Here is a 57,671-nt window from a genome sequence, read left to right on the forward strand (position 1 = left end):
GCAGCCTGGCGACAAAGCCCTGTTGGCGCATTGTGTGAAATCATTGTGTTAGACCAGTTCTCTAGAAATATGTTTCGTGATACGCAGCGTGCTTTCGCGAGTGATACTCTGGCGTTGTGTTTAGCGCAACACGCCATTGAAAAAGGCTATGATAAAGCACTGAATGACACTGAAGTTGGTTTTTTGTATATGCCGTTTATGCACAGTGAAAGCCAATATATTCATCAACAAGCTGAGAAGCTGTTTCGCGATCTGCCGAATTATGAATTTGAAATGGCTCATAAAAAAATTATCGATCGCTTTGGTCGCTATCCTCATCGAAATGAGATACTTAGCCGGGTTTCAACTGATGAAGAGATTGAGTTTTTGCAGCAACCTGGTTCAAGTTTTTAATTGTTGCAAAATATGAAATTGCAAAGACTGAAAGGTGCTTATATCGGTACCTAATCACTCGCAATTTTCATTAAACAGGGTATAATCGCGGACCTAAAACAATAATTATATTAGCGTTAAATTATGGCTCAGGTACGTGATGGTTTTCAAAGTCGACTTGGCTTTGTTCTTGCTGCAGCGGGCGCCGCTGTTGGATTAGGAAATATTTGGGGCTTTCCCACACAGGCCGCCAATCATGGTGGTGGAGCATTTTTGCTTGCATATTTTATCGTCATCTTTTTACTCGCCTTACCAGCTTTGTATACTGAACTGTATCTCGGTCATCAAGCACAGGCCAACCCAGTTAAAGCACTAAGAATGGCATGGCAAGAGAAAAGCCCTAAAGTAGGTGCTGGTGCAGGGTATTTAGGTCTTGCTGGTGCAATCGTCATGCTCAGCTTTTATTCTATTGTCGCGGGTTGGATGCTTGCCCATTCTTTAGAGCCGGTGACTACTTTTCTCGGTCTGGAGTCAGCCAGTCAGTTTCTCACTGGCGATTCAATGACACGCAACTTCGTATTCACGCCATTGATGCTGCTCCTGACTGCCGCAATTATTTTGAAAGGCGTTAAGTCAGGCATCGAAATTTGGTCTCGTCGTCTAATGCCTGTCTTGCTTCTATTGTTGGTGTGTTTGATTGCCTATATGGCAACCTTAGATGGTGCAAGTGAAGGATTTCGCGCTTATTTAGTACCAGATTTTAGCAAAATTACCGATCCAGACTTAATCATTGCAGCAATGGGCCAAGCGTTCTTTTCACTTTCATTGGGGGTGGGTTGTATGATGATCTACGGCTCGTACCTTAAGCCAAACGAAAACCTGCCTAAACTAACATTCAGTGTTGCAATGCTAGACACCGGCGTGGCATTTTTAGCTGGCTTATTGATCATTCCTGCAATTTTTGTTGCTCAGCAAAATGGTGTTGAAGTATTCCAAGATGGTAAATTAGTGGGTGAAGGGCGACTTATTTTTGCGATTTTACCAGAGTTGTTTGCGAGTATGGGACAAATTGGTATTTGGGTTGGTCTTACGTTCTTTGTATTGATGTCGATTGCATCGTTAACCTCAACCATTTCATCTACTGAAATACCGGTCTCATTCTTAGTCGAAAACCATGGCATGGCGCGTAAAGCGGCGACTTGGGTGGTTACACTTGTTATTCTGATATGCTCAAGTCTGATAATCTTGAACTTTGAATGGTTGTTTGGCTTGGTGATTAATGTATTTACACGCTACCAACTGCCGTTGATGGGGTTGTTTTACTTTATCACTGTTGGTTGGATGTGGCGACGTGGTAACCAATTGCTTTTAGCTACGGACGGGAAGCAATATTGGTTTGCCCAATACTTGAAGTTTGTTTGTCCGATATTGATGACAGCCGTGTTTGTGAATGTGGTTTTTAACAAGTAATAATGGACATTGATGATACAAATTAGCGCGACTTTTAGGTCGCGCTTTTTTTTTACTAATCCTGATGCGTTTAAATGCTATTTGGCGAGATTCTACCACTGTCGAGCGTATTCAAGTTATCAACGGTTGTCGAGGCGATTTCTGTCAGCGCTTCTTTGGTGAAGAAGCCTTGATGTCCAGTGATCAACACATTTGGAAAACCGCTCAGTCGGATAAAGTCATCATCTTGTATGATATCTTCACTTCTATCTTTAAAGAACAGCTCCGATTCTTGCTCGTATACGTCTAGTCCAAGGTACCCCACCTTTTTAGTCTTTAATGCCTTAATACAGGCTTGCGTATCGATTAATGCGCCTCTACTGGTGTTGATCACCATGACGCCTTGCTTCATTTGTTCAAAAGCATCACTATTTAATAAATGGTGTGTAGCATCAGTCAGGGGGCAGTGCAGGGTAATGATGTCGCTTTGCTCAAACAGCATTTGTAACGATACCTGAGTATACGAGCCTTCCCCGATATTAGGGTCAAATACGAGGGTGTGTGCGCCAAAGCCATTCAAGATAGAAACCAAAGATTGGCCTATTTTTCCACAGCCAATTACACCAACAGTTTTGTTATGGATATTGAAGCCAAGCAGCCCATTTAAATCAAAGTTTTCTTCTCTGACTCTGTTATAAGCCTTATGGGTCTTACGCGCTAATGTCAGCATCAGCGCGATGCAATGCTCCGCTACAGCTTCAGGGCTGTAGGCTGGTACACGAACAACTTGGATTCCCAGTGCATGCGCCGCTTCTATATCTACGTTGTTATAGCCAGCGCAGCGCAGGGCAATATACCTAACATTCAACTCAGCCAATTCAGCTAAAACACAAGCATTGACCTCATCATTAACGAAGACACATATTGCATCAAAGCCCGATGCCAGAAAAACGGTGTCTATACTCAACGCATGTTCGAAGTGCGAAATTTCTATATTTGGATAAGCGTTTATGGCATTACTAAAAAAAGGTTTCTCATACTTTTGCGAACTGAATAGTGCTACTTTCATGATGTAACTGGCCCTCAATAATCTGCTTTAATGATTCAGGCTTGGTACGCGGCGCATAACGTGACAAAAGTTCTCCATTGCGGCCGATCAAGAATTTTGTGTAATTCCATTTCACGGCGCGATTTTGGGCAATGCCGCGCGTGTGTGATTTCAAATAATTGAATAAAGGGTGAGCATCAGGCCCATTAACGAGCACTTTCTCAGAGACCTTAAAACTTAAATTGAAATGAGACTGGTAAAACTCTCGGAGCATTTCATTCTCTAATGGCTCATTTTTACCAAATTGATTGCACGGAAAAGCGACAATTTCCAAGCCGTTGTGCTTATATTTGCGATACATTTTTTCTAGTGCGGCCAACTGTGGGGTAAAGCTACACTTGCTAGCAATATTGACGATCAGTACAGGTCTGTCTTGTAGTGACTTAAGAGAGAGTGTTTCTCCTGTAAGTAACTTAACGCTGTATCTGTATATATTATCCATATTGAAAGGCTCCGTGCATAAAACGAATTTTATTAATATTATTTAGTTGGGAGCAACTTAAGGTTTCTCCTCATCAACAGTGAGGTAAAAACCCCTCCATTGTTCAAGCATAGCAGCCATTTAGGACAATTTTATGTCAGAGTAGATTTAAATTTAATCAAAGTTAAATATTGTTGTAGAATTGAAAAAATAGTGGGAATATTGAGTACCAGTTGTGGGTACTCAATGTATCAATGATAGAATCAAACGAGTCGTTTTAGCAGGCTAGAGGTATCCCAGCGGTTGCCCCCCATTTTTTGTACATCTGCGTAAAACTGGTCTACGAGCGCGGTAAGTGGTAGAGTTGAGCCATTTTTCTTTGCTTCATCAAGTGCAATTGCCAAATCTTTACGCATCCAATCGACTGCAAACCCATGTTCATAATGATCTTGAAGCATGGTTTTATGTCTATTTTCCATTTGCCAGCTTCCCGCGGCGCCTTTTGAGATGACCTCGATAACTGACTCGCAGTCGATCCCCGCATTTTGACCAAATTGAAGTGCCTCAGCTAAACCTTGAACGACTCCAGCAATACAGATTTGGTTCATCATTTTAGCGATTTGCCCAGATCCTACTTCGCCCAAAAGCTTTGAAAACCTGGCGAAAGATGCCATTACAGGCTCAACATTTTCATATACATCAGATGGTCCGCCACACATAATGGTAAGTTGACCATTTACTGCGCCTGCCTCTCCGCCGGAAACGGGAGCGTCTATAAACCCAATCTGTTTTGATTCACACAATGCAGATAATTCACGTGCGACGTCTGCTGAAGCGGTGGTATGGTCGACCAGTATGGTGTTGGGTTTCATCGTTTGTAAAACACCATGCTCTCCAGATGTTACTTGGCGAAGGTCGTCATCATTTCCAACGCAAATGAAGACAATATCTGCATTTTGTGCTGCAAGCGCGGGCGTTTTTGCGGATTTCCCTGCATAAGATTCTAACCATAATACTGATTTGCTAGAGGTACGATTATAAACTGTGACCGTGTAACCTGCATTTGCGAGGTGGCCAGCCATAGGGAAGCCCATTACACCCAAACCGATAAATGCTACATTTTTTGTGCTCGATGTCATGCTCAACAATCCAATTGCTATTAGTGCATATGATTGTATCTTAAGATAAATATTTGTGTAGCGAAAAATTAAAAGGTAGCGGTAAAGAAGGGCAGTAACGGTTGTCGTTACTGCCTTTTAGTGAAGAGTTAAGATGACTTTGAAGTCGACAAGTTTTCTTCAAGGTCCTTTGCCGCATTAGGATCATTGAACACGTCGAGATTCAATTCTTTCTCCGATTTTGCGACAACACACGTCACCATACAATCACCCGTAACATTAACGGCTGTACGTGTCATATCTAGTAGCCTATCCACACCCATAATAATCGCGATGCCTTCAACAGGCAGACCAACTTGGTTCAATACCATCGCCAACATAATCAAACCAACACCAGGGACGCCTGCTGTACCTACAGATGCTAATGTCGCTGTTAAAATGACCATTAGGTAATCGCTCAACGTAAGGTCAACAGCAAACACTTGTGCAATGAATACGGTCGCAACACCTTGCATGATAGCTGTACCATCCATATTAATAGTCGCACCAAGAGGAACTGTGAAAGATGCTACGGTATTATTAGCGCCCAACTTTTTGGTGGCTGTCTCAAGTGTAACTGGCATCGTAGCACTTGAACTAGACGTACTAAATGCAAACATACAAGCGTCTTTCATCTTCGCTAGGAAAGTGATAGGACTCAAACCTGTTAGGACTTTCAATAGCACCGAGTAATTAACCAATGCATGGAAGAATAGAGCGGCAACAACGACTAAGAAGTATTTACCTAGTTCTTGTATAAGGCCCATTTCAATGTCAGTGAACAACTTCGCCATTAAACAGAATACACCATAAGGTGCTAAGTTCATTAACAACGTGACGAGCTTTAATACCACCGTATTTAAGTCATCAAATATGACTGCAACACGTTTACCTGCTTCCCCACTGAGTGCCATTGCAATACCAAAAAGCAATGCAAACACAATAACTTGCAACATATTGCCACTCGCCATCGCATCGATTGGATTGGTAGGGAACATACCAATGATGACTTGTGCCAACGTGGGGGCTTCTTTTGCATCAAAGCTGGCAGTTGTCGTCATTTCAACGCCTGCACCCGGGCTCACGAGCAGTGCTAAAGAAATAGCAACGGTAATCGCAATGGCTGTGGTCGTTAAGTAAAGAAGAATAGACTTACCACCTAATCGTCCCAACTTTTTGGGGTCGCTCAGGCTACATGTACCACAGACAAGTGAAATAAAGACTAATGGCACAACCAGCATTTTTAAACTCGCGATGAAAATCTGTCCACCTACATGGAAGAAGCCATCAACAAAAAAGCTTCTAAGTGGCAAATCAAATAAGCCTAAAGGAATTAAAAACTCGGGTTCGCCTCCGAGTATAGCTTGGAACACGCGGCCCACAAAAATACCCAAAAACATGGCAATCATGATGCGCGTTGTTAGGCTAAGTTTATTATTATCAGTCATAGTTTTCGAGACGCTCTAAAACTTCTTGTTGTCAAAATGGTTATAGACTAACAGGATGGTTCGAAATGAACAAAAAAAATTGCCCAACACTACGAAAAAATTGTGATTTTTTGCCAAGGTTTGGGTTAACATTATGCAAATAACTCTAATTTTAAATTGTGCGAGGGAGAACTGCGGATGCTTTCAATGCGTTGGTTTAGCACCATATTTATGATATGCCTTCTAACTGCCTGTGGCGGCGGAGGTTCAATCGAACGAGACTCCTCAGGGGACGGTGATACTGATACAGCAGAATATTCACTGGTACTCAGTCTTAATTCTCAAAGTGGTTCGTCAGAACTCAGTGTCGCGAACCCTATTCAGGTTCAGGCCACAGTAACCAAAGACGGTCAGCCGTTATCAGATCGGCTGGTTAGATTTATTGGGGATGAGTTTTCCGATTTTAATGGTGCAGAATCCGCTTTGACCAATAGTCAAGGTGTTGCGGTTGTTGGCATTGTTGCTAACGAAAATGAGGGCGCAGGCACAATACAGGCCTCTTTTGAGGCAAATAATGAAACAATCACAAAAGGCATTGAATATGCTGCTGCCGGCGATGGTGGCATTCAAATTGCGCTCTCAATGAAAGATGCGGAAGGTAAAGACATCAATGCGCAAAATCCATTACAAGGCCAATTTCCAGCCACTGTCATGGCAACGCTCACAGACAATGCTCAACCTATTACAGACAAAATAATCACGTTTACGTTTGATGAGCTACTCAGTACTACGAGTAACGGTAAAATTGTCACAAACGCCAGCGGTCAAGCGAGCTTTAAAGTGAATGCAACCCAGCTAACTGGGGCGGGCACTATTGTTGCGCAGTACGAAGAAACCTCAAACTCCATCGCATATGTGTCAGATGGCTATGAGTTTTTTGGCATCGAGAAATATGAGCTCGAGCTCAGAGGGATAGACCAACAGTCAGCCATCGCTGATGAACTTTCTTTTGCCTCTCCTTTGACCATTCAAGCAATCGCAACACTTAACGGAAATCCCATTTCAGACCAGTCAATCGCATTTACCGTCAACGACAGAGCTTTGATCAGTTCAAATTTGGCGCAAACAAACGCGAATGGTATTGCGACCGTTGTATTGACAGAAAACAACATTGCGAGTCAAGGCGATAACAAAGATGGTTTGGTCACAGCGTCGTTCACACCTGATGAGTCTGATATTGTGCAACGTAGTTTTGCTTTCTCCAGTAAAGGAGATGGTGGTCTACAAATGACAGTGACGATTACGGATGCTGATGGCAATGCGATTAACCTTGAGAACCCATTGGGTAAAACCACCTCTGGGCGTATCTCGGTCTCTTTAAGTGATAATGGTGTGCCAGTAACAGGTGCGATTGTGTCGGCACAATTGGATGATCGATACAGCAATGCGGTGACAATCCCCGCCAACGGTTTGGCGGAGACACAAGCAAATGGTGTGGCGACGGTACAGCTTATTGCGAATACTGAAAATGGCGTCGGTGAAATTGTTGCGTCGTATACCAGAGCTGAGACGAATGAAACGGTAAGTGAAAGAAAAACTTTCCACAGTGCGGGTAATGAAGATTTTGGTAATTCGAGTTATCAGTTCAATGTCGTCGGAAAGAAAAACGACGGCTCTGGTGACGAGAGTATGGAGCTCTCTGCTTCAACGCCATTGATTCTTGAAGCCCAACTAGCACTTAATAATATTCCATTGTCAGGTGAGAGAGTCACCTTTGAAGTAGATGACTTTGGGGTACTGTCACCAAGCTCAGGTTCTGTTTTAACTAATGCAAACGGTGTCGCATCTATCATACTTAGAGATAACTCTAAAGATGGTGCTGGTCAGGTCAAAGCAACGTATGTTCTGGGTGATGGCACTCCGTTGGAACGGGATTTTAACTTTAATAGTGCAGGGGACGGCGGTATTCAGCTTGCTATCCAACATATTCGCGATGGCAGTGGTGCGGATATAGGGCCGAAAAATAAGATTGGTGAAGATAATAATGGTACGGTAACCATAAAACTGACCGAAGATGGTGAAAATATCGTAGGCGGTTTGGTGACATTCCAAACAGATTCTCAGAACGTTGCTACGCTCCTACCGACAAATGGTCGAGCCGAAACGGATGAAAACGGTATAGCGACCATTGAATTGGTTGCAACCAGTGAATCTTCAGGCGTTGGGTTTGTCACGGCAAATTATCAAAATGAATCAGTAACTAAAAACTTTCACTCTGCTGGTGTTGCTGAGGCCGCGACCGGTATCTACAGTATCGACATCCGTGTACTAACTAATTGTGCAACAAACTTTGATGAAGACAGAAATTCTGTTGAATTAGATCCAGGCGCTAATGGCTGTCAAAGTGTTAATAGTATCTCTTCACTAGATAACAATATTTTTGTTTATGTCAGGGTCTCCACAGCTGCCAATACAGATATTGAAGTACCTAACCAGATCATCACAGTTAGTACGGATAAAGGCGCAATCTTACCTTCTTCGGGTAAAGTCTTAACCGATTCTTTCGGTGTTGCATTGTTGCAGCTACAGCCGGGTGATGGCGGCGGTGCAGGTACTATTACGGCACTATATAAGGGCGAAGATGGCACACAAAACTTCGAAGTCAATACGGGAGAACTTTATTTAGGTTTGACTTCACCATTGGAGGTCCCTACAACACCCGATGTAGGCAACGTAAACAGTCTACCCGAGCTTGACTCAGGGGACAGCTTTATTTTAACAGCGACGCTGTATACTGATGAAGAAAGAACGAATGTTTATGACGACCAACAGGTTGATCTTGAATTTACCTCTACATGTGTTGCAGAAGGTGGCACACCACCTCTAGCAACAATAGATGCTTCAGTGAGTACTAAGCAAGGCGTTGCGAATTCAACATATCGAACGAGTGGCTGTGCGGGTGTCGAGTCTATCACTGCGAGTATTGGTTCAGGCGCGATTGTAACTTATGATTTTTATATTAAAGAAGCACCTGTCCAAGCGATTCAATTTAATTTAAATAGCGATGGCTTCAATGGGTTCATTGGTTTGCCTCCAGGCATTGGTGGGGTGAATACAACATCATCGGTACAGTTTACTTTATTTGATACCGATAACCGTCCAATGCAACAAAAGTACATTGAGTTTAGGTTGGCGGATCTGACCGGTAAAGCTTCTTTGACTAATTATCGGGGTAATACTGACAACGATGGTATCGCAAAGACGACGGTGACCGCAGGCGTCGTGCCAGGTGATATCGTTGTTGAAGCTTGTTACATTCCTGATGAAGAGCTCAGTGCTTTAGCAGATGGCCAAGTTGCGACTTGTTGGCAATCTAAAATAGATCAATGTGTAGCGGATAGAACCTTAGATTTTTGTCCAAGTGACCCAAATAACTTTGTGTTGATTGATGCAGATAAAGTAGTTAATGCGGTGTCTTCGGGTATTGTATTATCGTCCGGTGTGCCAGATCAAGACAGCTTTGATGCAGCGCCAGATGTTGCAGTATTAAACGCACTGAATTATGTCGATGTAACGACCAATATCACGGTTTTCTTCGGTGATCAGTTCAACCAGTTGACGGCAGACAGTTTAGTTGCAAATATCCAAGCGGAAGCCGGTGTAATTGGGAGTATCGATGGAACGGGCGGCAATAGTACTTATACATGTACCGCGGTTGATGGGAAGTGTACAGTTCAATGGCGTAAACAAGGCGATTTCCCGCTAAATGATGAAAAGTGGCAAAATAACTTAGAGACTGTATGCGGTACTTACCTCGGAAGGGCTGGACCTTGTGTCGATACTTTCCCTGCAAATGTTGTGAGAGGCGGTCGAGTAACGATACTGGCTACAGCAAAAGGGCAAGAGAATTTTCATGATAAGCCTGGTGTCGGCAACAGAAACGGTGTGTTTGACAGTGGCGAGTTTTATGCACTAAACGATGATTTAGCTGAAGCCTTTATTGATTTTAATGAAAACAACCAATATGACGGTGTTAACTGTAATATCAATAATAATTGTGAGCCAGGAACCAGTACCGGTGGCCACAATGAAGTATTCCTAGACGCCAACAACAATGGCTTGTTAGATAATGGTAATGGTATCTACAACGGTTTATTGTGTATTGAAGACGAAGATCCGAATAATCCGGGGGTCAAAATCTGTAGCCGTGACTTAGTAGACATTAGAAAGCAATTTGAGATTGTGATGTCTAGTGACGAAGTCATGTACCGTTATGTGATTAACCGCTCTCAGCTTGATAATGCAGCCTGTACCTTAGGTACTTATGAAGGGGTAGGGGGCTTGGCAACGAATGACAGTAGTGACTATTGTGATATATCTTCAATAGATCAAACTGATGCCAATGTGAATGATTCACACACCATTAGGCTTTATTACTCAGATATTTTTGGTAACACGCTACCCGTTGGTACACGTATTACCGTTGGAACTGAAAATGGCACTGCGACAGTCATTAGCGGCGATGGTGAGATTGTCGCAAGGACTAACACGGGTATACAGTTTGTGGAAATTAGAATTGGGCAGGAAATCACCGCAAACAGTGCCGAACAAGGCAACTTGGTCGTGACCTTTACAATTCCGGGACCGAATCAAGGGGCGGACGATAAAGTCGTCCAAGCTAAGCTCCCAATCTTTGATGCGGGTTAAGTTAAAAAAGGGCCTTTTTTAGGGCCCTTTTTTATTAACGCTTGAATTTCCTCACATATCCGCTATATTCGCCTTTTTAGCAAGTCCAGATAAGCAGTTGAGTAAATTTAGAGCAAAAATTGCTTAATTAATCACTGTTCAGATAAAAGTTGGAATGAAAAGCTTGTAACAATAGGTGTTTGTGGATATACCTATAAATAATAACGCCCAATAGGGCACAACAGACAGAATTAGTCAAAATAGGCAAATATGGGCAAATCGCTAGTAATCGTAGAGTCTCCCGCAAAGGCCAAAACTATTAATAAGTATTTGGGAAAAGACTACATTGTTAAATCCAGTGTAGGTCATGTTCGTGATCTACCGACGTCAGGGGCAGGTAAAACCAAAGGCGTTGCAACCAAATCTCCGGCTGAAGTACGCAAGATGTCGCCAGAAGCAAAAGCGGCATATCGTAAGCAAAAAGACTACGCCAATTTAGTTGCAAGAATGGGTATCGACCCAGAAAAGGGGTGGGAACCACATTATGAGGTGCTACCGGGTAAAGAGAAGGTTGTACAAGAGTTAACCAAGCTAGCGAAAGATGCTGACCATATCTATCTCGCAACCGATTTGGATAGAGAGGGAGAGGCGATTGCGTGGCACCTTGAAGAAATCATTGGTGGCGATGCATCCAAATATAAACGTGTAGTCTTCAACGAGATAACTAAAAATGCGATCACTCAAGCGTTTGAAGCACCAGGCCAGTTAAACACTGATATGGTATATGCTCAACAAGCGAGACGATTCTTAGATCGCGTGGTTGGCTTCATGGTATCACCGCTGTTGTGGCAAAAAGTCGCAAGAGGGTTATCGGCAGGTCGAGTTCAGTCAGTAGCGGTAAGGCTGTTAGTTGAGCGTGAAAGAGAAATCAAAGCGTTTATTCCAGAAGAGTTTTGGGATATCCACGCAGATACAAAGCTAGCTACAACAGACGTCCGTTTTGCTGTTACTAAGTTCCAAGGCCAAGCTTTTAAACCGGTTAATGAGCAACAAGCATTTCAAGCGGTTTCTGACATTGAAAAGGCGAGTCTCTCCGTTGTTAAAGTGGAAGAAAAGCCGAGTAAAAGTAAGCCGAGCGCGCCTTTTATTACTTCAACCATGCAGCAGGCAGCAAGCACGCGCTTGGGCTATGGCGTCAAGAAAACAATGATGCTAGCTCAGCGCCTGTATGAAGCGGGTTATATTACTTATATGCGTACCGATTCAACTAATCTATCAAATGATGCGGTTGAAATGTGTAGAGAGTACATTCAAGGTAACTTTGGTGATAAATACTTGCCTAGCGCACCGATTAAGTACAGTGCGAAAGGCAACGCGCAGGAAGCGCACGAAGCAATTCGTCCATCTGATGTGAATGTACTGTCAGGTCACGTTGAAGGTGTAGACGCAGACGCAAAGAAACTATATGAGCTAATTTGGCGTCAGTTTGTTGCGTGTCAAATGACACCAGCAGAGTATGACTTAACAAATATCACGGTCGGCGCAAATGATTACACCTTAAAAGCGCGCGGACGTGTGTTACGCTTTGACGGTTGGACCAAAGTGCAACCTGCGGTTCGTAAGAAGAGTGAAGAAGAGCAGGCACTGCCAGCCGTTACTGTGGGCGACAACGTTGACCTAATCACGTTAGATCCTAAACAGCACTTTACGAAACCGCCAGCGAGATTCAGTGAAGCGAGTTTAGTTAAAGAATTAGAGAAGCGTGGTATTGGACGTCCGTCAACGTATGCTGCCATCATTTCTACTATTCAAGAGCGCGGCTATGTTAGAGTTGAAAATAGGCGCTTCTTCGCTGAAAAAATGGGCGAAATAGTCACAGATCGACTCGTTGAAAACTTCAATGATCTAATGAACTTTGATTTCACTGCTAAAATGGAAGGCCGTCTTGATGACATCGCTGAAGGTGAGCGTGAGTGGACTCAAGTATTAGATAAGTTTTACGCAGACTTTTCACAGCAATTGGAGTTAGCAGGGAAAGAAGAAGCCGAAGGCGGTATGCGTCAAAATGTCATGGTTGAAACCGATATTGACTGTACAACGTGTGGCAGAAAAATGGGTATTCGCACTGCGTCTACGGGGGTATTCTTAGGGTGTACTGGATATAGCCTGCCACCAAAAGAACGCTGCACAACCACCATGAATCTGATCTCCGGTGATGAAGCCATTGATACGGATGCAGAAGATGCCGAGACAGAAAGCTTAAGACAGAAAAAGCGTTGTCCAAAATGTGAGACAGCGATGGATTCATACTTAATTGATGAAACACGCAAAATACATGTTTGTGGTAACAACCCAGCTTGTGATGGATACATTGTTGAACAAGGCACCTTTAAAATAAAAGGTTACGATGGTCCAGTTATCGAATGTGACAAGTGTAGCTCAGATATGCAGCTTAAATCAGGTCGCTTTGGTAAGTACTTTGGCTGTACCAACGAAGCGTGTAAGAATACGCGTAAGCTCCTGAAAAGTGGTGAACCAGCGCCACCAAAAGAAGATCCAGTTCCATTACCGGAATTAGAGTGCGAAAAATCGGATGCACACTTTGTTTTGAGAGATGGCGCATCGGGTATCTTTTTAGCAGCGCACACGTTCCCTAAATCAAGAGAGACTCGAGCGCCTAAAGTCGCTGAGCTTAAGCGATTTAGAGACCGTATTTCTCCTAAGTTTTATTATCTGGCTGATGCTCCTGAAAAAGACAGCGATGGTAATTTAGCGGTAGTAAGATACTCCCGTAAAACGAAGTCTCAGTATGTCATGACGGAAGTTGAAGGTAAGGCCACTGGCTGGAAGGCAACGTTTGTTGAAGGCAAGTGGGTCGAAGAAGAGAAAAAACGCAAAAAATAATATTTAGGGCCAGCAATCGCTGGCCCTTTTTTTATCCAGCCAGCTCTTGCTTGTGGTATACAAATTTCAAACACGCTCTCTTAGTACCTAACGCTCCGTAAGGCAATGTCATTTTTTGGTGTTTTGAGCACTGAATAATCGAGGTAGTGTATACAGGTACGCTTATTGTTGACACACAAATACGCGACCACTATTCTAACGGCCACTGTATTACCTGACTAATACACCCAACGTCTGCAGTTTTAAGTTTAAAATAGCTGTTGATTTTAATAAGGAAACTTTAAATGAATAAGTACGGCAATCAGCTTATTAAGCTAATGCAGATTGGCTTAATTCCGCTTGCCATGACCTGTTCCGGTCTCTCGTACGCACAACCAAGCAATCAATTACTGACCCCTTGTTATGTAGATGGCCTCGAAGATAGGTTAATGTGCGGCTCTATAAGCCAACCGCTGTCGAAACACGCTGACAGCGAATCAATCGATATCCACTTTGCTGTTATACCTGCAATTAAAGAAACAAAACCAAATGAAGCCGTGCTTGCCTTTGCTGGTGGCCCGGGTCAATCTGCGATAGAAGTTGCTGCAATTTTTGCCCGCAATTTACGCTATGCTCGAGAAAATCGAGATATTATTTTAGTGGACCAAAGAGGGACTGGTAAATCGCGACTACTGCAATGTGATACTGAAAGCTTAAAGGAACAATTTGCGTTTAATGATTCCGCAGTCCCGTTATTTAAATTAGCCAAAGAAGAAACAGAAGTGTGTCAGCGCAAGCTTAAAACGGATCTATCTCACTTTACCACCTCTGCCGCAGCAAGCGATTTTGAAGCAGTTAGAGTCGCACTCGGTTATCAAACAGTTCATTTGTATGGCGCATCTTATGGTACGCGTATCGCGCAAGAATATATGCGCCAGTACCCTAACTCTGTTTCAACGGCGGTATTAGATGGCGTTGTACCTATGCAACAAAGTTTGGTTGCCATAGGTAAAGCGATAGATGAGTCACTTAACGCGCTATTTCAACGTTGTGCTGAAGATGCAACTTGCCATACGCAGTATCCAAACCTTGTTGCTGATTTCCAAGCATTGTTAGATAAGCTGCAAGCTTCACCTATCCGAGTATCGGTCAGGCATCCGCGTACGTTTGAAAACATAGAGCTGGTGCTTACGGAAAGCAAATTACGTGGTGCAATTCGCATGGCGTTGTATAGTCATACAACCAGAGCACTCGTTCCTTTAGTGATAGATTCAGCAAATCAAGGTAATTTTAACCCTTTGGTCGGATTACTTGGAAATGAAAATACATTTGGCGCCATTGCAATGGGGATGCACAGTGCCATTACCTGTGGTGAAGACTGGCCAAATATGAGCCTTGAAGATAAGAATAAATATGCGGAATCGTACTTCGGTCGATTGATGATCGAATCACTTGATGCGAGCTGTCCAGTATGGCAAGTAGAACCAGTTGATAAATCTTTTTATCAACCACTCAAGACAGATACCCCTGTTTTACTCTTGTCTGGAGGGCTGGATCCGGCGACCCCACCAAGTTGGGCCGAGCTCGCGATGACAAACATGAGCAATGCACTGCATCTAATTGCGCAAACAGCAACTCATGGCGTCGCGTCGCAAACTTGTGCGAATAAGTTGATTGGTCAATTTATCGATACGGGCAGTAGTGACGGCTTGGATGCAAAGTGTTTGGATAAAGACAATACAAAACAGTATTTCATGAACATTAATGGACCAGTTGCAAGCCAAAGTAGTAAGGAGCTGTGATGATAGAAGTTACTGACTTAAGAAAAACTATCGGTAACGTTCAAGCCTTAAATGGCCTGAGTTTTAGGGCAGAAAACGGTAAAATAACGGGTTTACTTGGACCAAATGGCGCAGGTAAAACTACGTGTTTACGTACCGTATTTGGTTTGCTGCAAGCGGACAGTGGAGAAGCCAAAATAGATGACGTAGACGTTGCCTTAGATCCCATGTCAGCAAAACAGCAATTAGGTCTTTTCCCAGATCCCTGTGGGCTTTATGAACGTCTAACGCCAAGAGAATATATTCAGTTCTTTGCTGAGCTTAGCGGTATGAGTACAAAAGAAGCAAAATCCGCAACGCAAAGCGTGCTGGATAAATTAAAAATGAATGATATTGCCGACAGGAAATGCCAAGGCTTTTCTCAAGGGCAAAGAATGAAAACCGCACTTGCTCAAGCGATTGTGCATGAACCAACAAACATTATTTTGGATGAACCTACACGTGGTCTTGATGTGATGAGTACACGGATTTTAAGAGAGTTGCTGTTGATGTTAAAAGCACAAGGCCACTGTGTTTTGTTCTCTAGCCACGTAATGCAAGAAGTTGCCGCGTTATGTGATCATGTTGTTGTAATGGTCAAAGGGAAGGTTGTCGCACAAGGCTCCCCGCAAGCGCTGTGTGATAAAACTCAAAAAGACTCCTTAGAAGAAGCATTTATCACATTAATCGGGTCTGATGAGGGCTTGGCTGCATGATGAAATTAACTCAAGTCCTTTATAAAAAAGAAATGTTAGACGCAAGCCGCGATAAGCGCTCTGTTATGGCAGGTTTATACTACGCCATTGGTGCTCCCATTGTTATGTGTTTGTTGTTTACTGTGCTTCTCAAGCAATTAAGCTCTCCAGACGCTTTGGAAATCACCATTAAAAATGCCAACGCAGCTCCTAGCCTTGTCAGTTACCTAGAGGGACAAGATATTAGCCATGGAGAATCGGCCAGTGTGAAGGCGATAACACTTGTCATTAGTCAAAATTATGCACTTAACATGTCTCAAGGCAAAAGTGCTGACGTAACGATTATTGCTGATAAGTCCGACAATAAACTGATTAAGTCTGTCCGCCGCCTTGAAGCTGCACTGGCTCGTTATAACGCCGAAGTTACTGGCCTACGTTTGATTTCCCGAGGCATAGATCCAAGCATTATGCGCGCTGTGAATGTGCAAACACAAGATCAGGCGACGCCGGATTCAAAAGGTGGTATGTTTCTTGGCATCGCGACCTTATCCATTATCATTGCACTTTTTTATTCGGCAATGAATCTTGCGATTGATACTAGTGCAGGCGAGCGTGAGCGTAACTCGCTGGCTTTATTGCTGAGTCATCCATTAAGTAGTACCCAAATCGTGTTAGCAAAAGTTGCGGCAATCGCGAGCTACTCTATGATTGGATTAGTTCTTGTGTTAGTTGTCTCTAAGTTTGCATATGGCATGGTTCCGTGGGAACAGTTAGGGTTCAGCATCAATATAGATGCCACGTTTATCTTATTTTGTACATTCATCGGCATACCAATCGCATTGATGTCAGCCAGTTTGCTAGTATGTGTGTCATTTATGGCGAAGTCATTTAAAGAAGCCCAATCATACGTCGCGTTTGTACTATTTGTACCGATAGGTTTGAGTATGATGACGACCTATGACATTGCTACCGATTACGTACAGTGGATACCCATTGCAGCTCAACAGTATGCGATGATAGAGGTGATCAAAGGCAATGAATTACCATTAATGCAGGTCTTATTGTCTTCTTTTAGTACGTTAGGCTTATTCGTGATTTTCACTATGTTAAGCAGTAGAATGCTAAAAAGTGAAAAGGTCGTGTTTGGCCTGTAAGGCGGGTAAAGCACAGTCAGTCAAGTTAACCTTGGCTGACTAAGCCATTATAATGCAATTTCTTCCGCTGCTTTTTGCTTGATATAGTCCAACATCTAGTTTGCTATAGATTTTATCGAGATTACTGACGTTGTTTTGATAGGTTAACAAAGAAAAGCTCGCCGTAACTGTAAATGTTTTACCAGCTTCGCTTGTCATTGTCATCATGCTCAGTTTTTGACGAAACTCATCTACTAAATCGAATAACACTTTATCACTTAAGCTTGGCACAAAAAGCATAAACTCTTCACCTCCAAATCGAGCAAATAAAGTAGATTTTGGAAAAAACTGGTTCACTAATTCAGCGGTTTTTTCCAAAACTAAATCCCCAGTCGGGTGACCATATAGGTCGTTAACCTGTTTAAAGTGGTCCAAATCAAACAATACTAAGCCATGCTTTTTGCCAATAGCAGGTGCGCCTACTCGAGTAATGCGATTGACAAAGGCGCCTCGATTCAACGCGTCCGTTAAGTTATCATGTTGTGCTCGGTATTTGTGTTTGTTGTAACCTCGTAAGCTCAAAAATAGCAGTACTAGAGAAAAGAAAATAATGATTGCGTGGTATTGCTGTCTTTCTTCTAAGCGTGAGATATGCTGCTGTTGTAAATTATTGTTTTTCTCTAACCTAACGTTTTTTAATTGCTGAGCTGTAACCTCAAGTTCCGACTCCAAAGCAATCATCGCTTGCATGCTTTTTTGAGCGTTTAATTGCTCCTTTTCAAAAAGTAGTTGGTTACTGTATTGATAAGCTTGTTCAAAATCACTTTGTTTAGCAGCAAGCTCAGCCAGTAATTCTAAACTACGAATGAGATGCGCTTTATCATTTACGCTCATTGCTAAATCGTGTGCTATTTGAGCCTGTATAATGGCTTTATTCGTTTCCCCAAGCGTTTGCATGTTTTCAGCTGCGTGAATACGGATATCTGTAATCAAGTTGATATTATCTGTTACGCTAATGAGAGAAAGGGCGGTATTAATTGCATCGCTTGCTTTCGTTGTTTGTTTTAAATTTGTGAATACCTTAGCTTTTTGCACCAATGCATAAGCTTTTCGATACGCGTTGTCGAACTTTACATATAATTGGTAAGCTTTATCCAGCCACATAAGTGCTTCTTGGTATTGGTTCGCACGATTTGCAACGATTCCTAAATTGAGCATTGTTAGGGCGACTTTATACTCATTATTTTGTAGCTTTCTGAGTTCCAGTGACTTTGTTAAATACTTGGTTGCATCGTCAAATTTCCCTAGATCTAAGTAAGTTAGCGCTAAATTATTGTAATATGGGGCTTTATTGGCTTCATATTGGGTATTGGCGATTGCTTGCTGGTACATTTCAATCGCTAAGACGTGATCACCGTTGAAATTGGCATTGAGAGCTTTGACGTTGTGTAAAGAGTTGACGCCCCAAAACTGGTCATTCATTTTTTGTACGTTTCGTTCAACTTCTTTGATGTGGTGAGTGAGTTGCACATAGTTTGCGAGGGAAATCTTTACGTTGATGTAAAATAGCTCTACGGTCGCTATCACTGCCGGTTCTTCGAGTTCATATGCTTTGGCAATTGCTTGCTTAAATTCATGCATTGTCTGTGAATACAGGTTCTCGTGAGCAACAACCAGTCCAGATACAATGTGTTGCAAAACGTCGTCGTACAAGTTGTCTGAGTAGATAATGACTTCGTTTAGTGACACACTCTTTTTCAATGCGATGGCGGTTCTTGCCAATGTCGCGCCTACGTAGATACGCTCAGAGCCCGGAGGGAGTGTATTTACTTGTTGTTGCAAAAACTGAAAAGCTAACTGTGTATCTTCAGCACGCAACTTATTATAAACCTGTTGCCAGTTACTTTCTGAGGGAACTGAAGCAGAGAGAAAAAAAGATGTGCTGAGAAATAGCAATAGGACAACTAAAATGCGCAAAAACTCGAACCTAAAGAGTAAATAATTGCACATAGTAACATAATCGATAGCTGATTTTACAGTCAATAAGTTGTTATGATTTGTAATCGAGTCGGAGTAAAAACGCCAGCAAAGCTGGCGTTTTTATATCTCAGTTCTATGCGAGATCTTCCTGAGTATCGGTGTGATCCTTTTTATGATGATCGGCGATTTCTTTCGCGAGGGCTTGTTTCGAACGCTTTTCGGTAAACTTTCGCGTCGTTAACCAGTAAAAAAACAAAGGCACGAAAAACACGGCGAGGAAGGTCGCGGCCATCATACCACCCATCACCCCGGTACCAACGCTATGTCTTGCGCCTGCACCAGCGCCAGAGCTGAGCACCAGTGGTACTACACCAAGAATAAATGCAAGCGATGTCATGATGATTGGGCGAAACCTCAATCTTGCTGCTTCGAGTGCAGCGGCGCTTGCACTCCAACCTTGTTGGTACTTCATCAGGGCGTACTCGACGATTAAAATTGCGTTCTTACTTGCTAAGCCAAGCAAGGTAACAAGTCCAATTTGGAAGTACACGTCGTTAGTCAGTCCTGCTACCCAGATAGAAACTAACGCGCCAAAAGTGCCAAAAGGTAGCGCGAGTAATACTGAAATAGGCAATGACCAGCGTTCATAGAGTGCCGCAAGGATTAAAAATACCATCACAACAGCCAGTCCAAGCGCCAAGCCGGTCGTACCAGAGCTGCGTTTTTCTTGGAATGCAGAAGCTGTCCACTCGAATGTCATATCCGGCGGGAGAACCTCCGCTGCAATACGTTCGATTTCAGCAATTGCTTGACCAGAGCTATAACCGGGTGCTGCATTCCCCATCAGTTTCACAGCTGATAAGTTGTTGTAGCGATGTAAGCTTTCGGGGCCCCTAGCAAACTCAATATCGGTAAAAGCAGAAATAGGCACCATGTCACCTTGATTATTCTTAACGTAAATTCGGCCAACGTCTTGCGGTGTCATTCTAAACTGTGCTTCAGCAGATAAAATCACCTGCCATGAGCGACCAAATTTGTTGAAGTCGTTGACATAGTAGTTGCCTAAGTTTGCTGCTAATGCGTTAAATGCTGAGTTGATATTAACACCCATTGCTCTTGCTTGTTCTCTGTCCATATGAACTTCAAGTTGTGGCGCATCGGGACGCCAAAGGGTTTGCAGCCCACCTAAAATAGGACTTTGCTGGGCGGCATTCATCATCAGCTGCATGCCTTGTTTGAGTTTTTCTGGATCTGCGCCGGTTTTATTTTGCAAATAAAACTCAAAACCACCTGTGGTACCCAAGCCAAAAATTGCCGGAGGGTTGAATGCCAATACTAAGGCTTCATTAATATGAGCGGTTTTCATAAACAGTTCACCGACCAAAGACTTAGAATCCACTTCACGTTCATCCCAATGCGTTTGAGTAATGAACAGAGTTGCGGCATTATTTTTGTAACCACCACCTAAAAAGTCAAAACCCGTAAACGCAACCACGTTTTCATTGGCAGGGTTAGACTGTGCGGCCTCAACAACTTGTTTTGTCACTTCGGTTGTTCTTTCTAGTGACGTACCATCTGGCAAGAACACCGCGCTGATATAAAAGCCTTGATCCTCATCGGGAACCAACGAGCCGGGTGTTTTTTGCCATAAGAAAACTGTGGCGCCAACCATTGTGGACATGAGAATAAACCCTAAAGCCCCACGACGGATCATAAAGCTCACTGACCCGACATATTTTCCTGTTACGCGCGTAAACCAATTATTAAACCACAAGAAAAAGCGTGCAGTTTGCTTGTCTTCATGTTTTAAAATTAAGACACACAATGCCGGTGTCATGGTAAGTGCAACGACGCCAGATAAGCTCACGGAAATCGATATTGTGATGGCAAATTGACGGAATAGTTCGCCTGTTAACCCACCCAAAAACGCGATAGGGATGAACACTGAACAAAGAACCAATACAATGGCGACAACCGGTCCACTGACTTCTTCCATGGCTTTATAGGCTGCTTCTCGTGCGCTGACGTGTTGTTCATGCATAATACGTTCAACGTTCTCTAGCACGACGATGGCATCATCGACGACAATACCGATGGATAGCACCATACCGAATAAGGTCAATGTATTGATGGAGTATCCCAGCATGTATAATCCAGCAAATGTGCCCAACAAAGATACGGGCACGGCCAAGGTTGGTATAAGCGTTGCGCGCCAATTTTGTAAAAATAAATACACGACAAGGAAAACCAGTACCATTGCTTCACCGAGTGTGATTAGTACCTCTCGAATCGAAACTTCAACAAATCGCGTTGTATCGTATGAGTTTAGGTGAGCTAATCCCTGAGGAAATTGCGTTTTAAGGTTGGCAATTTCTGCTTCTACTTCGTTGGCCACATCCAGTGCGTTCGCACCTGGCTGGAGGAATATACCCAATAACACAGCATCTTTGCCATTTATAGTTCCGTTAAAATTGTAATCTTTAGAACCTAACTCAACACGTGCGATGTCTTTAAGCCTCAATGTCGAGCCATCTGAATTAGCACGAATGATAATGTTTTCAAACTCTTCTGGTGTAGACAAACGACCTTGAGCGGTGACACTGTAAACTAATTCCTGTGGGCTTGCTGAAGTAGGTGTTGCGCCAATGCTACCCGCTGCATATTGTGAGTTTTGTTCTCGAATCGAACTCGTGACTTCTTCCACGGTGACTTTAAGCTGGCTCATGATGTCTGGGCGCAACCAAATCCGCATGGCGTAATCTCTTGCGCCGAAAATCTGAACATTGGTAGTACCAGGAATGCGTTTAATGTTATCCAGAATGTTCATCGTCACATAGTTGGACGTCCACAAACTGGAACGGCTGTTATCAGGCGAGTAAAACGCATGCACCTGCAAAAAACTAGACGAGCCTTTTGCAACCACTACGCCTTGTCTGCGTGTTTCTTCTGGTAGCCTAGCTTCAACCTGTTTAACACGGTTATTCACATCAACTGCAGCTTGGTCCACGTCTGTGCCAATCTCGAATGTGACGGTAATGGTCGTCGCACCTGAACTGCTGCTGATAGACTCCATATACATCATGCCTTCAACGCCTGTGATGGCATTTTCTATGGGCGCTGCAACGGTTTGTTCTAAAACATCCGCAGAAGCTCCAGGGTACACAGCAGTAACTTGTACTTGAGGTGGCGAGATTTCAGGGTACTGGGCAACGGGCAGGGTGCGCATCGCTGCTAGGCCAGCAAGGACAATAACAATTGAAATTACAAAGGCAAAAATAGGCCTATCAATAAAGTATTTAGAGAACATAGGGCTTATTCTCCTTCAGCCGCTACGTTAACTGGCATACCTGGGAAGAAAATACGTGCCATCCCCTCGACGATAACAGGCTGCTGCGGTTGTAGGCCAGAACGAATGACCCACATATTTTCCCCATTTAGTTGTACCCACTCACCTACTTGCACAGGTGCAGGCAACGCCACGGTCATGCCTTTTTCATTTTCTGTTGCAACATAAACAAACTTACCAGTTCCGTTATCCAGCACTGCGCGTTGAGGTACCACTATCGCTTCATTTCTGACGGCACCACTTAATTGTACACGTACGAATTGACCCGGCCTTAACTCACCGTTTGGGTTTGCGATTCTTGCTTGTAGTTCAGAGGTGCCGGTGAAACGGTTAACGCGTACATCGGAGAAATTAACTTTACCTTGCTCTGCGTACACAGATCCATCCTGTAAAATAATGGTGGCGTCAAACTCATTGTTTATTGGCAGTGTTAATGTCCCAGACTCAACATCTTTTCGCATGGCTAGCTGTTCACGTTCTGAAAAGCCAAATCGCGCGCGCATATTACTGGTGTCGGTCAACTCAGTAAGTAACACGGTTGGCCCTGAAACATAGCTGCCCTGCGACTCACGCTCTCGACCAATTATTCCTGATACCGGCGCCTTTACTTGTGCGTACTCTAAATCGAGCTGTGCTTCGTTTAAAGCGACTTTGGCTGATTCTAAATTAGCCAACGCGATGTCGTAAGCTGAAACTGCGTTGTCAAAGTCGCGTTTGGAAACAGAGCGTTCGTCTTTTAGCCTTTCTAGCCTATCTCTTTCTCGTTTAGCTTGTTGCACGTTGGCTTGTGAGGCATGGAGTTCAGCTTGTGCCTTTTCCAGCTCAAGCTGAAAAGGTTTTAATTCAATGGTGAAAAGAGACTGACCAGCGGTTATGTATTGACCTTCGTCAAAGTTTCTTGATTGGATCAGTCCCGAGACTCTGGCTCTGATCTCAACTTCTTTGTCACCTAGTAATGTTGCAGGCAATTCAATATTGAAAGGTACGCTTTGCGTCGTCACATGGGTGACGCTAACTTTAGCTGGTTGCATACCAAACCCAGCTTGCTGTTGAGGGGCTTCCGAACAAGCACTGATCATACCTGTGGACAGCAATGCGAGTGAAAGGTGTTTAAGTTTGCGTTTAATTGATGCTGGATACATGAACACTCCAAATCCTATTTTATTTCGTGCTTTCCTAAACTAAACAGTTGAAGATGATGCACCTTCATTTAGTTTAGCGTACTGCCTTGTATAAACTAGTTCACTGAGCGTGATTTAGTGGGCACTTTGTCATTTCATACCTTCCTCACACCAAAGTAAAGGTTAATTAGTCGACAATTATACAAGTAAACGCTAGTGTATACTTGTTAGGTTTAAAGGTAAACGGTGTCGTGTACTTTTATTTTTTAGCATAAACGGCGAGGTTTACTTTTTATTGTTCCTATTATTGGTTAAACTTATGTTAATTGATAAGTAAGAGAGAGATAAATGACACAATTGTCAGCAAAGCAACAAGCAATATTGAGTGCCGCAATTGAGCAGTTTGCATTGATGGGACTGCAAGCGACGACGATGGAAGCAATATGTCAAAAAGCTGAAGTATCAAAACGCACTCTTTACAAGCACTATCCAAATAAGGAGGCTTTGTTTGATGCTGTGGTAATTTCACTTATTGAAAGAATACAGCCTCTGTCAGCGATTCAATTTATTCCAAACTACGATTTTGAAGTGCAACTTAAGCACTTAGCAAATAGCGCGGTCAGTTTACTGTCTGATCCAGATTATATAAGGTTGTCTCGAATCGTGATGATTGAATCGATGCGTAGTGAAGAACAAGCAATGCGTTTAAATGAGAAGTTTAGTCATTGTGAACGCTCTATGGTGGTTTGGTTTGAAGAGGCTGCGTTAGCTGGCTGTTTAGGTGATTGTGAGTCGCATTTTGCAGCTGCATTTTTTTGGGGGGGACTAAAACGACTGACTTTTTGGGAGATGGCAATCCGTTGGCAACCTCCCATCGATGAGCAGCAATTGTCTGATTTTATTACTCAGGCTTGTAAGCTCTTTTGTAATGGGGTTACTCCACGCCAATAAACCCACCCGTTTGATGCGCCCAAAGCTTGGCATAGACTCCTTGCTTATTGAGCAATTCTTGATGTGTGCCTTGTTCAACGATTTGCCCTTGATCTATTACAATGAGTCGGTCCATTTTCGCGATAGTGGATAATCTGTGGGCTATCGCGATAACGGTTTTATTTTGCATCAAGTTGTTCAAGCTTTCTTGGATTGCAATTTCGGATTCGGAATCCAATGCAGAAGTTGCCTCATCAAGGATTAAAATTGGCGCATTTTTTAATAAAACTCTTGCTATGGCGATTCGTTGGCGTTGCCCACCAGATAATTTTACACCGCGCTCACCAACCATGGCATCTAAGCCTGTATTCCCGTAACTATCTTCCAGCTCAGCGATAAAATCGAGAGCTTGTGCTTGTACAATGGCATCTTGTAGCGCTTGCTCATTTGCGTCTGGCCTGCCATATAAAACGTTGTCTCTTACACTGCGATGAAGTAGGGCTGTATCTTGCGTCACCATGGCAATGTGTTGCCTAAGGCTTTCTTGAGAAACTTGGCTGATATCCTGTCCATCAATGGTGATGCGACCATCTTCTAAGTCGTAAAATCGCAACAGTAAGTTGACAAGGGTAGACTTGCCAGCGCCAGAGCGGCCCACAAGGCCAATTTTTTCACCGTGTTTAATATCTAAACTCAGATTCTGGAATATTGAAGTTGATGCATTTGGGTCATGTTTTTTGTACGCGAAGTTTATTTTGTCAAAGTGTATTGCACCCGATGTCACTTGCAATGTTTTTGCTGTCTTGGGGTCTTTGACTGAAACAGGCTTAGATAGCGTATTCATGCCGTCAGCAACAGTACCAATATTTTCAAACAAACTACTTATTTCCCACATTATCCATTGCGACATCCCGTTCAAACGCAGTGAAAGGCTGACTGCGACGGCAATAGCACCCGTGGTGATTGCGGAGTCGGCCCATAAATACAGTGCGAGGCCAGCGACTAAAAAGACCAGAGTATAGTTGATAGCTTGGATGCTTACATTAAGGCTAGTTACCAAACGCATTTGCTTATAGACCGGGCTCATGAATAAGTTCATACTGCTTTTAGCATAGTCTTCTTCGCGTTTGGTGTATGAAAACAGTTTGACCGTCGAAATATTCGTATAGCTATCTACAATCCGGCCTGTCATTTCGGATCGAGCATCGGCTTGCTCTGATGCAACAGATTTCAATCGAGGCACAAAGTAAATCTGAAGAGCAATATAGAAAACTAACCAAAGAAGCAGGGGAGCAAGTAACCTTGGATCGCTACTACCAATCAAAATTAAAGTGGCTCCAAAGTAGACCCCAATATAAACAAGGACATCAAGTAGCTTCATGACGGCTTCTCGAATTGCCAAAGACGTTTGCATCACTTTTGTCGCAATACGACCAGCAAATTCGTCTTGGTAAAACTCCATGCTTTGTTTGAGCAGATAGCGGTGAGAGAGCCATCGTATTGCCATTGGATAGTTACCTAGTAAACTTTGATGTAGGAGTGCACTATGCAGAAATACCAAAATAGGAATACCAATAACAGTAATGGCAGCCATAGCCATAAGCTCACCGGACTTTTCCGCAAATAGCTGTTCAGGTGTCATTGCTTGCATCCAGTCAACCAAAGTACCCATAAAGCTAAATAGTGTAACTTCGAGTATTGCCAATAACGCAGCACAGGCAGACATACAAACTAGCGGGATTTCCATACCTTTCGTATAAAATCGGCAAAAAGCATATAGAGAGTTTGGCGGCTGCTCAGCGTCTTGAGCTGGGAAAGGCTGGGTAATTTTTTCAAATAATTTATACATACCATTTTGGTTAAAAAAGATCCGTTTATACAAACATATCGATTTTTTTAACTTTTAGCAGCTTAAAATTAAGTAAAGTTTTTTCTTAAAGGTAATTTTGCTGTTAAGGAGGGGAGTCGGAAGGTGAGCCAGAGTAGCTCACCTATCAACTTGCAATCAATTAGTCTTGGTCTTCTACATCATGTCCATATGTTTTACGCATGATCAAAACATATGCATTGTTGAATGCTTGTTCTTGATATTTTCTTAATCCAGTGTCTTCATAGTCCACTGGTACAGGATTGCGTTTTAACTGCTCTTTCACTTCGGTTGCATTTAATATGTGTACTTCTGCATTGTCGATAAGCTGAAACGCGGCTTCCATTTTGAAGCCTGCCGCGCTTCCCGCGAATTTACCTTTGTGTGCACGCTGGCGAATTGCAATTGTATCTATTTGATAATCTTCAACAAGTTTTGACAAGTCAAAGTGAAACTTACGCATTACTTCTTGATCTTGGCCAATATTTGGTAATGTAAAGCGTGTTTGTCGAATGTCACGAATATCGAAAACGTCGCTCTCTTTTGCTAAAAGACAAAGCATCGCTTCGCTGCCAGTGATTTCTACGCCAAGTGTTCTCATTGTGTTTCCCAATTTATAGCTATTGGCTGCGATCATAGCATAGCTTTTTCATTAAATCGTAATTTCTATTGCGATAGCTGCATGATCAGAATAACGAATGTCCTCATCATCCCTTTTTGGGTCTAAATGACTGGCGTAATTGTAGTAAGTCAGAGAGGTGACTTTACCGTTTGGGTGTGAAGGTGAGAATTCTTTCGATGCCAATATGTAATCAAGTACATTGCCTTCACCTTGGAAATAATGGGTAGGGGGCTTTTGCTCAAACTCGAACCGATTATCAGCTATCGAGAAGCTTTCAAATAACCCAACACTGTCGAATTTTGAAGGTTCACTGCTAATCGGAAATTGCTCTGTCATAAACGACAGTGCAGGGCTTGAAATATGTGCATTAAAGTCCCCCATTACGAGCGTCGCTGACGATTTTTCTCGCTGGGTTTTTAGGGCATCATAATACACAATTGATGCTTCTAAAGAGCGTGATATTTGAGACTGCATTGCCCCCACTGTTTGATTGAGCAGTGTTAGGAAAGGATCCTCTTGATCTGGTTCACCGAGAATATGGGCCATGGAGTGAACGCGTTGAGATTTAAAATGCACAGCGTATATGGTTAAGGGGCCAAACCCTTCAATTTCGAATGTGCATTTTATAGGTGTTCGGTTGAATTTGAATTGTGCCAAGTTGTTGAGGTACTCAAGCAGCTCGTGACTGGGTTCGAGTGGCTTGCACCGTTTAAAAGGAATTTTTGAAGCAATGGCTACAACAGGGTTAAATAAGACATTGGCATAGACAGGGTCTTGGGTTGGGGTATCGACAGTGGCGAAATATTTGAGACCAAGTTCATCACAGAGTGAAGCGAGAATGTCGGGATTAAAAACTTCTTGAAATACGATTACTGAAGGGTCGATGTGCTGGATCAACCCCGTTATAAATTGCGTTTTTGTAACCCATTGAGTGTCCCGATAGGTTTCTTCCGGTTGATAAAATGCATAAGGGGGTGCTGCGAAATTTAATAAGTTAAAGGACGCAAATTTTAGAGATTTCTGTCGCACCATGTAATTCCCTCATTTTTTAATCATTATCGACTACTTTATATTAGTCTTTTCCTTGCAACTCGTCACGCATCAGGTCACAATACCGCTAGGACTGTAAGACCCCAGTCAAATTTAGCATACCACTGAATAACCAATGCTTATTCGTAAAAGCGTTGATGGGCACACATTACACTAAGATAAATTAAATACATGTGACGCGGCGTAGGTGTCACCACTGTAAATAGGATTAAAAATGCCAGTAATTACTCTTCCTGACGGCAGTCAGCGTATTTTCGAAAACCCAGTTTCCACTCTAGATGTAGCCAAAGATATCGGTCCAGGCCTTGCCAAAGCAACGATCGCCGGTCGTGTAAATGGCGAGCGTGTTGATGCATGTGACATCATTGAACAAGATGCAAGCCTTGAAATCATCACGGCTAAAGATGAAGACGGATTAGAGATTATCCGCCACTCTTGCGCGCACTTAATTGGCCACGCAGTTAAGCAACTTTTCCCTGAAGCAAAAATGGCGATAGGTCCAACCATCGACAATGGCTTCTACTATGACATCGATATGGAGCATTCATTGACCCAAGAAGACCTTGAGGCCATTGAAAAGCGCATGTTGCAATTGGCCAAGACCAATTATGATGTGGTTAAAAAGAAAGTGAGCTGGCAAGAAGCGAGGGATACGTTTGAAGCACGCGGTGAAACGTACAAGATGGAAATCCTAGACGAAAATGTCGCTAAAGATGATCGCCCAGGCTTGTATCACCACGAAGAATACATTGATATGTGTCGTGGACCTCATGTACCTAACATGAAGTTCTGCCAACACTTTAAGATTATGAAAGTTGCTGGCGCATACTGGCGCGGTAATGCAGATAACAAAATGCTTCAGCGTATCTACGGTACAGCTTGGGCAGATAAAAAGCAGTTAAAAGCTTACTTGAAGCGACTTGAAGAAGCCGAAAAACGTGACCACCGTAAAATTGGTAAAGCACTAGATTTGTGGCACTGGCAAGAAGAAGCGCCTGGCATGGTATTTTGGCATAACGATGGTTGGAGCATCTATCGTGAGCTAGAAGACTTTGTTCGAGAAAAACTTCGAGAGTACGATTACGAAGAAGTTAAAGGCCCGCTCATGATGGACAGAGGTTTGTGGGAAAAGTCTGGTCACTGGGATAAATACTCAGATGCGATGTTCACGACAGAGTCAGAAAAACGTGAATACGCGATCAAGCCTATGAACTGCCCAGGTCACGTGCAAATATTTAACCAAGGTCTTAAGTCTTATCGTGATTTACCATTACGTATGGCCGAATTCGGTTGTTGTCACCGTAACGAGCCTTCAGGTGCCTTGCACGGCTTAATGCGTGTTCGTGGATTTACACAAGATGACGCACACGTATTTTGTACTGAAGAGCAAATTATGGATGAAGTGTCATCGTGTATTAAAATGGTGTATGACACATATGAAACGTTCGGCTTTGAAAAAATTGTAGTTAAGTTATCGACGCGTCCAGAAAAACGTATCGGTGAAGACGAAATGTGGGATAAAGCGGAAGCAGCACTTGCTGAAGCACTACAGACTAATGACATAGAGTTCGATTATTTACCTGGTGAAGGTGCATTCTATGGACCTAAGATCGAATTCACTTTATACGATTGTCTTGAACGAGCTTGGCAATGTGGCACAGTGCAGCTAGACTTTGCTCTACCGGGTCGTTTAGGGGCTACTTATGTTGCTGAAAACAACGAACGTAAGACACCTGTGATGATCCACCGTGCGATTTTAGGATCGATTGAGCGTTTCATTGGCATTCTGACTGAAGAGTATGCTGGATTCTTCCCAACTTGGTTGGCACCTAAACAAGTTGTAATCATGAATATTACAGACAAACAAGCAGATTATGTCCAAGAAGTTGTACAAAAACTGAATAAACTTGGAATAAGAGCTTGTGCTGACTTGAGAAATGAGAAGATTGGCTTTAAAATCCGCGAGCATACTTTAAAACGTATACCTTATTTGCTTGTTGTTGGTGATAAAGAAGTTGAACAACAAGAGCTAGCAGTAAGAACTCGCAAAGGTGAAGACCTTGGCAAATTCTCTGTAGATGACTTTGTCGCTAAAATTAGCGAAGAAATCAAAAACAGAGTTTAATTTAGAACCCGTGCGACAAAACATTATTTCAAGGGTGTCGCACGTTTAATTTTGGATTTTTTGGAGGAACGTACCATTAGAGGCGGCAAAAAAGGGCAAACTACTGCTCAAAAGAATCGTATCAATGATGAAATCACAGCGAAAGAAGTTCGCTTAATCGATGCTGAAGGTGAGCAAGCGGGCATCGTCTCGTTAAGAGATGCAATCGCGCAAGCAGAAACTGCAGGTTTAGACCTTGTTGAAATCAGTCCAAACGCTGAACCACCAGTGTGTAAAGTAATGGACTATGGTAAGTTCCTTTTTGAAAAAGCAAAATTACAAAAAGAACAAAAGAAAAAGCAAAAACAGATCCAAGTTAAAGAAATTAAATTCCGTCCTGGAACTGACGAAGGTGACTATCAAGTTAAACTTCGTAACTTGCGTAAGTTTTTAGAAGCTGGCGACAAGGCTAAAATCACTATCCGCTTCCGTGGTCGTGAAATGGCTCACCAAGAAATCGCAATTGACATGCTTAATCGCTTAAAAGCCGATTTGGAAGAGATCGCTCAAGTAGAGTCGTTCCCGAATCGTGTTGAAGGTCGCCAAATGGTTATGATGATGGCACCTGTTGCAAAAAAAGCTTAAGTCAGGCATAATTCGCGCCGATTTTTGAAAGAATTTAGTACAGGTATTAAAAAGTACGTTGACTTTATGTCATTGTCACCTGTGCTGACCGGCTTTAAGTAAACTTTTTGATTTCATTTAGTTTCGCCGGAACTAGGGTGTAAGCTGGGCCATAAAAGTGATGTTTTCATCCGCCTACTTGCATATATTAAACGCAATATCATTTGGAGTTATTGCAATGGCTTATAAGCTAAAAACACACAGAGGTGCTGCAAAGCGCTTCAAAAAGACTGCTTCAGGCGGTTACAAGCGTAAACAGTCGCATCTTCGTCACATTCTGACTAAGAAGTCTTCAAAGCGTAAATTACACCTACGTGCTAAGTCTATGGTTCATAAGAATGACCTAGGCCTTATCGATCGTATGTTACCATTCGCTTAATAGAGGATATCAGAAATGGCAAGAGTTAAACGCGGTGTTATCGCACGTGCACGTCACAAAAAAGTATTAAAGCAAGCTAAAGGTTACTACGGAGCACGTTCACGTGTTTACCGCGTAGCGTTCCAAGCTGTAACTAAAGCTGGTCAATATGCATACCGTGACCGTCGCGCTAAAAAACGTACTTTCCGTCAACTATGGATTGCTCGTATCAACGCTGCAGCACGTCAAAACGGCCTATCTTACAGCCGCTTCATTAACGGCCTTAAAAAGTCGTCAATCGAAATCGATCGTAAGATCCTAGCTGATATCGCAGTATATGACCAAGTAGCTTTCACTGCACTAGTAGAGAAAGCAAAAGAAGGTCTTGCAGCTTAATTTTTAATTAAGTTTAAGCGATTTAAAAAGGAGCCTAAGGCTCCTTTTTTAGTTTTTATTGTATGCCTTTACTGAGCAAGTAGGTCTATGCATCAATGCTCATCTGTTTTTTAGTAGCAGTTTATCTAATATTGCGGTGCTCAATACGCGTTTGAGGTAACCCATAAAGTAAGTGGGAAATGTTACGTAATACCTTGCTTTTGCTTTGGGTGCGTTGATAGCGTGAATGAGCTTGTCATAAACCGCATCAGGCCCTAGTGTGAACTTCTGTGGGGCTGTTCGTGCTTTGAGCCTGCTTAATTGAGATTGGTATTCTGATTTATGATAGCTATCGTTAATTTCGATATGGGCCTCAAAAGCAATCCGGGCATTTTTTCTAAACTCAGAGAGAATAGGACCAGGTTCGATTAAGCTGATTTGGATATTTGTTTCAGCTAACTCCATTCTTAAGGTGTCGGTGAGTCCTTCTAGCGCAAATTTACTTGCGTTATAAGCGCCTCGATAGGGCAGTGCAACTAGGCCTAACACAGAAGAGTTTTGAATGATTCTTCCTTGACCACATTGTCTCATATGCTTAACTGCCAAGTTGGTCAGTGTGTGCCAACCGAAAAAGTTGACTTCGAACTGCTTTCTAAGCACGTCAGTAGGCAGATCCTCTACAGCCCCGGGTTGACCATATGCACCGTTGTTGAATAAAACATCGAGCTTATTGTCACACAAAGCCAAAGCTTGGTTAAAACCTTTCTGTATAGATTGCTCGTTTGATAAATCAAGCAAAACGCATGGGATCTCGAGAGCTTCGAACTGTTGTAAGTGCTCAGGATTACGGACTGAAGCGATAACTTTGTACCCCTCGCTATGCAGTGTTTTAGCACAATATAACCCTATTCCTGTTGAACAGCCTGTAATTAATATGCTTTTACTCATTGGTTTAGTTAAATTTTCCTTAGTTTGGCAGCGCATTAGTGCGTTTAACTGTGAATTTTTGTTGAATCACCGCACATTGTAAGCCGTTAAATAAAATATTGATATAATCAACTTTATACAAAAAAGACACAAAGAATGTTTATGAGTTTAGGTATTGTTCTGCTTTCTGCAACGCTTAATTTGAATAGTCATTTACCCCCATTACAGCCTTGGCAAGGCGCAAGTTTAAGCCTATTACAGCAGGATGGGCTGTTGACGACAGACTTTGAACTGAGCTCTGGAGAATCGTCACCCAATTATGAGCAAACCAATGCATTCATGAAACGCTTAGTTGCGGCCAATCCAACCCAATTTCAATCTATCAAAATAGGTGAAAGTGATCAGGGCCGAGATATTAATATGTTATTAGCGGTTGAAGACAGTCAGTTTTCTCCTGCGATGATGAAAAATAACAACAAGCCTACCTTACTTATTCAAGCAGGTATTCATGCCGGTGAGATAGATGGCAAAGATGCGATGTTTATGTTGCTTAGAGATATCGCGACGGGAAAACGGCGCGATATATTAAGTAAAGTGAATATTCTCTTTATACCAATATTAAATGTCGATGGACATGAAAGACGCAGTCAATTCAATCGTATTAATCAACGTGGTCCATTGGCAATGGGCTTTAGGACAAACGCGCAGAATTTGAACCTAAACCGAGACTACACCAAGTTAGACACGCCTGGGGTGAGATCAGTGTTGAAAGTGATCAATGACTTTTCACCGTCTCTATATGTGGATGTTCATGTAACTGACGGTGCAGATTACCAGTACGATATCACTTATGGGTTTAACCCGAGTTTTGCCAGCGACGCACCAGCCATTGCAAAAGTACTTGAAGAACAATTTTCCCCGGTTATCAATGATAAGCTGACCAAGCAGGGCCATATTCCGGGTTCGTTAGTGTTTGTCATGAATAAGCGCAATTTAGAACAAGGTTTGGCGGGGTGGGTGGCGTCACCTAGGTTTTCAAATGGTTGGGGTGACATTAAAGGGCTTCCAACTATTCTAGTAGAAAACCATTCGTTAAAACCTTATAAACAGCGTGTGTTAGGTACATATGTATTTATAGATGGTGTGATTGATGCGTTATCAAAACAGCATAAAGCGCTGGAGAAAGCTATTGAAACAGAGCGGCATTTCTATCCAACTGAATTAGTGGTAGAGAGAGGCTATAGCCCAAAACCGGATTATATTAGCTTTAAAGGCATCAAGTATAAGCAGTTTGATAGTGCGCTTTCTGGTCACCAAGAGGTTAAATATTTAGGCGAAGCGATTGAATACGACAAGCTACCCATATATTGGCAAAAAGAAATAAAAATGAAGGTACAGGTGCCTCATGCGTTTTATATTCCTCCTCAATATGGTGCGATTGTCGAGAAACTGTCACTGCATGGTATCGAAGTAACAAAATTGTTGGAGCCGCAGGATTTAAAAACATTAACGCAATTAAAAGTGACAAGTCACGAATTTGCGAAAAAGCCTTTTGAAGGGCGTTTTCGTGTAAGCGCAGAGTTTGAAGAGTTACAGCTTAAAGAGTCGCCAGTAACCAAAGGTTGGTACAAAGTGTCTACTCAGCAACCATACTCTGAACTTATAACGCATTTATTGCATCCAGCTGCGCCGGATTCATTTTTTGCGTGGGGAGACTTTCTGAGTATTTTTCAGCGCACAGAATATGTTGAAAATTATGCACTTGAGCCATATGCTAGAAAAATGTTAAAAGAGAGTCCTAAGCTTGCGTTAGCATTTGACAAACGAATTAGCGAAGACAGCGAATTTGCAAAAAGCGATGAGCAAAGGCTTGAATGGTTGTATGAAAAAACTCCATACTATGATCAAGCATATTTGAAATACCCGATTTTAATGTCGTATCAGAGAAATTAGAATGAAGGTTTTAACAATACCAGTAACCCCTTTTATGCAAAACTGTCGGGTTATCGCTTGCGATATAACGGGTAAAGCTGCCATAGTGGATCCTGGTGGTGATGCAGACAAGATTTTATCGGTTATCGAAAGTAATAAGTTAACAATTGAATTTATACTTCTTACGCACGGGCATTTGGATCATGTTGGTGCTAGTACTGAGTTGGCTGAGGCGTTCGACGTAGAAATTATCGGCCCTCATTTAGAAGATAAGTTCTGGTTAGACGGTTTACCTATGCAAGCCCAAATGTTTGGGTTTGCGCCGCAACCTGTATTCTATCCTAATAGATGGCTAGAAGAAGGGGATGTGGTCGAGCTAGGTGAGCTTAGATTGACAGTGAAACACTGTCCAGGACATACGCCTGGACATGTTGTGTTTCATGAGCCTAAAAGTGCGTCAGTGCTTGTTGGAGATGTATTGTTCAAAGGCTCTGTGGGGCGTACTGATTTTCCAAAGGGAGACGCTGCACAACTTAAGCACGCTATAGAAACCAAGCTTTTTACACTTGACGAAAACACAAGGGTAATGAGTGGTCACGGAGAAGATACCAGTATCGGGTATGAGAAACGCCACAATCCATTTATGAGTGGTCGTTTTGGATAGTAACTGCGTGAATAGCGTAAAGTTTAACACTAAAATATAAAGATAAATATGTCATTAAATCAAGTTGATCGTCAGATATTAGCGCTGTTACAGCAGGATGCCAGCCTGTCTACAGCAGAAATTGCAGACAAAGTCGGATTGTCACAATCCCCCTGTTGGAGACGAATAGCTAAGTTAGAGCAAGATGGGTTTATCAAAGGGAAGGTTGCACTGTTAGATGAAAAGCAACTTGGTTTTGATATGCTGGTTTATGCCCACGTGAAGCTGTCTAATCACGGTCGTAATAATCTCGCCGAATTTGAAAAACTGATAATGAGTTATGATGAGGTTACTGAGTGTTATACGATGGCCGGTACCATGGATTTCATGTTGCGCATTATTTCTAAAGGGATTGAGGGGTATGAGTTATTCGTCCGGGACAATCTTCTGAATCTAGAGTACGTTCAAGAGGTCCACTCTAACGTGACTATGACATGTGTAAAGCGCTCAACCGCTTTGCCAATCATTTAGTGTCATACAGACATCTCAATTTAAAACTATAATGTATCATGTTTGTTAAAAGCGCTGGATTTTGATAGGATCCAGCGCTTTTCTGTCGTAGTAAAAAACACTGGGGATATAAATGTTTAATCTTATAGGCAAAGCACCTAGCTCTGCTAAGAACGACGTGCTATCAGGTTTAACCGTTGCGTTGGCACTGGTTCCTGAAGCGGTCGCATTCGCGTTTGTTGCACAAGTGGACCCGCTCGTAGGTCTTTATGCAGCGTTCATCGTAGGACTTATCACATCAATTTTCGGTGGTCGTCCGGGTATGATTTCAGGTGCGACAGGTGCACTTGCAGTAGTGATGGTAAGCCTTGTAGTTGAGCATGGGGTGGAATATCTCTTTGCCACAGTCTTGTTGATGGGTATTTTACAGATCCTCGCAGGTGTCTTTAAACTGGGCAAGTTCATTAGGATGGTACCTCATCCAGTCATGCTTGGATTTGTTAATGGTCTTGCTATCGTTATTTTCCTAGCGCAGCTTGGCCAATTTAAAGTCATGGATGAATCCGGCACGCTTCAGTGGATGCAGGGCACTGAGCTGTACATTATGGCTGGCCTTGTGGCTTTAACAATGGGAATTATTCATTTTCTACCCAAATTAACGACGGCCATTCCATCTAGCTTGGCTGCTATTTTAGTTGTAACTGGTATTGTGATTGGACTCGATTTAGATGCTCGAAATGTACTCGATTACCTAAAAGACATGAGTGGCAATGCAGATGCGACGATTGCAGGCGGTTTCCCAGCTTTCCATATTCCTGAAGTACCTTGGAATTTAGAAACCTTTAAAATTATTTTCCCTTATGCACTAATTTTGGCTGCAATTGGTCTGATTGAATCACTGCTCACGTTGACACTTATTGACGAAATTACAGAAACACGAGGCAATAGTAACCGTGAGTGTGTTGGTCAAGGTGCTGCAAACGTCACGTGTGGTGTATTTGGTGCAATGGGCGGATGTGCGATGATCGGGCAATCGATGATCAACATTAATTCAGGTGGCCGCAGTCGTTTATCAGGCATCACTGCGGCGTTACTACTACTTGGCTTCATTTTGTTTGCGGCCAGCTTAATTGAAATGATCCCGTTGGCGGCACTCGTTGGTGTGATGTTTATGGTTGTGTTGGGTACATTCGAGTGGTCTAGCTTCCGTTTAATGAAGCGCATTCCAAAAAGTGATGCATTCGTCATTGTATTAGTATCTGGTGTAACGGTGATTACTGATTTAGCGATTGCAGTATGCGTCGGTGTGATCGTGTCAGCACTTGTGTTTGCTTGGGAGCACGCTAAGCATATTTATACTAACAATTATATCGATGAAGAAGGTTCAAAAGTATACGAGCTTCACGGCCCGCTGTTCTTTGGATCAGTGAAAAATTTTGCCGAACTCTTTGATGTCGCTAATGATCCTGATGATGTTATTGTGGAGTTTAAGTATAGCCGTGTGGCAGATCACAGTGCAATTGAAGCGATTGATGCACTCGCAGAAAAATACACTAAAGCGGGTAAAAAGCTACATTTACGTCACTTGAGTGAAGATTGTAAGCAGTTATTGGACAAAGCATGTGATCTTGTAGAGATCAATGTAATTGAAGATCCAAAATATAAAGTGGCATCGGATAAACTCGCATAAATAAACTGTCGGTTGCTAAGAGGCGACAATAATTTGTGAACTCTTAATCCTTAAAGCCCAGCATATTTGCTGGGCTTTTTTATATAAGAATATATCTATTCGGTGAACAATCGATTTCTGTCAATACCATGTTCCTGAACAAGGATATTGCTAACTTGTATACATTTGACGCCATTATCAAAAAGTGCGCCATTGAAATGTCTTGTTTCCTTATGAAATGGATCAATGGCTTCTTTGGTGATTTCGATATTGGGCTGTGTGAGTAAGGGGATAACATTATTCCAATCTCACCATTCACTGCATACTCCAAAGAGGGTCACCATTTTAGCTTGAGATTATAATCGATGCCCAAATCAAGAAATCTGGCCATAACCTCATTGTCGATGTTGGTTGTGAGGTGAAATAGGCTCTCTTGCTCGTCAGCCAATGTTAGGATTATGCTATGTTCAAAGTGGATATTGAGATATTTAATCTTTCTGCCCAAACCATTAGTTTTGAGGTCGCTTTGTATATGACCAGCGATTTTGTAACTTATCCTACCTTTAGGCTTAAAGTTATGGCCGGCATCAAGTCGCAATAAGCGTTTGAAGCTATCCAATTGTTCAGCCTTATAAGCAGCGATCAAAGGAGTATGTCCTCTTAATTCGTTGCGTTGATGTTAGCTTTGTTGTTTCTACTAGGTGCTTTATATCTTAAAGGTCGCCACTGATAATTGCCTTAATTATAGGTTCGTGTTGCTTATAGCTAGCATAGCCCGACCGGTATTGTTTCCTATTTCAATAAATGCGTACGTTATGATCAGCACAACAAACAAAGTTAACCCTGTTACACTAGTGCCTAATCAACGAGTAGCCCAATATCGTGTTCTCCTCCAAATTATTAGCCCTATAATTGGATAAAACTAAGTTGCTGAAGCAACTAACCAAGTTGAAAGTTGTTCTTCAGAGCATGGTGCGTCGAATAAGAATATAGATAAATAGCAGGTGATGGGGCCAATCTAAAATAGCGAATCCGGAGGCAAGAGATCACAGGTGTGTCCATATAGGTGGCTTCGTCTTTACATCAGTTTCCATGCTTTAATTTTATTTATCAAAATAGATGAACTGCTCATAAAATACAGGCCCATTTGTTAATCCTAATTGCTAAGCGTGTATGTATCCGTTACGCGTATTGTTAGAATGAAGTGGAAATAGCACTTGAGCAGTTAAGTCATTTATTGAAATTGGCAGCATTATCACGTTACAACGGCTCTTAGTTTGTTTTACGTTTACGCGTTTTTTATCCTGTACGCTAAGTCTATCAATACAAGGTCAGTTGCATTCTTATCTGAGCATATTTTACGTGCGTTAAAGCGAGCAATATCAGTTGATACCACTGCCGCTTTTCGAGTCGAATTTTTGATGTAAAGAGGGGATGCATCGAAATCCGTTGCGATGCGCAATACTTCTCAGCGCTTTTGAGTCACTATAATATAAGTTTTGGGATGGCAATCTTCAGTTCAAGGGCGATTAGACTGGCATTAGGTGTGGCGGTAAATGGACTTTCCCATAAATGATCTTTTAGAGAACAATGGTGCCTGTTTCACGCTTTTGCCAAGTACCTTCAAAAAGGCATTCCAAATCTTGTTTGTTGGTCCAGTTAGAGCCAAACATTATAAAATTCGCGCCATAGTCCGGTGAGTAAAAATGGCCGTATTTGGTGTATGCACTAGCATACCGTTACGGATTAGTATTGGTTTTTTTTCTAAACAAGTGCTACTTTCTCGGTAATTACACAGAAACAAAATTAATATCTTTGGCTCATTTTTATCATATTTTATAGCAAACTAATGTGTGCTTGATTAAGGTGGTTTGCAGACAGACAAGAAACAGAGAATTTTCATGAGAAACCCCCTAATTTTCCTCGCATTAAGCGCATCGATTTTTAGCGTTTTTGCTACTGCTCAAGAGCATCAGGTCAGTTTTAAAACACTTGTTAAGACGACCAAAAGCTGGGATGGTTCTGAGCTTCCTGCTTATCCAACAGGTACACCTGAAATTACAATTTTAGACATTAATATCCCAGCAGGTACCACATTACCATTGCATATACACCCCGTAATCAATGCTGGTGTCGTATTAAAAGGGCAATTGAAAGTGACTAAGCCCAATGGTGATGTATTAATGCTTAATGCGGGAGATCCTATTGTAGAGCTTGTAGATAAAGTCCACACCGGTAAAGCATTGGGGGAAGAAGATGTTCGGATCATCGTATTTTATGCAGGCCAAAAAGATAAAGCCATAACAATTAAAAAAGAGTAATCGAATGGTTGGTTTGCAATTTAAGTTTGCCAACCAACGCATTAAGTATTACATGGCTAGATGACGGGTATGATCGAGTAAAAAATCAAAAAGGGCTTTGACCTTGGCATTGTCTTTTAAATCCTTATGGTAGGTATACCAGAGTGAACCGACAAAGTCGGTTTTAAAAAGGTCACGGTTATTTAGTTTTACAAGGTGATTATGTTTACTGGCTTCTAATTCAGATACTGGCCCAATACCCATACCGCATAATACTGCGGATTGTATATCTAAGAATTGATTGCTTGAATATACGATGCTGTCGTTACAAAGCTTTTTTATGACTTCTTTAATGAAAGGAATATGGTGCTTCGTTTTGTCCGGCATGAGCCAATGATGTTCATTCATGGATGACTCATCCTCGGGTAAACCAAACTCATCCACATAGCTTTGAGTAGCATAGTAAGCCATTGTGATTGAAGCAACATGGCGCGCAATAATGTCGGGGTCCTGGGGTTTTGGCCCTGCACGAAGCGCAACGTGCACAGCGCCACTTTGTGGCGGTATCACTTCGTCAGTCGCAAGCAACTCTATTCTAACCTTTGGGTGTTGCCGTCTAAAGGCATGCATTGCAGGTGCTAAAAGCGCAGAGTACGAAGTGACAGTTGTGATCCTCACTTTACCACTGAAATCTTGCTGAATACTTTGTAACTTGTCCTCTAATTTACCAAATTGTGAATCGATATCAGGAAGTGCTTCTTGCATGATGAGACCGGCGTCAGTAAGCCGGTATCCTCTTTGATGACGTATGAATAATTTTACATTGAGCGCATCCTCTAGGCGGTTTATATGTCGCAATACAGTCGTGTGATTACACTGTAATATTGTTGCTGCTTTAGCCAAAGAGCCTGCCTTTGCAACGGTATGCGCAACTCGATAATCATCCCAATTTAATTTTTGCATTGAAGATAAGTTATTCCAATTCGTCTTAATGATAAGTATATACATTTTTGCACAATAGTTTTGTTATTTATGCACTACTTAAGGTTGAAATAAATCGTTACTCTAGAGACAGGTATCTGATGAGGTAGGAAGCAAAGGTGCTCAAAAATACAGAAAAAGGGTATGGCTTAATTGCCATATTTACACATTGGCTAATGGCATTAGCGATATTTTTCATGTTTGGTCTGGGTCTTTATATGGTGGAGCTCACTTATTATGATCCTTGGTATAAGGGGGCACTCGACTTGCATAAATCCATCGGCATCGTGTTGCTGGTGTTATTGCTGTTTAGGTTGATTTGGCGACAGCTAAATGTAAAGCCAGCAGAATTGCCTGGTCCAAAACTGGAACAAGCGGCTGCCAAAATAGGGCATATTGCACTTTATGCCTTAATGTTTGTCATCATGATAAGTGGTTATCTGATTTCAACGGCAGATGGCAGGCCTATTATGGTATTCGAGATTTTTGAAGTACCGGCATTGCCATGGTCATTTGAAAATCAAGAGGACATTGTGGGCGACATCCACTTTTGGTTGGCTTGGGTGCTAATGGGCTTCGTTGCAGGCCATATCGGTGCGGCGATTAAGCACCAATATATAAATAAAGATGGCGGCCTTAGCCGCATGTTAAAAGTAAACAAATAAAACTAATTACGGTATCTTGAGAGGAATATATGAAAAAACGTATGTTATCAGCTATTGTCGCGACGGGTTTCGCGATGTCAGGCGCATTGCATGCAGCTGAGTATCAGGTTGATAAAGCGGGGGCACATGCTTTTATCAACTTTAAAATTAAGCATTTAGGCTACAGTTGGCTAACTGGTCGTTTTAATGACTTTGATGGAAAGTTTACGTATGACAAAGCAAACCCAAACGCATCAAAGATCAATGTTGTTATTAATACTGCAAGCATAGACTCCAATCATGCAGAGCGAGACAAACATTTACGCGGGAAAGATTTTCTAAATGTAAAAAAGTTTCCTAAAGCGATTTTTGAAAGTACGAAGTATGAACAAGTGACTGATAGTAGAGGTAAGCTAACAGGAATATTGGAATTACACGGGGTTAAACGTACGATTAGTTTTCCGGTTGAAAAAATTGGTGAAGGTAAGGATCCTTGGGGTGGATATCGCGCAGGGTTTTCAGGAGAAACATCCATTAAATTGAAAGATTTTGGTATAGATTACAATCTTGGTCCAGCTTCTACACATGTAACTCTAGAGTTGCATATCGAAGGCATCAAACTCTAACTAAGATGGGCCTTGTAGATGTATACAAGGCCTCACTATTACTTTAAGGCAGCTAAGCCTTGCCAGTCCTCTAAATCTTGCTCGGGCTTTTCTGCTCTAAAGTCAGCGTATTGCTTTATGCCGACGGGATCTTCCAGTATCTCAACTTGAATGCCTTTTTCGGCTAATAGTGTTTCATTGCCCTGGGCATTCGTCACATCTCCAACAACCACACGGTCGAACCCTCTCATATATAAAAGTGTTGCACACACATCGCAAGGGCTTAAACTTGTAAAAAGTGTTGTTTTAGAAAAATCGAGCCTACCTGCATCTCTGATTGCACTGGTTTCTCCATGGTTATAAGGGTGAGATTCTTGTACCAGCGTGTTGTGGCCTTTACCTACTATTTGTTTTGTCTCGTTGTTAACAATAACAGCGCCAATTGGGCACCCACCTTCGTTGTAGCTCTTAGCGGCGAGTAGCACCGCAATACGCATAAAGTCTTTATCTTGAAGCTTTTGAGCAAAATCATTTGATATTACTGTTGGTAAGCTGGTGGTTGGCATATGCGCTATGACATTGAGTGTTGTGTCATTGATTTCTGTGCTGTGGTTGAAAAGGGGTTTAATCATGCTTTTATCCAAATAATCGCAACTGTTATTACATATAAAAGAACAATGAGGAGCAATTGTGAAGGGGGCGCATTGTAATTATTTTTATTTATCAATTTTGCTTATTTAAAATTGTGGGTACGAGCTAATTATTGCAACATTAAGCGTCTTAACCCAAAGGCAATGTCGGATGTCCGAGCTTGAATTATTAGCCGTAATAGGAGTGCACAATGATTCTCTTTTCAACGACTACCGAGTCGCTATGAAACTGCTTTGATGTGCTCTGGGTGGGAGTGTTAGTGACGATTTTCGCGTAGAAGAGACGTTAAAAAAGAATTCGAGTATGGGATTAACCGTATTTTTACTACCCAATGTCCAGACAAATAAGTCATGCAGGCACTTTTTCAAAATGAACGGTATTTAGCAATTAAAGCGCAGTATTTTACCTCTTCTATTTAGGCCGTAACAATCTTTAGACGCAACTTAATTTCAGGGGGGGTATATGAACGATCTCTGTATAAACAAGTTGCAAGATGGTACCAAAAAGGAAAAAAATGCCCTTCATAATAGCCTTGTTTAGTTGTATCTTAGCCGTCGCTATTTATGTAATTCAATAAGTTAAAAGGAAAAACGATGAAAAGATTGGTGTTGTGTATGGATGGTACTTGGAATAAGCCTGCACAATATGATCGCGGCAAAAGAAAGCCAACGAATGTTGTAAAACTCGCAAGAGGAATTGAGCCCGTATGTCACGATGGTATTCACCAAGTTGTGTATTATAGCGAAGGCGTCGGCACACATTGGGGAATGGACAAAATTTTAGGCGGTGGGTTTGGCGTTGGCTTGTCCGAGAATGTACTTAAAGCGTATCAATTTTTAGTATTGAACTACCAACCTGGCGACGAAATTTATGGATTTGGTTTCAGTCGAGGTGCCTACACAATTCGCAGTGCGATAGGACTGATCAATAAGGTAGGGCTGTTACCCAAGGACCACGCTTTTTACATGCCAGAGGCTTATAGGCTCTATCGAAATGATGCATCTGAAGAAAAGGTCACAGCATTTAAGAAAGAACACAAATGCCTAGATGTTCCGATTAAGTTTGTGGGGGTTTGGGATACTGTCGGCGCGTTAGGCGTTCCTTTTAAATTTGAATTGATAAATCGCCGGTATCGATTTCATGATGTGAGCCTGACAGACAACATCGAACATGCATATCATGCTCTGGCAATTGATGAGAAGCGAGGTCCATTCAAGCCTGCCATTTGGACTTTGCCAAACGGGTCTACTCAAACCTTGGAGCAAAAGTGGTTCGCAGGCAGTCATAGTAATGTCGGTGGCGGCTATTCCAAAGATGGTTTGGCAAATATTTCATTGCATTGGTTAAAGGATTGCGCAAAGCGCCACGGCCTGATATTTAACGAAAAATTCTTGTCATATTATCGTCCACATCATCTTGATGAATATCGAGACTCAATGAACTGGCTCTATCGGTTTTCAGAAAAAGTGCGTCAATTAGGTGTGGCTAATAGGACAAATGAATCGCTTCATGAAAGTGTATATCAACGAATTTCAGAAAGTAGTGCGTACCAACCAGCCAATGCATTCGATTTTATAGAGAGGCAAGCACACAGTTGAAGTTGAACATCACTTTGCTGTCAAACTTATTCTGTTTGTCGGCAAAGTGTTTATAATATAGTTTTTATTGTATTAAACATATCTATTTTTATTAATATATTAATGTTGGTTTTAGGTTTTAATTCGCTTTCTAAATTTAATGGAAGGTGTTTTATTCTGTTTTTTATTTTTTATTAAATAAGTCATATGGTGACGTTGACATTTTAATTGTAGGGATGTAGCTTTAAATGGCCCCTTAAATGTAGGGCTCAAGGAATGAAAGTCAAAAAATCAAGTTTTTAACTAAGGAAAAGAGAATGAAACTACAACTAAATAAAAAAGCCATGAAGGCACTGTCTAATGATAATAGTACACTACCAGCAAACATGACTCCACAGGTTGGTGGTGGCCAAGTTAACCCCGCATTTTTTAGAACAGACCCTTGGGGTAGCTGCTGGTCAGGACAAAATCACTCGTGTCGCCAACACACCTGTGAAATTGAATAAGCTTCGTTATGTTTAATAGAGGGCGTCGCCCTCTACTTATAAAAATATGCCATGTTTTTAATTTATTTTACACTTTTTTTCTTTTCTTGATTTTACCATTTTCATGATTGATTTATCTCTGTTTTCTTTTTTAATATAGCGACTTGGAAGTGGGTTTATTATATAGATGTAATCACCTTTATCCCATTCTATTTCTTCATTATAAAATGCTGGGCTAATGACGGTTATATTTAAAGTTGGGTCAAGGCGTTTTAGTGCATCTACGGTACCAAGATTGTAATTACTATGAAATGCGCCATTAAAGTGAATAACCTGACTGTTTGTGTTATTTATATACGCATTATAAATTGATTCTGCCATGGTGTTGTCGCGCGCCAACTGCGCATAAAAACTATTGCTTTGACTCACTTTTTGATTGTTTGAATTGCTCGCGCCATGATGGGACATTGCCTGAGCAAACTTGTGTTGGTATTCAATTGAACTTGTCTTAACATCTGCCGCTACCCAGCTTTGTTTCTCTTCATCCAGCTCACTAACAAAGTTAGGGCCTTTTCGAGCGATACACCTAACAATGCTTAAAGGTGTATTAGCGCCAATGACTTGTAAATCATGGTTTCTTGCGAACTCAACAAGAGGGCGGTAGTCACTGCGATAATTATCCCAAGCATCACCTTCATTGATTAATGTTTGTTCTCCAATCTCACCTTTTAAATATTGGTTCAATATCTGTTGCTTGTCACGGCTAAACTGCTCCATTGAGAGTATTAAGCGCGGATTCTTAAGATACATCGCTTGTAATAGTTCGGCTTGTAGCTTATGTGAAGCACTGTGTGAGTGATACTCCCCAATAAAAACCACATCACTCTTGGCAAGATCATCACGAAGTTGATCAATAGAGATAGGCGATTTATTCTGTGACGCATGTAAGCGATAATCGTATAAGGTCGCAAGTTCAAGTTTTGGCGGAGTGTCTTGGCTGATCATGTTACACCCTTGAGTAAACACTGATAATGTGAGCAGGGTTAGGGGCGTTTTGAGTTTGTTGATCTTCATGGGTGTCCAAAGCCATATTTAATTTAATATAGTAATGATAACTATTATCAGGTATGTAGTCACTGATTGATTTCATTTGTACGATTATGGTCTGACTTATGGCTCCTTTATTTTGAACTGGGGCATATACGCGTTTTCAATACCAGTTTATAGGGCGTTTAATTAGCCATTTTATCTTATTGGGGTTATATGGACTTACCGATTGGAAACAGGGTAAATAGCACAGCTGAACGCTGTGCTATAAACAAGTTTAACAAGGAGACTTTTTACAATATTTCCACATTGACCTCAATCCATGCGTTTGCAGTATCTTCTAGCCCACCTTTAGCAATAGGTGTGATCTTGAAGCCTCCCCATGGGTCTGTAAAACTTTTTCCAATAGTGAGTTCCGCGTCCGTCTCATCTTCTTGAGCCCATCGTGAATTATCTCTTGAGTTGGGCGTCATATCTAATAAGGCAGAACGGTGATTCCAAAATGAAGGTTGAGACTCATTTTCCATATAGCCTTTGATATTCACTAAAACTCCATTTTTGGTATTTGAATTATATCTATCGTTCGTTGTCCGATATTCCAGCCAATACGTATATGCCTCATTGCCAGACTGCAAACGCATACCGATACTACCGGGCGCATTTGTACCACTTGACGAACCATGATCAAATGCATACAGGCGATATGTGCCCGAAGAAGCAATTAAAGGGACTTCCTCGTCGCTCAGCCAACCCTTAAAGTAACTTTTATACATCAGGTTGTATTCTTCTAGCGTGTGTGCCCCCATGCCCATCATCGCGTGAGGGTTGCCGTAATTCCGAATTGAGTCACTTCCAGAATTTATAACATGGTTTCCCGCCTCAACTGACATGGAATGACGCAGTCCCATAGCATGTCCCATCTCATGCGCAATTGTCCCGGGTTTGTGATGATAGAGTTGGATAAACGGTGGGCCAGCTTGCGAGTTTATTGTAGACACTTGAGGTGCGGCCATCATGACCAAGTTTGCGGCTCCTGGAAAGTTCATATCCACACCGGCTTCAGCAATTTTATCTGCATATAGTTGGTGCCAAGCTTTGGTATTAGCGTCATATTTTGATTTTGGTTCATTAATGAATATTTCCGGTTTAATTTCCCAAGTAACAGTAAAACGCCCGTATGACTGCTCAGTATAATATTGCTTGACTGTTTCCATATCAGCATGAATTTGATCTGCTGTCCATGTTAAAGGCGTATCACTAAAGCTAAATGGAAATATGATCACATTTACATGCGGATACTCATAAGCAACATTACCGGGGTCAATAGCACCAGGCTCTTTACGGCAACTCGTGGCACCGAGATCCGCAACGATGGTTGCGCCTTTAAATAGTCCGCGCATTACGATGTTGGTCCAGTATTTGGTGGGGTTCGTTATAATTACGCACTCTGTATTGCCTACATGTTTTGAACGGAGGCTATCGTCCCCTGGTCGAGGGTAGCCTCCCTCACCATTACGAGCTTCTAAAGTAAGATTGCCTTTGCCATAAGCGGTTGTAATAGCAACACTACCTGCAGAATCGGCGCCTGGTACAGAAAAGCTCTGGAATTGCGAAGATGATTTAACACAAACGGGGATGCTATCCGTCAAAGCTGATTCGTCTGTCGGAGCTTGGCTTAAACACATATCTTCAAGGTTTGAAGTATCACGTTTATTAATGCGGACCGTGTAGTCTTCAACTTCTCCGGCACTAAAGTTTTCACATGCGTTTGCAACGGGTGAATTGTATTTCATTGCAATACGCATCCGAGAGGTGATGCCCTGTGCTGAAGATGGAATAGTTAACTGCGTGGTAAGGCTCGTGTTACTGCTGCCTGAGCCCACTAATTCATCGGCGTCGCTAAAGTCACCATCCCCGTTCAGGTCAATGTAAACACGCCAGTATTCTGTGTAAGCGCTATTTACAAATCCAGGAGTTAGTGTGATTTGATTTTGTCCAACATTCAATTGAGCGGTCAAGTGTGTAAAATCGGTATAGGGGATCTGCCCTGATGACAGATTATTGAGACCAGAGGTTGAAACACCTGCTATGTGTTCATAGTTTCCACCTCCGGCGCTTGCGCAGTAATTGACATTTTGTATATTTTTTTCAGTATTCGCATGTAAATGAGTACTTGCCAATACGCTAGGTATGAAGCAAGAACCCATTAATAGTAGCTGATTTGATAATTTAATTTTCACTTTACATGTTCTCCAAATTGTGAGTAAAAACAAGCCAATACTGGTTGTTTTCTCATTGCAAAAAAGGCAGAAAAAATCACAAATAATTAATCAAAATAAGGTGTGTTTTTAACGACCTCCTGAAATTAATGTATATTGTATGCAATAATTGTAAAGGTGAAATTATTTCATCTTTATCTAAAATAGGTAATTATGTAAAGATAACTGTATGATCTTTATGTTTATAAGTGATTTCTTATCTGTTTTAGAATATCAATATGTTTTTTTGGAATACTTGAGAGGTGTTTGCAAGAGATGCGAGCAAGTGGTAGCACCAAACTAGGACATTATGCTATATAGTACGCTGGTACTTGTTTGTTTTTTAATTAAATAAACAACCAAAAACAAACTGATCAGCATGAAAGGGTAGTCACTGCTAATCAAGCTGGCACTCCCTACACATAAAAACAGGCCAAAACGCGGTTGCTATTTAAAGCTCTAAGGCACCACAAAATTTAAAAGAAAACTAAGTCGTCATTTTCATCATTGAGGTCTTTCTCTTCTCTAATCGCCGCCAAATCATCTACAAGCTCATTGAGTAAGGCCATGCTTTTGTCATCTTGATGGGCAGCAGTATGGGCTTTGATTTCCTGAATAATGGCGTCCATATGTTGTAATTTAGCAATTTCATTTAGTCGTATATCTATTGCTTCAACAACGTAGTGAAAAATGTCAATCAATGATCCTTTGCTATAACTGTCCGTAGGCATATTTTTGACGATGAGCTCTGCCTGCTGATACTTAAAGAATGTAGATTGCCCAAAAGACTGTACATTTGCGGCATTGACTTCTAGCTCGTCAAAAAGTTCAAGTTCCATTTCGCATATCGCTTCATTATTGTTTTTGAAATGATATTCTGTACCATCAGCTAACTTTAATCTTGCAATGTAATCGAGGTCCCAGCTCTCCATTAGAGACGAGAGGTAGTCAGCAAATTTATGAATGTCATTTAAGTTGAGACAGTGTCTGTAAAAATGAATCAGGGCGTTATTGTCTAATTGCGTCCGAAAAGAACGGTCTGTTTGTAATTGAGAGTCTTTTTTAGCACATTTTAATGCTCTGAGCCGTTTGGCTTGATACTCCAAAAGGCTATCAAGTTTAAGCTTGAGTAGCTGCTGGGGGATTTCCTTAGCAATGTAGTTCTCCGCACCGGCCTCAAATGCCCTGAGTCGCCACTCTAAGTCTGTTTCACCACTTAAAAATACAGTGATTGTCTCTTCTTTTTTTGGGGTATTAATGAGCCTGCAAAACTCGATACTGTCTCCATCAGGAAGATACAAATCCAATAGGTAGATATCAAACTGTTGTGATTGAAGGGCGCAGTGCGCATCTTTTAAATTTGTGCACCAAGTAACATGGGCTTTGTCTTCACTTAATAACATAACGAGCTTTGCGTAGATAGGATTATCTTCGACAAGTAAAACAGTAAACTTTTTCATGGCAGATCGCCTTTGATACCCGAACAATCAGTCATATTCCACATATGCTGGTATATAAGTATGTTCAGTCATGCCCTAAACGCAATATTTGTTCCCAAACCTCTTTATCCATGTCTAAATAAAAATGCGCTTTCTAAACTCGCAATGTGTACCTGTAATGTACTATATTGAAGTAAAATAAAAGGAGTATGATTATGAAATTAATATGCATGCTTTTGTGTGTTTCATCCTCGACTTTAATGGCTGGTGAGCAAATTGATTACAGCGACAGAGTAGTTATACCTGAGGTACGGACAGTCAGTGTCTCTAGTTACACGCGTACTCAATTCGACAGTACAATAACGCAGGCTAAAGGTGATGAGCATGTAGGTAAAATGTATTCGTTGCTCACGCCTGATGAGCAGATTAGATATAAATATAACCGAGGCATACTAACCAATACGGTGACGTTTGAGCAATATTTCTCAACGCAGATTCAACGTAATAAGCAAAGCGAACAGATTGTTCATTATATGTTTTGGGGAAAGTAGGGCGAAAAATGCGATATGCCGTTAAGGCCAGTTAAGCGGCATATCGCGAAAAAGTGCTAGTTGATTATTATTGGCATCCTTTTTGGACCGTAGTGGTCCAGACTCTTACAACAAAGTCATTGTAATCGCCATCATTCTGATCTTCCCAATACTGCTTGTCGCCATACACAGTGTAGTTACCAGTAAGCTGGTTCGGGTTTCCATTTACTGCAAGCACATAGTTATAACTCGCACCTTGCAATACATCGTAACTACCGGAGGCGCCATATTCATCCAGCAATTTCACATAACTGCCATTGACGGTAACGCCCCAGTCATTGTTATAGGCCGCACTTTCACTGACAAACTGATAGTTGATCCGTGTGTAATTGTCTGGTGTACAAGCAGGGTCATTATCAATAATGGTGCCTTGCGCCGTCGCTGAGCCAGTCGCATTTTGGTCGGCATTGGCGTTAAGGGTAAATGTTTCATCACCTTCATGATCTTGGTCATCTAATGCATTAACAATGACGCTACCGGAGGTTTCACCACTCGGGATGGTTAACGTTGTTTGCGCTAAGCTATAGTCGTTCGCGTCTGTTGTGCCATCCGTAATACTGAGGTCGATGGTGACATCTTGGTAATAACTATTACTCAAGTTAACTTGATACTCTAACTGACCAGCTTCTAAAGCTGAGTCGGTTACAGCATCTAGAGTAAATGACGGGAGCGGGTCGGTTTCACAGGTCGGCGTCGTGTAGCAAGCCACTTCTTTATCTGTATTTGAGGCTAAGTCATTAATACGCACAGGTACGGTGGCCAATAAGCAAGTGTTACCAGAGTGCGGATTTAACTTATACAATTTGGACTTATTCACATGACCATAGTCATTGATCAACGTTCTGCTGACGACAATATCTCCACTTTGGTTAAGTGCAGCACCTGTTGCGGCTGTGAGCGAGTGATTAGCTTGCTTGGTTACCGCGTAGGTTGATTTGTCTATCTGATAGACCGCTCGGCTTGTGATTAGGTACCAATTACCATCTTGAATGACTAAATCACCCCTGAATTTGCCTTTCAATGAACCTAAAGAAGCCAGCTCAATCGTTGTACCTGAGCTTTTATCAATTTGATAGAGCTTTTTGAAATCAGTCCCAATGAGTGCATCACGCTCTGCGTCATACACTAAACTAAGCACTTGCGTTGTGCGACCCACAATCGTATGCGTATCAGTATTAAAGTCATAATAGGCAAGGCGAATGTACTTAAAGCGGTTGCCCATAATCGGCAAATGTTCTTTTTGTTCCGCTGAAAGGCTAAGATGGCTCGTGTCCACTTCGTACTCTATAGGGCGAGGTGCTGAAATATAATACATGCGTTTGCTGTTGTTATCATAAGCAAGTGCAGAAGAACTAAACTCAGCAAGTGTTTGAGCAAAAGCGCTGTCAGTTTGCTCATTCAGGCCAAAGAGAATACCGACATCTCCTCGTCCGGCATTAATACCGTACAACTCACCGCTGCAAGTATTGGCGAGACTAAGCGGTGAAAAAGACGCTGTTACTAAAGTTAATAAAGTAAGTGAAGTTTTTAGCATGGTAACAAACTCTGGTCGGGTTATCCTAATCTAGCTAACACAACACAAAGTAATGACACATCGACTTCCAATGTGGGATGTGAGTTCTTAATCCTTCGAGACAGGCGCTTCCATTATTATCTTTGCAATCTCATTCTATTATTCTCTCTCATGAACAAAAATGCAACAATAAATTACTACAAATGGATTAAAAATTAAGTGTTTTTATGTGTTCTTCTGCGATTCCAAGTAGTTAGGAAGTAACTCTTCGATGATTACTTTTGCGGGTATCGTGTAACGTACCCCTTTAAACATGACCGATGTATGTTCTTCAATGCCTGTGATCCCTGTGAGTGTCCAACCTTCGCCTTTTTCTTTGCAAAGTACTTTGGTTGTAGGCGGAATAACTACAAATTCTGCATTATTTTCTGTCATATTTTTATCTTCACTGGACTTTCTATCGAGATGGGGTAGTTTATACCAAAATAATAAAAAATCGACCACATTGATGAAATGGAATTGCAGACTCAAAGGCTAACATTACGCTTAGTGAATTATCGTGATAGTCAAGCTTTGCTCGATATTTTAAACAACCCCAAAGTAAGTTACTTTAATGATTATGGCTTTGACTTAACGATGCAAGACATCAGAGCAATGATCCAAAGTGATTTGGAACTTTACTATCAGGGGATCGGCGTACGAATGATGCTGGTTAAAGATGGTATTCAAATTGGTTCAATAGGCATGTTTGATTACAGCGCGGAGAGAGCAAAGATTTATCTTGGCTACGAGCTCTCGCCCGTTTATTGGTGTCAAGGATATATGCGCGAGGCCGCAAGTTGTTTATTACGGTCTTTGGATCTGATTTTACCGAAAGCTCTGGTAGAGGAGGTGTCAGCAAAGGTATCGCCAAAAAATACGCGCAGCGTAAATTTGTTATCTCACCTTGGCTTTGAGAAGCGGCACAGCGATTATCGACTATGCCTTAAAAAGCAAAAATCAATATAGCGTCTTTGGATTAAAACCCTTTTTTGCTAAATAACGTGACTCGGTCAGACACCAAGGTCACGGTGATATTTTTGTTTTCATTTCCCCACACACAATTAGTATGTAATGTTTTTTCTTCACATGAGTCGGCAGAGCCTAGTACTTGCTCAAGTTCGGTTTTTTCCATACCAACCGATATTTTTTCATAATTTTCAATAGTCACCTTTGAACAAGCGCTCAGGCTCAGCAACGCTGCAATCGTTAAGAGTTTTTTCATTTAGGTTATCCTGTTAGTGTTTATATTTCCTAATTTGGAAAATAATGCCCATTTTGGGGTGATCTAGATAGTGGATATCTCCGCTGTAAACGCGCGTAAACTGAGACATCCTAGCGGATTCTAACTCGCCTTCTTCAGTTAGGTAGCGATAGTCAAAATTACTGGTGACGTACAAGTAATGACGGATATGAATCTTGATGGTACCGTCTAATTCCCACAAGTCTTCTCCCTGAGTTTTAATTGCTTGCTTGGGGGCAGAGCTTAACAAGCTTATAAAGCTGTCACTCTGCTCGCTTTCTATGTATTTATAACTGACTGGCTGTTCAAATTTCATACCCCCGTAAACCACTACGTTGGGAGCTCGTTTCTTACTTTGATCTGGAAAGCGCCATCCTGTATGCAAAATAGGGTTTTTGCCTTGCCGTTCAAGCCGTTTTCTAATCGACTCAAATCTAAGTTGCTCTGGTGCCAATAAATACATAGACTGCATGTGTTCTAAAGGCTCACTAAACGGTATAACTGGCAGCTTTTCATACTGTTTAACGTAATTAACATCGTCATCACAATACCAGGAGCTTTGTTGCATGGTAAATTGCTCCATGACAGAACGTGGGTCGTAATTCGAGTCGCCTGCCAAGCAAGCTTGGTGACCCACATTATTGAATCCTTTAGTCAATAAATCTAGCCGTTTCTCTTGTGGGATTTGATCTGTTTCTATGGAAAAATCTTCGCGTATATCTGTGCCTGGTTTTTGCGAAAAAGCGATCAGTTCGACCTCAAACCAACGCACCGCGTATGCTGGCATAGCGCTTGCGCCCAAGGTACCCAAAAGAATTGCCTTTAGTACAAATTGCTTCATGCAACCGCCTTTTTCTGAAAGTCATCCATCATTGCATTTACGAGCTTCAACCGCTCCTTACCATTTTTTTCTTCTATATTGAAGCGCAACTTACTTGCTCCTTCCATTCTATAAACGGCTGGGTTGCTTTGTATCAACCCAATAATGAATGTTGGATTAACGCGGGTGGTGTTACTAAACTCAAAATAACCACCTTTCGGGTTGGCTTCAATTTTTTTGATCCCTAGCTGTTGTGCCTTACACTTTAATAGTTGAATATTAAACAGGTGCTTTGTCGCGTCTGGCAATAAACCAAAGCGATCAATCAGCTCAACTTTCAACTCGTCTAATTCAGGTTCTGTGTTCATACTGGCAATACGCTTGTACATACTCAGACGAATGTTGACATCATGAATATAGTCGTCGGGCAGCAAAGCGGGTACTTTTACGTCTACTTCGCTTTGTTGTTGAAGCAAGTTTTCCAGTGTTGGTTCTTTACCGTCTTTTAATGCTTGAACGGCTTGTTCTAGCATTTCCATATACAGTGTAAAGCCAACAGTTTGGATCTGCCCACTTTGGTCATCTCCGAGTAGCTCACCGGCACCACGAATTTCCAAGTCGTGCGTCGCGAGAGCAAAGCCGGCACCTAAATCTTCCAAGGACTCAATAGCTTGAAGCCTCTTGACGGCATCTTTGGTGAGCGCTTGGCTGTTTCTAGTAAGTAGGTATGCGTAGGCTTGATGGTGGCTACGACCAACTCGACCACGTAGTTGATGTAATTGCGCAAGCCCTAGTTTGTCAGCTCTGTCCATGACAATGGTATTGGCAGAAGGAATGTCAATACCCGTTTCAATGATCGTTGTACACACAAGCACATTGTGCTTTTGGTGATAAAAATCCCCCATGAGCTGCTCAAGTTCTCGCTCTCGCATCTGACCATGGGCAACCGCGATATTAGCTTCTGGTACTAGCGCTGCAATATCAGCAGCCGTTTTTTCAATGGTTTCTACATTATTGTGTAAGAAGTACACTTGTCCGCCGCGTTTAATTTCACGCAAAATCGCTTCTCGGATTAAGTCATCATTGCGTTCGCGCACAAATGTTTTTACTGCTAAGCGTTTCGCTGGTGGCGTAGCGATAATGGATAGATCTCTCATCCCGCTCATTGCCATGTTGAGCGTACGAGGGATAGGTGTCGCGGTCAGTGTTAATATGTCGACATCGGCTCGAAGTTTTTTAATTTTCTCTTTTTGTCTGACACCGAAACGGTGCTCCTCATCGACAATGAGCAAGCCTAGATCCTTAAACAAGATACTTTCTTGGATAAGCTTATGTGTTCCAATGACAATGTCTATTTTGCCAGACTCAAGCGCAGCCAACGTTTCTTTCTGCTCTTTTGCGCTATTAAATCGAGAAAGTACACCGACCTCAATGGGCAAATCGGCAAATCGGTCTTTGAAATTTTCATAGTGTTGCTGTGCAAGTAGGGTGGTTGGAACCAGCACAGCAACTTGTTTGTTATCATTAATTGCTACAAATGCAGCTCGCATGGCCACTTCTGTTTTGCCAAAGCCAACATCACCACAAACTAGCCTGTCCATCGCTTGGTTGGTTTGCATATCGCCAATAACAGCTTCAATCGCATTGCGTTGATCGTCGGTTTCTTCAAATGGGAAACTATCACTAAACTCTCTATAAGCCGCGCCTTCAAGTTTAAACTGGTGACCGGGCTTACTTTGTCTTTTCGCGTAAATATCTAATAGCTCAGCGGCAACGTCGCGAACTTTTTCTGCTGCTTTTCTTTTTGCTTTTTCCCAAACATCAGACCCCAGCTTATGGAGGGGCGCCGATGCTTCTTCCCCGCCAGAGTATCGACTCAGCATGTGTAACGATGAGACGGGCACGTACAGCTTGGCATCGCTCGCGTAAATAATCGTCACAAACTCAGTTGCTACACCCGCTGCGTCAATAGTTTGCAAGCCTAAGTAGCGGCCTACACCATGGTCTAAGTGTACAATGGGCTGACCTTCTTTGAGCTCTGCCAAATTCCGGATCAGCGCATCTTGACCTTGCTCATATTTATGTTTGCGGCGTCTTCTCTGTGATACCTTAATCCCAAGCAACTCTTGCTCAGTAATCAGGGACAGCGGCTTATCACCAGACAAGACAACAGATGATTCCAAAGGGCTGACAATGAGGCCAACATCCGATCTACCACCGATGAATTTATCAAAAGATGCAAATTCTTTAAGTTTGAGGCCTGTTGGTTTTAATAGAGTAAGCAATGATTCTCGGCGACCATCTGACTCCACACTGAAGAGGATTTTACCCTTTAACTTTTTTTGCGCTGCAATGTAGTTAATAATTGCTGTGTAAGGGTCTGACTGTTTATGGTCAATTCTCACATCCTCAAGAGCTTTCGCGTTTAAATTCGTATGGCCAGCTTTGGTGCCTAATTTTGCTCCGCTGAGACGAATGCGAGGGAATTGAGAAAACCCCTCGAATAACGACTCTACGTTGAGATACAGTGCTTTTGGCTCTAATAATGGTCGAAGCGGGTCAACACGTCTGCTTTCATAGCGTTTGCACACGTCCATCCAAAACTCGGCTGCTGCGTGTTCCACATCACCAAGGTGCATGAATACCGCATCATGTGGCAGGTAATCAAAGATGGTGGCTAATTTGTCATAGAATAGGGGGAGGTAGTATTCAATACCCGCAGGCCAGTTCCCTCGAGTAACCTGCATATAAATTGAATCTTGTTCGGCACTCGCACCAAATGTCTCACGGTACTTGATCCTAAATCGTTCGATATCTTCATCGTTGGTCGGGAACTCATGGGCAGGGAGTAAATCAATGGCTTCAATGGTCTCATTGGAACGCTGAGTTTCGATATCGAAGAGTCGAATACTATCTAACTCGTCATCAAAAAAGTCGAGTCTATATGGTCGCTCACTGCCCATAGGATATAAGTCAATGATTGAGCCTCGCACAGCAAATTCACCGTGTTCCATGACTTGTTGCACATGACGATAGCCCGCTTGCGTTAAGGTATCTTTTAGCGCAGTAGCATCGAGGGTATCACCAGATTTAAATTGTAGCGCATTACCATATATGAATTCTGGAGGCGCAGTTCTCAGCATTAGAGTAGATACGGGTATCAGTAATACCCCTTGCTGCTTTTTTCTAAGTGCGTTCAAGCTCGCTAAACGCTGAGAAATAATATCTTGATGTGGAGAGAAATGATCGTAGGGGAGGGTTTCCCAGTCAGGAAAGACCATGACATCGTCTTCTCCAATGAGATAACCCAACTCAGTTTCAAGGCGCAGCGCGCTGGGGGTGTCTGGCGTCACTAAAACCACGAGAGACTGGTTCTGTTTGAGTCCCTCACTGATGGTAATTGCCAAACTGCTACCAAGGAGTTGCCCCCAGTGAATTTTATCTTTTTGTGACTTAATCCAAGGTAGCTCATTCCACTGCACTAACGCCATTATTTACTCCTAACTACTTAATCTCGGTATATTTTACATAGGTCTTGGTAATGATCTATACGTCTATCTCTTAAATATGGCCAAATGCGACGTACAGACTCACTGCGATTTTGGTCGATATCTACAACCAAAATTTCCTCTTGGTCTTCTGAACCATGAACAAGTAACTCACCTTGTGGGCCTGCTACAAATGAGTTGCCCCAAAATTGAATGCCTTCGCTTTGGCTACTTGGGTCTGACTCATGACCAACACGGTTTACACTGATGACCGGCACGCCATTTGATACGGCATGTGCTCTTTGTGCGATCATCCACGCATCTCGTTGACGCACTTGCTCGTCATCGTCATCTCTAGGATCCCAACCGATCGCAGTCGGATAAATCAGTAACTCAGCACCCGCCATCGCCATTAGCCTAGCACCTTCTGGAAACCATTGGTCCCAACAAACTAATACCCCAAGTTTGCCCACAGAGGTTTGAATGGGCTCAAAGCCTAAATCACCTGGCGTGAAGTAAAACTTTTCATAAAACCCAGGGTCATCAGGGATATGCATTTTTCTGTATTTACCTGCAATGGAGCCGTCAGACTCTATCACGACTGCGGTATTGTGGTAGAGCCCTGTCGCACGTTTCTCGAATAAAGAGGCAACGATAACAACGTTTAGCGCATTGGCCAATTCACCCAATTTATTTGTGCTGGGCCCCGGAATTGTTTCGGC

At 42.1% G+C, this 57,671-nt stretch carries 45 protein-coding genes (2 of these 45 cut by a window edge); 23 read left to right on the plus strand and 22 right to left on the minus strand.

Annotated features, from left to right (window positions below):
• Both L1286_RS14165 and L1286_RS14170 read left to right on the plus strand, forming a co-directional pair.
• Positions 1-393 carry the 3' portion of a DUF924 family protein gene (locus L1286_RS14165; protein WP_235407718.1) on the plus strand. 138 nt of this gene lie to the left of the window's left edge, so the window shows 393 of its 531 coding nt (coding positions 139-531); its start codon lies beyond the left edge, outside the window; it ends in the stop codon at positions 391-393.
• A gap of 123 nt (positions 394-516) precedes the next feature.
• Positions 517-1,842, plus strand: a complete 1,326-nt coding sequence (locus tag L1286_RS14170; protein WP_235407719.1) for a sodium-dependent transporter — start codon at positions 517-519, stop codon at positions 1,840-1,842.
• A 70-nt stretch (positions 1,843-1,912) separates the two neighbouring features.
• On the opposite strand, the gene L1286_RS14175 is transcribed toward L1286_RS14170, so the two are convergent.
• The 4 genes from L1286_RS14175 to L1286_RS14190 all read right to left on the minus strand — a co-directional run bounded on the left by L1286_RS14175 (position 1,913) and on the right by L1286_RS14190 (position 5,955).
• A complete protein-coding gene (locus L1286_RS14175) occupies positions 1,913-2,890 on the minus strand; it encodes a 2-hydroxyacid dehydrogenase (protein ID WP_235407721.1) in 978 nt (325 codons plus the stop codon).
• Positions 2,856-3,371: a glutathione peroxidase gene (locus tag L1286_RS14180; RefSeq protein WP_235407722.1), complete on the minus strand. Its 516-nt coding sequence runs from the start codon at positions 3,369-3,371 to the stop codon at positions 2,856-2,858. Before L1286_RS14180 ends, L1286_RS14175 begins: the two co-directional genes overlap by 35 nt.
• A 242-nt stretch (positions 3,372-3,613) precedes the next feature.
• Positions 3,614-4,489 carry an NAD(P)-dependent oxidoreductase gene (locus L1286_RS14185; RefSeq protein WP_235407723.1) on the minus strand — a complete coding sequence of 292 codons (876 nt, stop codon included), beginning with the start codon at positions 4,487-4,489 and terminating at the stop codon, positions 3,614-3,616.
• Positions 4,490-4,617: 128 nt separating this feature from the next.
• Entirely contained in the window at positions 4,618-5,955 is a 1,338-nt protein-coding gene (locus L1286_RS14190) for a dicarboxylate/amino acid:cation symporter (RefSeq protein ID WP_235407724.1), read from the minus strand.
• A gap of 186 nt (positions 5,956-6,141) precedes the next feature.
• Between L1286_RS14190 and L1286_RS14195 the strand changes: the two genes are divergently transcribed.
• From L1286_RS14195 to L1286_RS14215, 5 genes are all read left to right on the plus strand, one after another.
• Complete coding sequence (locus tag L1286_RS14195; protein ID WP_235407726.1) at positions 6,142-10,641, plus strand: hypothetical protein; 4,500 nt, start codon at positions 6,142-6,144, stop codon at positions 10,639-10,641.
• A gap of 249 nt (positions 10,642-10,890) precedes the next feature.
• Entirely contained in the window at positions 10,891-13,524 is a 2,634-nt protein-coding gene (gene topA / locus L1286_RS14200; RefSeq protein ID WP_235407727.1) for a type I DNA topoisomerase, read from the plus strand.
• A gap of 284 nt (positions 13,525-13,808) precedes the next feature.
• Positions 13,809-15,305: an alpha/beta hydrolase gene (locus L1286_RS14205; protein ID WP_235407728.1), complete on the plus strand. Its 1,497-nt coding sequence runs from the start codon at positions 13,809-13,811 to the stop codon at positions 15,303-15,305.
• Entirely contained in the window at positions 15,305-16,039 is a 735-nt protein-coding gene (locus L1286_RS14210; RefSeq protein ID WP_235407729.1) for an ABC transporter ATP-binding protein, read from the plus strand. The genes L1286_RS14205 and L1286_RS14210 overlap by 1 nt, the downstream gene beginning before the upstream one ends.
• The gene (locus L1286_RS14215; protein WP_235407730.1) at positions 16,036-17,172 is read left to right on the plus strand and encodes an ABC transporter permease; all 1,137 of its coding nucleotides are present in this window, start codon (positions 16,036-16,038) and stop codon (positions 17,170-17,172) included. The genes L1286_RS14210 and L1286_RS14215 overlap by 4 nt, the downstream gene beginning before the upstream one ends.
• A 39-nt stretch (positions 17,173-17,211) precedes the next feature.
• On the opposite strand, the gene L1286_RS14220 is transcribed toward L1286_RS14215, so the two are convergent.
• From L1286_RS14220 to L1286_RS14230, 3 genes are all read right to left on the minus strand, one after another.
• Positions 17,212-19,128 (minus strand): GGDEF domain-containing protein, encoded by a 1,917-nt coding sequence (locus tag L1286_RS14220; protein WP_235407731.1) that lies wholly within the window; start codon positions 19,126-19,128, stop codon positions 17,212-17,214.
• Between the two features lie 136 nt (positions 19,129-19,264).
• Positions 19,265-22,438: an efflux RND transporter permease subunit gene (locus L1286_RS14225; RefSeq protein ID WP_235407732.1), complete on the minus strand. Its 3,174-nt coding sequence runs from the start codon at positions 22,436-22,438 to the stop codon at positions 19,265-19,267.
• Between the two features lie 5 nt (positions 22,439-22,443).
• Entirely contained in the window at positions 22,444-23,619 is a 1,176-nt protein-coding gene (locus L1286_RS14230; RefSeq protein ID WP_235407733.1) for an efflux RND transporter periplasmic adaptor subunit, read from the minus strand.
• A gap of 327 nt (positions 23,620-23,946) precedes the next feature.
• Here L1286_RS14230 and L1286_RS14235 point away from each other — a divergent pair, with 327 nt between their 5' ends.
• A complete protein-coding gene (locus tag L1286_RS14235) occupies positions 23,947-24,549 on the plus strand; it encodes a TetR/AcrR family transcriptional regulator (protein ID WP_235407734.1) in 603 nt (200 codons plus the stop codon).
• Here the strand turns inward: L1286_RS14235 and L1286_RS14240 are convergent.
• From L1286_RS14240 to L1286_RS14250, 3 genes are all read right to left on the minus strand, one after another.
• Complete coding sequence (locus L1286_RS14240) at positions 24,533-26,377, minus strand: ABC transporter ATP-binding protein (protein WP_235407735.1); 1,845 nt, start codon at positions 26,375-26,377, stop codon at positions 24,533-24,535. The two genes, L1286_RS14235 and L1286_RS14240, sit on opposite strands and share 17 nt — an antisense overlap.
• Before the next feature lie 160 nt (positions 26,378-26,537).
• Entirely contained in the window at positions 26,538-26,996 is a 459-nt protein-coding gene (locus L1286_RS14245; RefSeq protein ID WP_235407736.1) for a DUF3010 family protein, read from the minus strand.
• Positions 26,997-27,047: 51 nt separating this feature from the next.
• Positions 27,048-28,049 carry an endonuclease/exonuclease/phosphatase family protein gene (locus tag L1286_RS14250; protein WP_235407737.1) on the minus strand — a complete coding sequence of 334 codons (1,002 nt, stop codon included), beginning with the start codon at positions 28,047-28,049 and terminating at the stop codon, positions 27,048-27,050.
• Between the two features lie 232 nt (positions 28,050-28,281).
• On the opposite strand from L1286_RS14250, the gene thrS reads away from it, so the two are divergent.
• The 4 genes from thrS (at position 28,282) to rplT (ending at position 31,609) form a co-directional block, all read left to right on the plus strand.
• Positions 28,282-30,192, plus strand: coding sequence for a threonine--tRNA ligase (gene thrS, locus L1286_RS14255; protein ID WP_063355954.1), 1,911 nt, complete (start codon positions 28,282-28,284; stop codon positions 30,190-30,192).
• A gap of 60 nt (positions 30,193-30,252) precedes the next feature.
• Positions 30,253-30,816, plus strand: a complete 564-nt coding sequence (gene infC / locus L1286_RS14260; protein WP_235407738.1) for a translation initiation factor IF-3 — start codon at positions 30,253-30,255, stop codon at positions 30,814-30,816.
• A gap of 217 nt (positions 30,817-31,033) precedes the next feature.
• Positions 31,034-31,234, plus strand: a complete 201-nt coding sequence (gene rpmI / locus L1286_RS14265; RefSeq protein ID WP_023398350.1) for a 50S ribosomal protein L35 — start codon at positions 31,034-31,036, stop codon at positions 31,232-31,234.
• 15 nt (positions 31,235-31,249) lie between these two features.
• On the plus strand, positions 31,250-31,609 hold the full coding sequence (rplT, locus tag L1286_RS14270) for a 50S ribosomal protein L20 (protein WP_023398349.1): 360 nt from the start codon (positions 31,250-31,252) through the stop codon (positions 31,607-31,609).
• Between the two features lie 99 nt (positions 31,610-31,708).
• On the opposite strand, the gene L1286_RS14275 is transcribed toward rplT, so the two are convergent.
• A complete protein-coding gene (locus L1286_RS14275; RefSeq protein WP_235407739.1) occupies positions 31,709-32,536 on the minus strand; it encodes an SDR family NAD(P)-dependent oxidoreductase in 828 nt (275 codons plus the stop codon).
• A gap of 141 nt (positions 32,537-32,677) precedes the next feature.
• On the opposite strand from L1286_RS14275, the gene L1286_RS14280 reads away from it, so the two are divergent.
• The 5 genes from L1286_RS14280 to L1286_RS14300 all read left to right on the plus strand — a co-directional run bounded on the left by L1286_RS14280 (position 32,678) and on the right by L1286_RS14300 (position 39,590).
• Positions 32,678-34,468, plus strand: a complete 1,791-nt coding sequence (locus tag L1286_RS14280; protein WP_442961733.1) for a M14 family metallopeptidase — start codon at positions 32,678-32,680, stop codon at positions 34,466-34,468.
• Position 34,469: 1 nt separating this feature from the next.
• Complete coding sequence (locus L1286_RS14285; protein WP_235407741.1) at positions 34,470-35,111, plus strand: MBL fold metallo-hydrolase; 642 nt, start codon at positions 34,470-34,472, stop codon at positions 35,109-35,111.
• 48 nt (positions 35,112-35,159) lie between these two features.
• A complete protein-coding gene (locus tag L1286_RS14290) occupies positions 35,160-35,621 on the plus strand; it encodes an Lrp/AsnC family transcriptional regulator (protein ID WP_063355950.1) in 462 nt (153 codons plus the stop codon).
• 112 nt (positions 35,622-35,733) lie between these two features.
• A complete protein-coding gene (locus L1286_RS14295) occupies positions 35,734-37,290 on the plus strand; it encodes a SulP family inorganic anion transporter (RefSeq protein ID WP_235407742.1) in 1,557 nt (518 codons plus the stop codon).
• A gap of 1,880 nt (positions 37,291-39,170) precedes the next feature.
• On the plus strand, positions 39,171-39,590 hold the full coding sequence (locus L1286_RS14300; protein ID WP_235407743.1) for a cupin domain-containing protein: 420 nt from the start codon (positions 39,171-39,173) through the stop codon (positions 39,588-39,590).
• Positions 39,591-39,638: 48 nt separating this feature from the next.
• Here L1286_RS14300 and L1286_RS14305 read toward each other — a convergent pair whose 3' ends face one another.
• On the minus strand, positions 39,639-40,532 hold the full coding sequence (locus tag L1286_RS14305; RefSeq protein WP_235407744.1) for a LysR family transcriptional regulator: 894 nt from the start codon (positions 40,530-40,532) through the stop codon (positions 39,639-39,641).
• A 137-nt stretch (positions 40,533-40,669) separates the two neighbouring features.
• On the opposite strand from L1286_RS14305, the gene L1286_RS14310 reads away from it, so the two are divergent.
• Together L1286_RS14310 and L1286_RS14315 are read left to right on the plus strand one after the other, a co-directional pair.
• Positions 40,670-41,215: a cytochrome b gene (locus L1286_RS14310; RefSeq protein ID WP_235407745.1), complete on the plus strand. Its 546-nt coding sequence runs from the start codon at positions 40,670-40,672 to the stop codon at positions 41,213-41,215.
• A 29-nt stretch (positions 41,216-41,244) separates the two neighbouring features.
• The gene (locus L1286_RS14315) at positions 41,245-41,820 is read left to right on the plus strand and encodes a YceI family protein (protein ID WP_235407746.1); all 576 of its coding nucleotides are present in this window, start codon (positions 41,245-41,247) and stop codon (positions 41,818-41,820) included.
• 38 nt (positions 41,821-41,858) lie between these two features.
• On the opposite strand, the gene L1286_RS14320 is transcribed toward L1286_RS14315, so the two are convergent.
• Complete coding sequence (locus L1286_RS14320) at positions 41,859-42,431, minus strand: nucleoside deaminase (RefSeq protein ID WP_235407747.1); 573 nt, start codon at positions 42,429-42,431, stop codon at positions 41,859-41,861.
• A gap of 612 nt (positions 42,432-43,043) precedes the next feature.
• Between L1286_RS14320 and L1286_RS14325 the strand changes: the two genes are divergently transcribed.
• Both L1286_RS14325 and L1286_RS14330 read left to right on the plus strand, forming a co-directional pair.
• A complete protein-coding gene (locus tag L1286_RS14325; RefSeq protein ID WP_235407748.1) occupies positions 43,044-44,048 on the plus strand; it encodes a DUF2235 domain-containing protein in 1,005 nt (334 codons plus the stop codon).
• Between the two features lie 296 nt (positions 44,049-44,344).
• Positions 44,345-44,533, plus strand: a complete 189-nt coding sequence (locus L1286_RS14330) for a hypothetical protein (protein ID WP_235407749.1) — start codon at positions 44,345-44,347, stop codon at positions 44,531-44,533.
• A 57-nt stretch (positions 44,534-44,590) separates the two neighbouring features.
• Here L1286_RS14330 and L1286_RS14335 read toward each other — a convergent pair whose 3' ends face one another.
• The 3 genes from L1286_RS14335 to L1286_RS14345 all read right to left on the minus strand — a co-directional run bounded on the left by L1286_RS14335 (position 44,591) and on the right by L1286_RS14345 (position 49,277).
• Complete coding sequence (locus L1286_RS14335) at positions 44,591-45,586, minus strand: ChaN family lipoprotein (protein WP_235407750.1); 996 nt, start codon at positions 45,584-45,586, stop codon at positions 44,591-44,593.
• A 266-nt stretch (positions 45,587-45,852) separates the two neighbouring features.
• Complete coding sequence (locus tag L1286_RS14340) at positions 45,853-47,799, minus strand: GEVED domain-containing protein (protein ID WP_235407751.1); 1,947 nt, start codon at positions 47,797-47,799, stop codon at positions 45,853-45,855.
• A 494-nt stretch (positions 47,800-48,293) separates the two neighbouring features.
• The gene (locus L1286_RS14345; RefSeq protein WP_235407752.1) at positions 48,294-49,277 is read right to left on the minus strand and encodes a response regulator; all 984 of its coding nucleotides are present in this window, start codon (positions 49,275-49,277) and stop codon (positions 48,294-48,296) included.
• A 194-nt stretch (positions 49,278-49,471) separates the two neighbouring features.
• Between L1286_RS14345 and L1286_RS14350 the strand changes: the two genes are divergently transcribed.
• Positions 49,472-49,807 (plus strand): hypothetical protein, encoded by a 336-nt coding sequence (locus L1286_RS14350; protein ID WP_235407753.1) that lies wholly within the window; start codon positions 49,472-49,474, stop codon positions 49,805-49,807.
• A 67-nt stretch (positions 49,808-49,874) separates the two neighbouring features.
• Here the strand turns inward: L1286_RS14350 and L1286_RS14355 are convergent, their stop codons facing one another.
• Both L1286_RS14355 and L1286_RS14360 read right to left on the minus strand, forming a co-directional pair.
• Positions 49,875-51,380: a Calx-beta domain-containing protein gene (locus L1286_RS14355; protein WP_235407754.1), complete on the minus strand. Its 1,506-nt coding sequence runs from the start codon at positions 51,378-51,380 to the stop codon at positions 49,875-49,877.
• Positions 51,381-51,584: 204 nt separating this feature from the next.
• Positions 51,585-51,794, minus strand: coding sequence for a hypothetical protein (locus L1286_RS14360; protein WP_235407755.1), 210 nt, complete (start codon positions 51,792-51,794; stop codon positions 51,585-51,587).
• Positions 51,795-51,872: 78 nt separating this feature from the next.
• Between L1286_RS14360 and L1286_RS14365 the strand changes: the two genes are divergently transcribed.
• Positions 51,873-52,367, plus strand: coding sequence for a GNAT family N-acetyltransferase (locus L1286_RS14365; RefSeq protein ID WP_235407756.1), 495 nt, complete (start codon positions 51,873-51,875; stop codon positions 52,365-52,367).
• A 10-nt stretch (positions 52,368-52,377) separates the two neighbouring features.
• Here L1286_RS14365 and L1286_RS14370 read toward each other — a convergent pair whose 3' ends face one another.
• The 4 genes in view from L1286_RS14370 to L1286_RS14385 are tightly spaced (at most 17 nt apart) and all read right to left on the minus strand, a layout consistent with a single transcriptional unit that may run on beyond the window.
• Complete coding sequence (locus L1286_RS14370; RefSeq protein WP_235407757.1) at positions 52,378-52,623, minus strand: DUF3862 domain-containing protein; 246 nt, start codon at positions 52,621-52,623, stop codon at positions 52,378-52,380.
• Positions 52,624-52,636: 13 nt separating this feature from the next.
• Entirely contained in the window at positions 52,637-53,482 is an 846-nt protein-coding gene (locus L1286_RS14375) for a CsiV family protein (protein WP_235407758.1), read from the minus strand.
• The gene (gene mfd, locus L1286_RS14380) at positions 53,479-56,952 is read right to left on the minus strand and encodes a transcription-repair coupling factor (protein WP_235407759.1); all 3,474 of its coding nucleotides are present in this window, start codon (positions 56,950-56,952) and stop codon (positions 53,479-53,481) included. The genes L1286_RS14375 and mfd overlap by 4 nt, the downstream gene beginning before the upstream one ends.
• A 17-nt stretch (positions 56,953-56,969) precedes the next feature.
• Positions 56,970-57,671 carry the 3' portion of a carbon-nitrogen hydrolase gene (locus L1286_RS14385; RefSeq protein ID WP_235407760.1) on the minus strand. The gene runs 189 nt beyond the window's last position, so only the last 702 of its 891 coding nucleotides appear in the window; the start codon falls outside the window, past its right edge — the gene reads right to left on this strand; the stop codon is at positions 56,970-56,972.

The organism is Pseudoalteromonas sp. SMS1, assembly GCF_021530565.1.
GTDB lineage: Bacteria > Pseudomonadota > Gammaproteobacteria > Enterobacterales > Alteromonadaceae > Pseudoalteromonas.

Bases quoted from the DNA above. Each gene is read 5' to 3' on its own strand.
- L1286_RS14195 (WP_235407726.1), top strand. From the start codon at position 6,142: ATGCGTTGGTTTAGCACCATATTTATGATATGCCTTCTAACTGCCTGT.
- L1286_RS14375 (WP_235407758.1), bottom strand. From the start codon at position 53,482: ATGAAGCAATTTGTACTAAAGGCAATTCTTTTGGGTACCTTGGGCGCA.
- L1286_RS14365 (WP_235407756.1), top strand. From the start codon at position 51,873: ATGGAATTGCAGACTCAAAGGCTAACATTACGCTTAGTGAATTATCGT.
- L1286_RS14230 (WP_235407733.1), bottom strand. From the start codon at position 23,619: ATGTATCCAGCATCAATTAAACGCAAACTTAAACACCTTTCACTCGCA.
- L1286_RS14205 (WP_235407728.1), top strand. From the start codon at position 13,809: ATGAATAAGTACGGCAATCAGCTTATTAAGCTAATGCAGATTGGCTTA.
- L1286_RS14315 (WP_235407746.1), top strand. From the start codon at position 41,245: ATGAAAAAACGTATGTTATCAGCTATTGTCGCGACGGGTTTCGCGATG.
- L1286_RS14335 (WP_235407750.1), bottom strand. From the start codon at position 45,586: ATGAAGATCAACAAACTCAAAACGCCCCTAACCCTGCTCACATTATCA.
- L1286_RS14350 (WP_235407753.1), top strand. From the start codon at position 49,472: ATGAAATTAATATGCATGCTTTTGTGTGTTTCATCCTCGACTTTAATG.
- L1286_RS14295 (WP_235407742.1), top strand. From the start codon at position 35,734: ATGTTTAATCTTATAGGCAAAGCACCTAGCTCTGCTAAGAACGACGTG.
- L1286_RS14285 (WP_235407741.1), top strand. From the start codon at position 34,470: ATGAAGGTTTTAACAATACCAGTAACCCCTTTTATGCAAAACTGTCGG.
- L1286_RS14235 (WP_235407734.1), top strand. From the start codon at position 23,947: ATGACACAATTGTCAGCAAAGCAACAAGCAATATTGAGTGCCGCAATT.
- topA (WP_235407727.1), top strand. From the start codon at position 10,891: ATGGGCAAATCGCTAGTAATCGTAGAGTCTCCCGCAAAGGCCAAAACT.
- L1286_RS14180 (WP_235407722.1), bottom strand. From the start codon at position 3,371: ATGGATAATATATACAGATACAGCGTTAAGTTACTTACAGGAGAAACA.
- L1286_RS14240 (WP_235407735.1), bottom strand. From the start codon at position 26,377: ATGTATAAATTATTTGAAAAAATTACCCAGCCTTTCCCAGCTCAAGAC.
- L1286_RS14185 (WP_235407723.1), bottom strand. From the start codon at position 4,489: ATGACATCGAGCACAAAAAATGTAGCATTTATCGGTTTGGGTGTAATG.
- L1286_RS14175 (WP_235407721.1), bottom strand. From the start codon at position 2,890: ATGAAAGTAGCACTATTCAGTTCGCAAAAGTATGAGAAACCTTTTTTT.
- L1286_RS14190 (WP_235407724.1), bottom strand. From the start codon at position 5,955: ATGACTGATAATAATAAACTTAGCCTAACAACGCGCATCATGATTGCC.
- L1286_RS14225 (WP_235407732.1), bottom strand. From the start codon at position 22,438: ATGTTCTCTAAATACTTTATTGATAGGCCTATTTTTGCCTTTGTAATT.
- L1286_RS14355 (WP_235407754.1), bottom strand. From the start codon at position 51,380: ATGCTAAAAACTTCACTTACTTTATTAACTTTAGTAACAGCGTCTTTT.
- rpmI (WP_023398350.1), top strand. From the start codon at position 31,034: ATGGCTTATAAGCTAAAAACACACAGAGGTGCTGCAAAGCGCTTCAAA.
- L1286_RS14325 (WP_235407748.1), top strand. From the start codon at position 43,044: ATGAAAAGATTGGTGTTGTGTATGGATGGTACTTGGAATAAGCCTGCA.
- L1286_RS14360 (WP_235407755.1), bottom strand. From the start codon at position 51,794: ATGACAGAAAATAATGCAGAATTTGTAGTTATTCCGCCTACAACCAAA.
- L1286_RS14305 (WP_235407744.1), bottom strand. From the start codon at position 40,532: ATGCAAAAATTAAATTGGGATGATTATCGAGTTGCGCATACCGTTGCA.
- mfd (WP_235407759.1), bottom strand. From the start codon at position 56,952: ATGGCGTTAGTGCAGTGGAATGAGCTACCTTGGATTAAGTCACAAAAA.
- L1286_RS14290 (WP_063355950.1), top strand. From the start codon at position 35,160: ATGTCATTAAATCAAGTTGATCGTCAGATATTAGCGCTGTTACAGCAG.
- L1286_RS14280 (WP_442961733.1), top strand. From the start codon at position 32,678: ATGAGTTTAGGTATTGTTCTGCTTTCTGCAACGCTTAATTTGAATAGT.
- L1286_RS14320 (WP_235407747.1), bottom strand. From the start codon at position 42,431: ATGATTAAACCCCTTTTCAACCACAGCACAGAAATCAATGACACAACA.
- L1286_RS14215 (WP_235407730.1), top strand. From the start codon at position 16,036: ATGATGAAATTAACTCAAGTCCTTTATAAAAAAGAAATGTTAGACGCA.
- L1286_RS14370 (WP_235407757.1), bottom strand. From the start codon at position 52,623: ATGAAAAAACTCTTAACGATTGCAGCGTTGCTGAGCCTGAGCGCTTGT.
- L1286_RS14330 (WP_235407749.1), top strand. From the start codon at position 44,345: ATGAAACTACAACTAAATAAAAAAGCCATGAAGGCACTGTCTAATGAT.
- L1286_RS14275 (WP_235407739.1), bottom strand. From the start codon at position 32,536: ATGAGTAAAAGCATATTAATTACAGGCTGTTCAACAGGAATAGGGTTA.
- L1286_RS14210 (WP_235407729.1), top strand. From the start codon at position 15,305: ATGATAGAAGTTACTGACTTAAGAAAAACTATCGGTAACGTTCAAGCC.
- L1286_RS14250 (WP_235407737.1), bottom strand. From the start codon at position 28,049: ATGGTGCGACAGAAATCTCTAAAATTTGCGTCCTTTAACTTATTAAAT.
- L1286_RS14300 (WP_235407743.1), top strand. From the start codon at position 39,171: ATGAGAAACCCCCTAATTTTCCTCGCATTAAGCGCATCGATTTTTAGC.
- rplT (WP_023398349.1), top strand. From the start codon at position 31,250: ATGGCAAGAGTTAAACGCGGTGTTATCGCACGTGCACGTCACAAAAAA.
- L1286_RS14245 (WP_235407736.1), bottom strand. From the start codon at position 26,996: ATGAGAACACTTGGCGTAGAAATCACTGGCAGCGAAGCGATGCTTTGT.
- L1286_RS14170 (WP_235407719.1), top strand. From the start codon at position 517: ATGGCTCAGGTACGTGATGGTTTTCAAAGTCGACTTGGCTTTGTTCTT.
- thrS (WP_063355954.1), top strand. From the start codon at position 28,282: ATGCCAGTAATTACTCTTCCTGACGGCAGTCAGCGTATTTTCGAAAAC.
- L1286_RS14345 (WP_235407752.1), bottom strand. From the start codon at position 49,277: ATGAAAAAGTTTACTGTTTTACTTGTCGAAGATAATCCTATCTACGCA.